This is a genomic window from Cellulomonas sp. P4_D11 (assembly GCF_056401915.1).
On sequence record NZ_JBFUIK010000030.1, the window covers coordinates 1 to 41,874 of the forward strand.

Here is a 41,874-nt window from a genome sequence, read left to right on the forward strand (position 1 = left end):
GCACCGGCGACGCCCGCCGCCGGCGCGCCCAACCCCCCGTTCGCGACGCCCGCCCCGGCCGACCTGCACCCGGCGCCCGTGCCCGCCGACCCGCGTGGCGCGCCCGCGCTCGTCCGCCCACCCGGCTCGCACTGGTCGGTGCCGCACGGCTCGATGGCCCCGTACACGCCGCCGGCGTCGTACCCGCCGGCGTCGTTCGCCCCGCCCTCGCCGTACGCGCCGCCGAACCCTGCCGGCCCGTCGATGCAGCAGCCCGACGGCGCCGCGCCGCAGGACGGGACCGCCCCGTCCGCCGACGACGCGAACGGCCACGGCGGGGTGCCCCACACGGTGGTGCTGCACCGCCGCCGGCGTCGCACGCTCTCTGCCGCCTGGGTGGTCCCGCTCGTGGTCCTCTCGCTCGCGGCGGGGGCGATCGGCGGAGTCGTCGGCGCGCGGCTCACCAAGGACGACCACCTGGCCGACGCGGGCCTGCCGGTTGCCGCGGCGGGCACGGGCACGATCGAGCGCGCCCCCGACTCGGTGGCCGGCATCGCCGCCGGCGTGCTGCCGAGCGTGGTGTCGATCCAGGTCGACGGGCCCCAGGGCAGCGCCACCGGCTCGGGCTTCGTGCTCCGGGGCGACGGCTACCTGGTCACCAACAACCACGTCATCGCGCAGGCGAAGGAAGCGGCGTCGACCACGATCACGGTCACGTTCGTCGACGGCAGCGAGCAGGCGGCGACGATCGTCGGCAGCACGTCCGACTACGACCTCGCGGTCCTCAAGGTGGACGTCGAGGGTCTGACCCCGCTGCTGCTCGGCGACTCCGACGCGGTCGTCGTCGGCGACGCGGTGGTCGCCGTCGGCGCGCCCCTCGGGCTCGCCGGCACCGTGACGACGGGGATCGTCAGCGCGCTCAACCGACCGGTCTCGGCCGGCGAGGAGACGGAGACCGACGCCCAGGCGTTCATCAACGCGATCCAGACCGACGCCGCGATCAACCCGGGGAACTCCGGCGGACCCCTGGTGAACGCGGCCGGCGAGGTCATCGGCATCAACTCCGCGATCGCGCAGCCGCCGGGCTCCACCGCGCTGGTCGGGGGCAGCATCGGGCTCGGGTTCGCCATCCCGTCCAACCAGGTGCGCCGCACGGCCGACCAGCTCATCGAGACCGGCCACGCGACGTACCCGATCATCGGCGTGCTGCTGGACCAGCGGTACACCGGCGAGGGCGTGCAGGTGTCGGCGGACTCCCAGTCGGGCCAGCAGCCGATCACGGCCGACGGGCCGGCCGAGCGGGCGGGGATCCACCCCGGCGACGTCATCCTGGCCATCGACGGTCGCCCCGTGACCGACCCCGACGAGCTCATCGTCGCCATCCGCGCGCGGACCCCCGGCGACACGATCGTCCTGCACGTGCGCAGCGGTTCCACTGAGCGCGACGTCCGCGTGAAGCTCGACGAGTCGCCCACCAACTGACCCCGTCGCAGCCCGGCGCCCGCGGCCCGCGCGGCTCAGGGTCGAGAGGTAGTCTGACCCGGTGTTCGGGATCAACGGCGGTGAGCTGCTCGTGCTGCTCGTCGTCGCTGCGCTGGTCATCGGCCCCGAGCGGCTCCCCGGCTACGCCGAGCAGCTGGGCCAGTGGGTCCGCAAGGGCCGCGCGTTCATCCGGGACGCCAAGGCGCGCGTGGACGAGGAGCTGGGCGACGAGGTCGGCGACGTCGACTGGTCGGCGCTCGACCCCCGCAAGTACGACCCGCGGCGCATCGTGCGCGACGCCCTCCTCGAGGACGACCCCGTCCGGCCCGTGAGCACCCCGGCCACCCGGCCCGTCACGGGAGCCCGCGCGGCCCGCGCCGCGACCGGCGGCGCGGCGGCCACGGCTGCCGCGGCGGGCCCCCCCAGACCTACGCCGTACGACGACGAGGCGACCTGACGCCGGTCGAGAGCACGCCCTCCCCTCCGCCCGGGAGCACCCGTGAGTCGGGTCCTCCCGCCCTGACAGAATGGTCCGATGGTCTTGGCGCCGCAGCAGTCGCGCATCTTCTCCGGGATGCAGCCCACGTCCGACTCCCTCCAGCTGGGCAACTACCTCGGCGCGCTGACCCAGTGGGTCGCCCTGCAGGAGGACCACGACGCGATCTACTGCGTCGTCGACCTGCACGCGCTGACCGTGAGCCCCGACCCGTCGGTGCTGCGCGACCGCACCCGACGCACCGCCGCGCAGTACTTGGCGGCCGGCGTCGACCCCGAGCGCTCGATCCTGTTCGTGCAGTCGCAGGTGCCCGAGCACGCCGAGCTCGCCTGGTTGCTCTCGTGCCACACCGGCTTCGGCGAGGCCAACCGGATGACGCAGTTCAAGGACAAGTCCGGGAAGCACGGCACCGAGGGCACCACGGTCGGGCTGTTCACCTACCCGGTGCTCATGGCGGCGGACATCCTGCTGTACGACACCAACCTCGTGCCGGTCGGCGAGGACCAGCGTCAGCACCTCGAGCTCACGCGTGACCTCGCGCAGCGGCTGAACGCCCGGTTCGGCCCGGACACCGTCGTCGTGCCGGAGCCGCACATCGTCAAGGCGACCGCGAAGATCTACGACCTGCAGGACCCGACGGCCAAGATGAGCAAGTCGGCCGAGAGCCCGAACGGCCTGATCGAGCTGCTGGACGACCCGAAGGTCGTGGCGAAGCGGATCCGGTCGGCCGTCACGGACGCCGGTCGCGAGATCCGGTTCGACCCGGAGGGCAAGCCGGGCGTCTCCAACCTGCTGACCATCTACTCGGCGCTGACGGGACGCGAGATCCCGGCGCTCGAGGCCGACTACGCGGGCAAGGGCTACGGCGACCTCAAGGTGGACCTGGCCGCCGTCGTCGTCGACTTCCTCACGCCGTTCCAGGCCCGCGTGCACGGCTACCTCTCGGACCCGGCGTCGCTCGACGAGATCCTGGCCGACGGTGCCGACCGCGCCCGGGACCTGGCCGGCGGGACGCTCGAGCGCCTCTACGACCGCAGCGGTCTCCTCCCGCGCCGCACGCGGGCGCGGGTGGGCGCGTGAGGTTGCCGGAGCGATCCGGCAACCAGGTCCGGATCGGCGTCGCCATCACGGTGCCGGAGCCGTACGGCTCCGTGCTGCAGGCCGCTCGGGCCCGGTTCGGTGACCCGTGGGCGGACTTCATCCCGCCGCACATCACGCTGCTGGGCCCCACGGTGATCGAGCACGACGACATCAGGTCCGTCGACGAGCACCTGGCCGGCGTGGCCGAGCGCCACGCGCCCTTCGTCGTCCACCTGCGCGGGACCTCGACGTTCCGGCCGGTCTCGCCGGTGGTGTTCGTGCGGCTCGCCGAGGGCGTGGCCGGCTGCGAGGGCCTGGAGCGCAGCGTCCGGTCCGGGGTGCTCGAGCAGGAGCTGCGGTTCGTCTACCACCCGCACGTCACGGTGGCGCACGAGGTGCCGGACGCCCAGCTCGACGAGGCGTTCGCCGGGCTGGCCGACTTCGACGCGTCGTTCGTCGTCGACAGCTTCCACAGCTACGCGCACGGCGACGACGGCGTGTGGCGGCCCGCGCGTGACTTCAGCCTCACCGGTTCGTCCGCAGATGCCGGGGTCATCGCCGCGACCTAGTGTCGGGTCATGACGGACGACACGCGGCCCGCGGCCGGCGCAGGAGCGGCCCACGCGCACGCCGTCGTGGCCGCCCCCGACGCGGCGGAGGCGTCGACGAGACCGTCCCTCGTGGCGAGGGCCAAGGCCCTGCTCGAGTGGTGGAAGCACACGCGGCCTGCGCGAGCGGTCGCCCGGTTCGGCGCCCGCAGCGGCGGTGTGCTGACCGGCGGCATCGCCTACGCCGCCCTGTTCTCCGTCTTCGCCGCGCTCACCATCGGCTACACGATCTTCATGGCCGTGCTCGGCAACAACGACGAGCTGCGGCAGAAGGTGCTCGACTCGGTGAACGCCTCGCTCCCGGGCCTGATCGACACGGGCGACGGGACGGGGATGATCGACCCCGACTCGCTCGTCCTCAGCGGCAGCCTGACCGTCACGGGCATCATCGCCGTCGTCGTCCTGCTGCTCAGCGCCATCGCGGCGATGGCCGCGCTGAGGACCGCCGTGCGCGCGATGTTCGCCTCCGAGGGGGCCGGTGGCAACGCCGTGCTCGGCAAGGCCCGCGAGCTCGGCGGGTTCGCCGGCATGGCGTTCGCGGTCCTGCTCTCGGCACTGATCACCACCGGCGTCGCCAGCGCCGCGTCGTGGATCCTCGATGCCCTCGGGTGGGGGAGCGCGACGACGTTCGTTCTGCGTGGCCTCGGCATCCTCGTCGCGTTCGTCATCGACGCGGCCACGTTCCTGCTGATCGTGAAGGTTCTCGCGGGCGAGAACCCCCCGTGGCGGGACCTGCGGTGGGGCGCCGTCATCGCGGGCGTCGGGATCGGCGTGGTCCGGATCCTCGGCACGTCGGTCGTCGCCGGCAGCGTGGGCAAGAACCCGCTGTTCACCTCGGTCGCCGTCATCGTCACGCTGCTCGTCTGGATCAACCTCATCGCGCGGATCGTGCTGCTCGCCTCCGCGTGGACGGCCGACCCGCCGTACGTCGGCCCTGCGGCGGAGGAGCCCGCGGCGCCCACCGCCTGACCCGCGCACCGTCTGTACCCGGTTCGCCGGGCCGCCCTAGGGTCGGCGCATGGCAGCCGACGAGACAGTTCCCGCGGTCGCGAGCCGCACGGCCGCGGCCCGCGCACGACCCGAGGCGCGGCCGTCGCTCACCTCGCGGGCCAAGGGCGCCTTCCTGTGGTGGAAGCACACGCGCCCCGGTCGGGCGAACGCGCGGTTCCGCGCCCGCAGCGGCGGCGTGCTCTCGGGTGGCATCGCGTACGCCGCGCTGTTCTCGGTCTTCGCCGCGCTGACCATCAGCTACACGGCCTTCATCGCGGTCCTCGGCGACAACGACGAGCTGCGCGACCGGGTCCTGCACGCGATCGACACCACCTACCCCCACCTGCTCGACACGGGGAACGGCCAGGGCGCGATCGACCCGTCGGCGCTCGAGCTGTCCACCAACCTCACGGTGGCGGGCATCGTCGCGGTCGTCGTCCTGCTGCTCAGCGCGATCGCCGCGATGACGGCCCTGCGCCGGTCGGTGCGCGCGATGTTCGCGTCCGAGTTCGGCGGCAACCCGATGATCGGCAAGGCCCGCGACCTCGGCGGCTTCGTCGGAATGTCGTTCGCCGTGCTGCTCTCCGCCATCCTCACCACGGGCGCCGGCACGGTGGCGTCGTGGCTCCTCGACGCCCTCGGCCTGAGCGGCCTGACGACGGTCGTGCTGCGGACGCTCGGCATCCTTGTCGCCTTCGCGGTCGACGCCGCGCTGTTCCTGCTGGTGGTGAAGGTGCTGGCCGCCGAGAACCCGCCGTGGCGGGACCTGGTCCGGGGCGCGGCGATCGCGGCGGCCGGCCTCGGGATCGTGCGGGTGCTCGGCTCGACGGTCGTGGCGGGCAGCGTGAGCAAGAACCCGCTCTTCACGTCCGTCGCGGTGCTGGTCACGCTGCTGGTCTGGGTCAACCTGATCGCGCGGATCATGCTGCTCGCGGCCGCGTGGACCGCGGACCCGCCGTATGTGGAGCCGCCGGGCGTGACAGTGGTCCCCGCGCCCGCCTGACCGCTCAGAGCGCGGCGTGCAGCTCGGGCAGGCGAGACGTCAGCACGGCCAGCCGGGCGCGCGTCGCGGCGGGCTCGCCGACCTCCCCGAGCCGCAGCATCCCCGGGTCTCCCGCCGCCTGCGCGGCGGCGATCCGGTCGGCGGCCGACGTCATGCGGACGACGACGTGGTCCAGCACCGCGTGCGGGTCGAGCCCCCCGTAGCCGTCGGCAACGGTGCGCAGGACGTGCGCCACCTCGGCCGCGGGCGCGTCCGGGACGAGCACCGCGGTGTTCCACGCGAAGATCGCGACGTCGTCGAGCGGGATCCCCGGGCCGGCGACGTCCCAGTCGAACACCCCGGCGAGGTCGTCGCCGTCGAAGGCCATGTTGTACATCGCGCTGTCGTGGTGGCAGACGATCTCGCCGGGCTCGAGCGCGCGCTCGACGAACCGCCACCGCCGGCTCTCCCGCGGGAAGCCCGCGACGGCCGCGTGGTACGACCGCAGCCACCGCATGGCCGACAGCACCTGGGCGTCGGTCAGCGTCTCGAGGCCGATGTCGAGCACGCGGCCGGGCAGGAACGTGAGGATCTCCCGGTCGCGGTCGTCGACGCCCAGCACGCGCGGGATGCAGGAGAGGCCGGTGGTCGCCAGGAAGTCGAGCAGCTCGTGCACCGCGGGCGTCCACGGGCCGGTCGGGCGGCGCACGGTGTCGCCGACGCGGACGGCCCCGCCGACGTTCCCGCCGGGCAGCGGGATCTCGTCCTCGGGGCCGTGGGTCACGACGCGGACGCTACCGGGCGTCGGGCGGCGGGCGCACGGGAGAATCGGCGCTCGCGTGAAGACGTCGTTGCGCCCAGCGCGACGAAGTCTTCACGCGACGAAGTTTTTACGCGACGAGGGCACGCACCCGGSCCGGGTGCGTGCCCTCCGACGCGTGGATCAGAACGCGCGGGTGATCATCGCGCGCTTGACCTCCTGGATGGCCTTGGTGACCTCGATGCCGCGCGGGCACGCCTCGGTGCAGTTGAAGGTCGTGCGGCAGCGCCACACGCCCTCCTTGTCGTTGAGGATCTCGAGGCGCTGCGTGCCGCCCTCGTCGCGGCTGTCGAAGATGAACCGGTGCGCGTTGACGATCGCGGCGGGGCCGAAGTACTGCCCGTCGGTCCAGAAGACGGGGCACGACGACGTGCACGCGGCGCACAGGATGCACTTGGTGGTGTCGTCGAAGCGTGCGCGCTGCTCGGCGCTCTGCAGGCGCTCCTTCGTCGGCTCGTTCCCGGTGGTGATGAGGAACGGCATGATCTCGCGGTAGGAGGCGAAGAACGGCTCCATGTCGACCACCAGGTCCTTGATCACCGGAAGGCCCTTGATGGGCTCGACCGTGATCGGCTTCTTGAGGTCGAGGTCCTTGAGCAGCGTCTTGCAGGCGAGCCGGTTGCGGCCGTTGATCCGCATGGCGTCCGACCCGCACACGCCGTGGGCGCAGGAGCGGCGGAACGTCAGCGAGCCGTCCTCCTCCCACTTCACCTTGTGCAGGGCGTCGAGCACGCGGTCGGTGCCGTGGGCGCGGACCGTGAACTCGTCCCAGTACGGCTCGGCGGGGGCGCCGTCCTCGCCCGGCAGGTAGCGCCGGACCTTGAGGGTCACGTCGAAGGAGGGGATGGCTCCCACCTCGGCCACGGGCGCGTCGAGAGTCGCGGTCATCAGTACTTACGCTCCATCGGCTGGTAGCGGGTCATCGTGACGGGCTTGGAGCCCAGGACGAGCTGGTAGTCCTCGAACAGCGTCGTGTGCGCGAACGACCCCTTGTGGTCGCCGTCGCCCTCCGAGCCCCACAGGCGGTGCCCCTTGACGGGCAGCGGTCGCCGGTAGGCCATGGTGTGGCGCATGTAGTTCTTGTCGTCGCGGTCGGGGAAGTCCTCGCGGAAGTGACCGCCGCGCGACTCGTCACGGTTCAGGGCGCCGACGACGACCGTCTCCGCGATGTCGAGCAGGAAGCCCAGCTCGACGGCCTCGAGCAGGTCGGTGTTGAACATCTTGCTCTTGTCCTGCACCGACACCCGGCGGAACCGCTTCTGCAGCGCCTTGATGTCGTCGAGCGCCTGCGTGAGGGAGTCGGCGGTGCGGAACACCTGCGCGTTGAGGTCCATCGACTCCTGCAGCGCCTTGCGGATGTCCGCCACGCGCTCGCCGTCGGGCCGGGTGCGGATCTCCTCGAGGCCCGCGACGACGGTGGCCGCCGGGTCCTCGGGCAGCTCGACGAAGGACGCGGTCAGCGCGTACGCGGCGGCGGAGATGCCGGCCCGCTTGCCGAACACGTTGATGTCGAGCAGCGAGTTGGTGCCCAGGCGGTTGGAGCCGTGCACGCTCACGCAGGCGACCTCGCCGGCGGCGTACAGCCCGCGGATGACGTCGGACTCGTTGCGCAGGACCTCGGCCTCGATGTTGGTGGGGATGCCACCCATCGCGTAGTGGGCCGTCGGGTACACGGGCACCGGCTCGGTGTACGGCTCGATGCCGAGGTACGTGCGCGCGAACTCCGTGATGTCCGGCAGCTTCGCGTCGATGTGCGCGGGCTCGAGGTGCGTGAGGTCGAGCAGCACGTAGTCCTTGTTGGGACCGGCGCCGCGGCCCTCGCGCACCTCGTTGGCCATGGACCGGGCGACGATGTCGCGCGGCGCCAGGTCCTTGATGGTCGGGGCGTAGCGCTCCATGAAGCGCTCGCCCTCGGAGTTGCGCAGGATGCCGCCCTCGCCGCGCGCGGCCTCGGAGAGCAGGATGCCGAGTCCGGCCAGGCCGGTCGGGTGGAACTGGAAGAACTCCATGTCCTCCAGCGGGATGCCACGGCGGTAGGCCAGCGCCATGCCGTCGCCCGTGAGCGTGTGCGCGTTCGAGGTCGTCTTGTAGATCTTGCCGGCGCCGCCGGTGGCCAGCACGACCGACTTGGCCTGGAAGACGTGGATCTCGCCCGTGGCCAGCTCGTACGCGACGACACCGGAGACGTTGACCTCCTCGCCCTCCGGCACGTGGCCGGCCGCGAGGTCGTGGTCGACCAGGAGGTCGAGCACGTAGAACTCGTTGTAGAACTCGACCTCGTTCTTCACGCACTGCTGGTACAGCGTCTGCAGGATCATGTGACCCGTGCGGTCGGCGGCGTAGCAGGAGCGGCGAACGGCGGCCTCGCCGTGGTTGCGCGTGTGCCCGCCGAACCGGCGCTGGTCGATCTTGCCCTCGGGCGTCCGGTTGAACGGCAGCCCCATCTTCTCCAGGTCCAGCACCGCGTCGATGGCCTCCTTGGCCATGACCTCGGCGGCGTCCTGGTCGACCAGGTAGTCCCCACCCTTGACGGTGTCGAACGTGTGCCACTCCCAGTTGTCCTCCTCGACGTTGGCGAGCGCGGCGCACATGCCGCCCTGCGCCGCCCCCGTGTGGGAGCGCGTCGGGTAGAGCTTGGAGATGACGGCCGTGCGCACGCGCGTCGAGGACTCGAGGGCCGCGCGCATGCCGGCGCCGCCCGCGCCGACGATCACGACGTCGTACTGGTGGGTCTGCATCGGGGTCGATGCCTTCCTTTTTCTGGGGGGAGAGCAGTCGTCAGGGCGCCGTGCAGAACGACGGGAGCAGGTCCGCGGGCGAGCCCGACGGGCACGGGTCGAACGTGAAGATCACGAGCGTGCCCAGCACGACGACGACCGCGAACGCGAGGTAGAGCAGGCCCTTGAGGACGAGCCGCAGGCCGTCGCGCTCGGCGTAGTCGTTGATGATCGTGCGCACGCCGTTCGTGCCGTGGATCATCGCGAGCCAGAGCATGAGCAGGTCCCAGACCTGCCAGAACGGCGACGCCCACTTGCCGGCGACGAAGCCGAAGTCGATCGCCTTGACACCCTCGCCGACGACCAGGTTGACGAACAGGTGCCCGAAGATCAGCACGAGCAAGATGACGCCGGACGCGCGCATGAACACCCAGCCGTAGAGCTCGGTGTTGCCGCGCGTGGTCAGGCGGGCCGGGCGGGGCTTCGGGGGGCGCGGGGCCTTGGGGTCCGCGATCGTGGTCATCACTCGCCCCCGAACACGTGCATGAGGTGGCGCGGCAGGAAGCCGGCCATGGTCACGACGAACAGGCCGATGACGACCCACAGCATCACGCGCTGGTACTTGGGGCCCTTGGCCCAGAAGTCCACCAGGATGATCCGGATGCCGTTGAACGCGTGGAACACGATGGCGGCGACGAGGCCGGCCTCACCGAGACCCATGATCGGGTTCTTGTACGTCCCGATGACGTCGTTGTACGCCTCGGGCGAGATGCGCACGAGCGACGTGTCGAGCACGTGCACGAGCAGGAAGAAGAAGATCGCGACGCCGGTCACGCGGTGCGCGACCCACGACCACATGCCTTCCCGCCCGCGGTAGAGCGTTCCGGCGGGCACTTTTCGAGCCGTGGCCGGCACTCCACTGTTGGTGGGCGCTGCAGGCACTGGGGGCCTCCTGGCGAAGAAAGAGGTTCGGACGTCGGCGTCCTTGTCGCGTCAACTGTAGTGAACCCGGGAGTAACCAACCGCTCGACAAGGGCCGTTGGGCCCCTCCTGTGAGGTATTGCACAGCGCGGTCAGGGGGGTGCCGCTCGATACCCTGACCCCCATGTCGACCACATCCACGACGATTCCCGGTTTCCACGCCGTCGTTCCGGCGGGTGGTGCGGGCACGCGCCTGTGGCCCCTGTCGCGCGCCGGTCACCCCAAGTTCCTGCTCGACCTCACCGGCTCGGGCCGGACCCTGCTGCAGTCGACGGTCGACCGGCTGCTCCCGCTGACCGGCGAGGGCGGCGTGCTCGTCGTCACCGGAGCCCGGCACGCGGTCGCCGTGGCGGGCCAGCTGCCCGAGCTGGGTCCCGACGACGTCCTGGCCGAGCCGTCGCCGCGCGACTCGATGGCCGCGATCGGGCTGGCCGCCGCGGTGCTCCTGGAGCGCCACGGCGAGGACGTGGTGCTCGGGTCGTTCGCCGCCGACCACGTGATCGACGGCGCCGCCGCGTTCGAGCAGGCGGTGCGCGAGGGCGTGGTCGCCGCGCGCGCCGGCTACGTGGTCACGCTCGGGATCGCCGCCACCGGCCCGTCGACCGCGTTCGGCTACATCCGCTCGGGCGAGCTGCTCGGTCTCGACGGCGCACCGACCGTCGCGCACGCCGCGGGGTTCACGGAGAAGCCCGACGCCGAGACGGCGACCGCCTACCTGGCCACGGGGGAGTACCGCTGGAACGCGGGCATGTTCCTGGTGGGCGCGCGCGTGCTGCTGGACCACCTGGCGACGCAGCTGCCGACGCTGGCCGCCGGTCTGCTCGAGATCGCCGCCGCGTGGGACACCGCCGACCGGGGCGAGGTCCTCGGGCGCGTCTGGCCCGGGCTGACCAAGATCGCGATCGACCACGCGATCGCGGAGCCCGTCGCTGCGGCGGGCGGCGTGGCCGTGGTGCCCGGCGACTTCACGTGGGACGACGTCGGCGACTTCGACTCGCTCGCGGAGCTGCTGCCGGGGGACACGCTGGGCGACGAGGCCGCCGTGCTGCGCCTCGACGCGGCGGCCGCCTTCGTCGTGCCGGGTTCCGGGCGGACCGTCACCGTCCTCGGGCTGCCGGGCGCGGTCGTCGTCGACACCCCCGACGCCGTGCTGGTGACCACCCGGGCGCACGCCCAGGCCGTGAAGTCCGCGGTCGACGGTTGGCGCGCCGCGGGGCGCGAGGACCTGCTCTGACGCGGACACGCGCCGCCCGGCGTCGTCGTCGCGGCTAGGGTCGAAGGCGTGTCGTCCGCCTCCCTCCTGCCCGTCGTCGCCCCGCTGACCAGCCTCCGGCCGGACCCGGTGGAGCCGGTGTCGGCGCGCCTCGCCGCCCTGGTCGCCGAGCTGCGCGAGGAGCTCGTCGCCGTCCGTCGGGACATCCACGCCCACCCGGAGCTCGGCCGCACGGAGGTCCGGACCACCAAGCTCGTGGCCGAGCGGCTGCGCGCCGCGGGGCTCGAGCCGCACCTGCTGCCGGGCAGCGGGCTCGTCTGCGACATCGGTCCGGGACCGACGACCACCGGGCGGCAGCGCATCGCGCTGCGCGCCGACCTCGACGCGCTCCCGGTGCAGGACACGAGCGGCGTGCCGTGGGCCTCGACCGTCCGGGGTGTCGCGCACGCCTGCGGGCACGACGTGCACACCGCCGCGGTGCTCGGCGCGGGGCTGGTCCTCGCCCGGCTGGCCGACGAGCTCACCACCGGCGTCCGGCTGATCTTCCAGCCCGCCGAGGAGGTGCAGCCCGGCGGGGCCCTGGACGTGCTGGCCGCGGGCGGCCTGGACGGCGTCGGGCAGATCTACTCGTTCCACTGCGACCCCAAGGTCGACGTCGGTCAGGTGGGCACCCGCATCGGTCCCATCACGTCCGCCAGCGACGAGGTCACCGTGACGGTCTCCGGGCCGGGCGGGCACACGTCCCGGCCGCACCTCACGGGCGACGTGGTCTTCGCCCTCGGCCAGGTCATCACGCAGGTGCCGGCGATCCTGGGCCGCCGGCTGGACCCCCGCTCGGGCGTCAACCTCACCTGGGGCGCCGTGCAGGCGGGCGCCGCGCACAACGCGATCCCGGCGACCGGCGTCGTCAAGGGGACCCTGCGCTGCCTGGACGGCCGAGCCTGGGAGAAGGCGTCGGAGGTGTTCCACTCCGCGGTCGAGCAGGTGGTCGCCCCGCTCGGCGTGACGGTCGACGTGCGGCACCACCGCGGCGTCCCGCCGGTCGAGAACGCCGAGCACGCCACGGGCATCCTCGAGGCGGCGGCGCGCGACGTGCTCGGGCCGGCGTCCGTGCTGCTGACCGAGCAGTCGCTGGGCGGCGAGGACTTCGCCTGGTACCTGACCAAGGTGCCGGGCGCGATGGCGCGGCTGGGCACCCGCACGCCGGGCGGCCACACGTTCGACATCCACCAGGGCGACCTGCGCGTGGACGAGCGCGCGGTCGAGGTCGGCGCGCTGTTCCTGGCGCGGGCAGCCCTTCTCGCTGGTTGAGACGGTACGTCCGTCACCTGGGCCGACATTCCAAGTCGATAACGGAACCTGCACGTATACCCACCGGTAACCTGCCCGACACGTTGCGCTCGTTATGGTCCGAGTCATCAATGCCGGGCAGCCCCAGACCTTGTGGTGGCACACCGTCGTGCCATCCGCACGGTCGGCCCAGCCGGACCGGCTGCTGACGAGATTCAGGAGAGTCGCGTGAAGAAGATCATTCGAGTGGCCGCGCTCGGCGGGGCGGTCGCCCTTGCGCTTGCGGCGTGTGGGAGTGCCCCCGAGGACGACACGACGACGCCCGGTGCCGACGGCACGACGGCCGCGTCCGTCGACTTCAAGGCCTGCATGGTCTCGGACGCCGGTGGCTTCGACGACAAGTCGTTCAACCAGGCGGGCTTCGAAGGCCTCATGAAGGCCGTCGACGAGCTCGGTGTCACGGAGGCGCACGTCGAGTCCGCCGCCGACACCGACTACACGCCGAACATCGACAGCCTCGTCGCCGAGAACTGCGACCTGATCATCGGCGTCGGATTTCTGCTCGAGGACCCGATCCAGACGGCCGCCGAGGCGAACCCGGACATCAAGTTCGCCCTCGTCGACAGCTCGTTCTCCGACGCGGACTTCAACCCCGTCACCATCGACAACGCCAAGCCGATCCTGTTCGACACGGCGCAGTCGGCCTACCTCGCGGGCTACGTGGCCGCGGCGCAGTCGGCGACCGGCAAGGTCGCGACGTTCGGTGGCATCCAGATCCCGTCCGTCACGATCTTCATGGACGGCTTCGCGGACGGCATCGCCAAGTACAACGAGGACAGCGGCAAGTCCGTGCAGCTCCTCGGCTGGGACAAGGCCGCGCAGACCGGCGTCTTCGCCGGCAACTTCGACAGCCAGGACGACGGCAAGAACATCGGCCAGTCCTTCATCGACCAGGGCGCGGACATCATCATGCCCGTCGCCGGCCCGGTCGGTCTCGGCACCGCGTCGGTCGCCCAGGCGGCCGGCAACGTCTCCATCGTGGGTGTCGACGCCGACTGGTTCGAGACCACGGAGTACGGCCCCATCGTCCTCACCTCGGTCATGAAGGAGATCGGCCCGGCCGTCTTCGACACGATCAAGGAGGGCGTCGACGGCAAGTTCAGCTCCGACCCCTACGTCGGCACGCTGGAGAACGAGGGCCTCGGCCTGGCGCCGTTCCACGATTTCGACTCGAAGGTCTCGGACGAGGTCAAGGCGAAGGTCGAGGAGCTCAAGGCCTCGATCATCTCGGGCGACATCGTCGTCGAGTCGGACGCCTCGCCGAAGTGATCTGACGCACGACAGCAGGACGACGGCCCGGGCCACGTGCCCGGGCCGTCGGCCTGTCCGGCACACCGTCGTGCCGGACAGATGGATAGTGTCTGAGAACGCGCGACGTCGAAGGAGCCCACCGGTGAAGCTGGAGCTGCAGGGCATCACCAAGACCTTCGGGTCCTTGGTCGCCAACGACCACATCGACCTCGTGGTGGAGCCCGGTGAGATCCACGCCCTGCTCGGCGAGAACGGTGCCGGCAAGAGCACGCTGATGAACGTCCTGTACGGGCTGTACGACCCCGACGACGGCCAGATCCTCGTCGACGACGTCCCCGTGACCTTCGCCGGACCCGGGGACGCCATGGGCGCCGGGATCGGCATGGTCCACCAGCACTTCATGCTGGTCCCCGTCTTCACGGTCGCCGAGAACGTGGTGCTCGGCCACGAGCCCGTGCGCGGCGGCGGCCTGATCGACCTGCCCGAGGCGCGCCGCCGGGTCAAGGAGATCTCCGACCGCTTCGGCTTCCACGTCGACCCCGACGCCTACATCGAGGACCTCCCCGTCGGCGTGCAGCAGCGCGTCGAGATCATCAAGGCGCTCTCCCGCCAGGCGAAGGTCCTCATCCTCGACGAGCCCACCGCCGTGCTCACGCCGCAGGAGACCGACGAGCTGATCGCGATCATGCGGCAGCTCAAGGAGTCCGGGACGTCGATCGTCTTCATCACCCACAAGCTGCGCGAGGTCCGCGCGGTCGCGGACCGCATCACGGTCATCCGCCGCGGCAAGGTCGTCGGCACGGCGGAGCCGACGAGCTCCGAGACCGAGCTCGCCTCCCTCATGGTGGGCCGCTCGGTCGAGCTCGGCGTCGCACGCACCGAGGCTCAGCCCGGCGAGGTCACCGTGCAGGTCCGGAACCTCACGGTCATCGACGAAGCCGGCGTGCGGCAGATCGACGACGTGTCGTTCGACGTCGCCCGCGGGGAGATCGTCGCGATCGCGGGCGTGCAGGGCAACGGCCAGACCGAGCTCACCGAGGTCATGCTCGGCCTGCAGTCGCCGGTCGCCGGCTCGGTGCGGCTGGACGGCGTCGAGCTGGTGGGCCGTCCCGTGCGCGACGTGCTCAACTCCGGCCTCGGGTTCGTCCCGGAGGACCGCTCGACCGACGGCGTGATCGCCGACTTCTCCATCGCGGAGAACCTCATCCTCGACCTGCACCGCTACGAGCCGTTCGCCCGCGGCGTCGCGCTGCGGCCCGCCGCCGTGCGGGAGAACGCCGAGAAGCGGATCGCCGAGTTCGACGTGCGCACCGGCTCGATCGACGCGCACGCGAGCACCCTGTCGGGCGGCAACCAGCAGAAGGTCGTGCTGGCGCGCGAGATGTCCCGGCCGCTGCGGCTGCTCATCGCGTCGCAGCCGACGCGCGGCCTCGACGTCGGGTCCATCGAGTTCGTGCACTCCCGGATCGTCGAGGAGCGCGACAACGGCACACCCGTGATCATCGTGTCGACGGAGCTGGACGAGGTGCTGGCGCTGGCCGACCGCATCCTCGTCATGTACCGGGGCCGGATCGTCGGCAACGTGCCCGGCGGGACCGACCGCGACGTCCTCGGCCTGATGATGGCCGGCGTGCCGCTCGAGGACGCCGTGCGGCAGGCCGCGGAGCACCACACGACGCTCGGTGGGCTCGACCTCGAGGCCGACGTCACCGACGCGCCCACTGCGGGCACGGAGTTTCCCCAGGAGGAGCTGTGAGCAGCCACACGCCGGACCCGTTGCCCGACGCGGCCGTGCCGCCGCCGGGGCAGACGGGCGTCGCCGAGACGAAGGCGCCGGACGAGCCCGACGGCGGCAACCGGATCCTGCACGAGATCCTGACCAGCAGCTGGCTCGTCTCGCTGCTCGCGATCGTGCTCGCGCTGATCCTCGGTGGCCTGCTCATCGCCGCGGCCGACGCCGAGGTCCAGGCCGCGGCCAGCTACTTCTTCTCGCGTCCCGGCGACCTGATCTCCGCGGCGTGGTCCGCGGTCTCCGAGGCGTACGCGGCCCTGTTCGCGGGGGCCATCTACGACCCGCGGGCCGAGGAGTTCTCGCGCGCCATCCGGCCGCTGACCGAGACCCTCACGGTGGCGACGCCCCTGATCCTGGCCGGACTCGGTCTCGGCATCGGCTTCCGCGCCGGACTGTTCAACATCGGTGCGCAGGGCCAGATCATCCTCGGTGGCATCTTCGCCGGGTACATCGGGTTCGCGTTCGACCTGCCCCCGGGGCTGCACCTGCTGCTGTGCGTGCTCGGCGCGGCGCTCGGTGGTGCCCTGTGGGCCGGCATCGCCGGCGTGCTCAAGGCACGCACGGGTGCGCACGAGGTCATCGTCACGATCATGCTCAACAACATCGCCGTCTACCTGGTGGCGTACCTGCTGAGCCTCGACGCCTTCCAGCGGCCGGGCAGCAACAACCCGGTGAGCCCGCCCATCCCGGACAGCGCGGCGTACCCGCTGCTGCTCGGCAGCGGCTACCGGCTGCACGCGGGCTTCCTCGTCGCGATCGCCGCCGCGGTGTTCACGTGGTGGCTCATGGAGCGGTCGACCGTCGGCTTCCGGTTCCGCGCGGTCGGGTCCAACCCGCACGCCGCCCGCACCGCCGGCATCTCGGTCAACTCGACGTACATCTGGGTCATGCTCACGGCCGGTGCGTTCGCGGGTCTTGCGGGGTCGGCGCAGGTGCTCGGCACCGAGCGGGTGCTCACCGCAGGGGTCGCGGCCAGCTACGGGTTCGACGCCATCACGGTCGCCCTGCTCGGCCGGTCCAAGCCCCTGGGCACGGTGTTCGCAGGCATCCTGTTCGGCGCCCTGCGCGCCGGCGGCGTCGTCATGCAGGCGCGCACCGGGACGCCCATCGACATCGTGCTCGTCGTCCAGTCCCTCATCGTCCTGTTCATCGCGGCCCCGCCGCTGGTCCGGGCGGTGTTCCGACTGCCCTCACCGGACAAGCCACGAGCACCGAAGCCGGTCGTCCCCGTCGCCGCGAAGGAGGTCAGCGCGTGAGCGCCCCCACGATCGACGCCCCGGCTGCGGCGCGCCCCGCCGGCGAGCTGGTCCTGCCCCCCATCCGCTGGCACGCCCCGATCGCGTACGGGGTCGTGGCCCTCTTCGGTCTGATCGTCTTCGGCCTCCTCGGGGACAGCGGCGACGTCAGCACGTTCTCCGTCTCGACCGCCAAGGACTTCGTCCGCTTCGAGCCGTTCGCGGTCCCCTCGAAGGCGACGGCGATCGTCCTGTGCCTCGGCGCCCTCGTGCTGGCGGGCGTGTCGTTCAACGCCACCCGGCAGCGCCGCAAGGTCGGTCCGTGGCTGCCGATCCTCTACGGCGTCTTCATGGTGTTCGCGTTCCTGGTGTGGGCGGTCGCCGGCAAGACGAGCGGGCTCCCGCTGACCGGCCTCCTGCAGGGCTCGCTGTTCCTGGCGATCCCGCTGGTGTTCGGCGCCCTCGCCGGCCTGCTGTGCGAGCGCTCCGGCATCATCAACATCGCGATCGAGGGCCAGCTGCTCGGCGGCGCGTTCCTCGCGGCCGTCGTCGCGACCCTGACCGGCAGCGCCTACGCCGGCCTGGTCTCCGCCCCGATCGCGGGCGCGCTCGTCGGCCTCCTGCTCGTGCTCTTCTCGATCAAGTACGTGGTCAACCAGATCATCGTCGGCGTCGTGCTCAACGTGCTGGTGATCGGCGTGACCAGCTACCTGTTCTCCACGGTGCTCAAGCAGAACCCGGACACCTGGAACAACCCGCCCGGACTGCCCGTGATCAGCATCCCCGTGCTCTCGCAGATCCCGATCATCGGCCCGGTGCTGTTCCGCCAGACGGTGCTCGTCTACATCATGTACGTCGTCGTGATCCTGCTCCAGATCATGGTGTTCCGGTCCCGCTGGGGCCTGCGCCTGCGGTCCGTCGGGGAGCACCCCAAGGCGGCGGACACGGTCGGCATCAAGGTCAACCGGACCCGGCTGCGCGCGACCGTGCTGGGCGGCGCGGTCGCCGGCCTGGGCGGCGCGTTCTTCACGGTCGCGGCCGGGCTGGCGTTCGGCAAGGAGATGACCAACGGCAAGGGGTACATCGCGCTCGCCGCCATGATCCTGGGCCGCTGGAGCCCAAAGGGCGCCCTGGCCGCCGCGCTGCTGTTCGGCTTCGCCAACAACCTGCAGCTGCAGCTGAGCATCATCCAGACGCCGATCCCCAGCCAGATCATGCTGATGACGCCCTACATCGTGACGATCTTCGCCGTCGCCGGGCTGGTCGGACGGGTGCGCCCGCCGGCCGCCGAGGGCATCCCCTACACGAAGTGAGAAGAGCGGCAGTGGAACCCGAGAACTCTGTCGACTGGGACGCCCTGCGTTCCGCCGCCACCGAGGTCATGCACAAGGCGTACGCGCCGTACTCGAGCTTCCCGGTGGGCGCCGCCGCGCTCGTCGACGACGGGCGGGTGGTGGTCGGCTGCAACGTCGAGAACGCCTCGTACGGCGTGACGCTGTGCGCCGAGTGCGCGCTCGTCTCGGGGCTGCACGTCTCGGGCGGCGGGCGGCTCGTGGCGTTCACGTGCGTGGACAAGCACGGCAACGTGCTCATGCCCTGCGGCCGCTGCCGGCAGCTGCTGTGGGAGCACGGGGGAGCGCGCCTGCTGGTCGAGACCGTGCACGGCATCAAGCCCATGACCGAGGTGCTGCCCGATGCGTTCGGTCCCGCCGACCTGGAGGAGCGCGCGTGAGCACCGAGAGCTTCGACGCCGTCGACGTCATCGTCACCAAGCGCGACGGGCACCGCCTGTCCGACGCGCAGATCGACTGGGTCATCGACGCGTACACCCGCGGCGTCGTGGCCGAGGAGCAGATGTCGGCCCTCAACATGGCCATCCTGCTCAACGGCATGGACCGCGCGGAGATCGCCCGCTGGACCGCCGCGATGATCGCCAGCGGCGAGCGGATGGACTTCTCGGGGCTGTCCCGGCCGACCGCGGACAAGCACTCGACCGGCGGCGTGGGCGACAAGATCACGCTGCCCCTGGCCCCGCTGGTGGCCGTGTTCGGGGTGGCGGTGCCGCAGCTGTCCGGCCGCGGCCTGGGCCACACCGGCGGCACGCTGGACAAGCTCGAGTCCATCCCCGGCTGGCGGGCGGCGCTGAGCAACGACGAGATGATGGCGCAGCTCGACGACGTCGGCGCGGTCATCTGCCAGGCGGGTTCCGGGCTCGCCCCGGCCGACCGCAAGCTGTACGCGCTGCGTGACGTCACCGGCACCGTCGAGGCCATCCCGCTGATCGCCAGCTCGATCATGAGCAAGAAGATCGCCGAGGGCACAGGCGCGCTGGTCCTGGACGTCAAGGTGGGGTCGGGCGCGTTCATGAAGGACGTGGACCGCGCCCGCGAGCTCGCCCGGACCATGGTCGCGCTCGGCACCGACGCGGGAGTGAAGACCGTCGCGCTGCTCACCGACATGTCGACGCCGCTGGGGCTCACCGCGGGCAACGCGCTCGAGGTCCGCGAGTCGGTCGAGGTGCTGGCCGGCGGGGGACCGGCGGACGTCGTGGAGCTCACAGTCGCGCTCGCGCGCGAGATGCTCGCGGCGGCGGGGCGGCCGTCCGACGACGTCGAGGCGGCCCTGCGCGACGGCCGGGCCATGGACGCGTGGAAGCGGATGATCGCGGCCCAGGGCGGCGACCCGGACGCGACGCTCCCGGTGGCCCGCGAGACGGAGCAGGTGCTGGCCGAGGCCGACGGCGTGCTCACCGAGCTGGACGCGTACGCGGTCGGGATCGCCGCGTGGCGGCTCGGCGCCGGGCGCGCCCGCAAGGAGGACCCGGTGCAGGCCGGCGCCGGCGTGGAGCTGCACGCAAAGCCCGGCGATGCGGTCCGCGCGGGGCAGCCGCTCATGACGCTCCACACCGACACCCCCGAGCGGTTCGGCCGGGCGCGCGAGGCGCTCGACGGCGCGGTCGTGGTCGCTCCCGCCGGCACGGCGGTGGCGCACCGGCCCCTGGTGATCGACCGCATCGACGCCTGACCCGTCCGGACCCCTCGCGGCCGGGAGCCGCTGGGGGCACGATGGAGCGATGAGCACAGTGCCCGGGAACGAGGCGTGGCGGGACGCCGGCCTGGCGCCCGTCGACCCGGACGGACCCCGGCGGCTCGGTGACGACGGGCCGGGCGACGACGACGCATCGACCGACCCCGAGGAGTACGAGCCGGACTTCGCGCGCGCCGACCGCGAGGGACGGGCGGACGAGGCGGACGTGGTCGAGCAGGACACCGAGGTGCCCGGCGACGACGACGAGGTCGACGGCTGAGACCCTGCTCCCGCCCGCACGTCCCGCTACGGTGAGCCCATGACGACGCTCCCCGATGCGCCCGAGACCTCCGAGCCCACCGACGCGGTCGCCGCGCTCGTCGCTCTGATCCCCGGACTGCCCAAGGTCGTGCTGCACGACCACCTCGACGGGGGCCTGCGCCCCGCCACGATCATCGAGCTGGCCGCCGAGGTGGGCCACGAGCTGCCCACCACGGACGCCGACGAGCTCGGCCGCTGGTTCGTCGAGGCGGCGAGCTCGGGGACGCTCGTGCGGTACCTGGAGACGTTCGACCACACGGTCGCGGTCATGCAGACCGAGGACGGGCTGCGCCGGGTCGCGCGCGAGTCCGTGCTCGACCTGGCCGTCGACGGCGTCGTCTACGCCGAGCAGCGGTACGCCCCCGAGCAGCACCTGAGCAAGGGCCTGAGCCTGCAGCAGGTGGTCGACGCCGTGCAGGCCGGCTTCGCGGAGGGCATCGCGGAGGCGGCGACGCAGGGGCGCTCGATCCGCATCGGCACCCTGATCACCGCGATGCGGCACGCGGACCGGGGCGACGAGATCGCCGCGCTGGCCCTGGAGAACCGCGACAACGGCGTGGTCGGCTTCGACATCGCCGGCGCCGAGATCGGCTTCCCGGCCTCCCGGCTGGCCAGCGCGTTCGCCACCCTGTCCGAGGCGGACTTCCCGGCGACGGTCCACGCGGGCGAGGCGGTCGGGCCGGAGTCGATCGCCGACGCGATCCACGTCGGACGCGCGCTGCGGATCGGTCACGGCGTCCGCCTCGTCGAGGACATCGGCACCGACGAGCTCGGCGACAACCTGGGCACCCTGGCGCACTGGGTCCGCGACCGGCGCATCCCGCTCGAGCTCTGCCCGTCCTCGAACGTGCAGACCGGCGCCGCCGAGTCGGTGGCCACGCACCCGATCTCGCGCCTGCGGGACCTCGGGTTCGCCGTGACCGTCAACACGGACAACCGCCTGCAGTCCGGCACCTCGATGACCCGCGAGCTGTCCCTGCTGGTCGAGGAGGCCGGCTGGACGCTCGCCGACCTGCGCGACGTCGCGGTCACCGCGGCCCAGCACACGTTCCTGCACCACGACGAGCGGACCGCGCTCATCGAGCAGGTCCTCCTGCCGGCGTACGCGAGCGCCAGGGGCAGCCGGCACCGCGCCTGACACGGCCGGGGCCCGGTGGTCCGGGCCCCGGCCGAGGTCGCTAGATCAGGCCCTTCGTGTGCCAGACGGTCTTCGTCTCCGTGAACGCGGTGATCCGGCCCAGCGTGGGCGCCGCCGCGTCCGCGCCGTTCTCGGGCGGGAGCACGCGCTTGAGGGTGTCCGCCGCGGCGATCTGCAGGTCGACCCACTCGAGCTCACCGGCGCCGACCAGGTCGAGCGCGTTGACGTCCGCGTGGCTGGCGAGCCACGGGGCGATCTCGGCCGGGGAGCCCGTGAGCACGTTGACGACGCCCTTGGGCACGTCGCTCGTGGCGAGCACCTCGGACAGGCTGATGGCCGACAGGGGGAGCCGCTCGCTGGCGACCACGACGACGGTGTTGCCGGTGACCAGCGCGGGGGCCACGGCGGACACCAGGCCGAGCAGCGACGAGTCCTGCGGCGCGACGATGGCGACGACGCCCGTGGGCTCGGGCACCGAGATGTTGAAGTACGGGCCGGCGACGGGGTTGGCGTTGCCGGCCACCTGCGCGTACTTGTCCGCCCAGCCGGCGTACCAGACCCACCGGTCGATCGCGGCGTCGACCTGCGCGGTCGCGGCGGCGGTCGAGACGCCCTCGGCGTCGACGATCTCGGCCACGAACTGCGCCCGGCGGCCCTCGAGGATCTCGGCCACCCGGTAGAGCACCTGGCCGCGGTTGTACGCGGTCGCGCCCGACCAGCCGCCCACGGCAGCACGCGCGGCGACGACCGCGTCGCGGGCGTCCTTGCGCGAGGCCTTCGCCGCGTTGGCGAGGAACGCCCCCTTGGCTCCGACGATCTCGTAGGTGCGGCCGGACTCGCTGCGGGGGAACGCCCCGCCGATGTACAGCTTGTACGTCTTGGGCACGGCGAGGCGGCTCACTTGGCGGCTCCGTTCTTGAGGTACGCGGCGATCCCGTGCCGGCCGCCCTCGCGGCCGTACCCGGACTCCTTGTAGCCGCCGAAGGGGCTGGACGGGTCGAACCGGTTGAACGTGTTGGCCCAGACCACGCCGGCGCGGAGCTTGTCCGCGACCGCGAGGATGCGGCTGCCCTTGTCGGTCCAGATGCCGGCGGACAGGCCGTACGGCGTGTTGTTGGCCTTGGCGATCGCCTCGGCCGGCGTGCGGAACGTGAGCACGCTGAGCACCGGCCCGAAGATCTCCTCGCGGGCGATCCGGTGGCTGGTCGACACGTTGGTGAAGATGGTCGGCGCGTACCAGAACCCGTTGTCGGGGATTGTGCACGCCGCGGTCCAGCGGTCGGCGCCCTCGGCCTCGCCGATGTCGCTGAGCTCGCGGATGCGCTGCAGCTGCTCGGCGCTGTTGATCGCGCCGATGTCGGTGTTCTTGTCCAGCGGGTCGCCGAGGCGCAGCGTCGAGAGCCGGGTCTTCAGCCGGTCGACGACCTCGTCGTGGACCGACTCCTGCACGAGCAGCCGGCTCCCGGCGCAGCAGACGTGGCCCTGGTTGAAGAAGATCCCGTTGACGATGCCCTCGATGGCCTGGTCGATCGGGGCGTCGTCGAACACGATGTTCGCCGCCTTGCCGCCCAGCTCGAGGGTCAGCTTCTTGTTCGTCCCCGCGACCGACTTGGCGATCGCCCGGCCGACCGACGTCGACCCGGTGAACGCGACCTTGTCGACGTCCCCGTGCCCGACCAGCGCGGCGCCCGTGTCGCCCGCACCCGTGATGATGTTGACGACGCCGGGCGGCAGGTCCGCCTGCTGCACGATCTCCGCGAACAGCAGGGCGGTCAGCGAGGTGGTCTCGGCCGGCTTGAGCACGACCGTGTTGCCCGCGGCGAGCGCCGGGGCGATCTTCCACGCGAGCATGAGCAGCGGGAAGTTCCACGGGATGACCTGTGCCGCGACGCCCAGCGGTGCGGGGGACGCGCCGAGGCCGACGTGGTCGAGCTTGTCGGCCCAGCCGGCGTAGTAGAAGAACCACGCGGCGACCAGCGGGACGTCGACGTCGCGGCTCTCCTTGATCGGCTTGCCGTTGTCGAGGCTCTCGGCCACGGCGAGCTCGCGCGAACGCTCCTGCAGCAGGCGGGCGATCCGGAACAGGTACTTGCCCCGGTCGGCCCCGGACATGCGGGACCAGACCTTGTCGTAGGCGCGCCGGGCCGCGGCGACCGCGGCGTCCACGTCGGACTCGTCGGCGGTCGCGATGGTCGCGATGTGCTTCTCGGTGGCGGGCGAGATCGAGGCGAACGGCGCGCCGTGCCCCTCGCGAAACTCGCCGCCGATGAACAGGCCGTACTCGCTGCGCAGGTTCAGGATCGCCTGCGACTCGGGCGCGGGGGCGTACTCGAGGAATGACATCTGGAAGGCCCCTCAGTCGATCGTCACGTAGTCGGGACCGGAGTAGTGGCCGGTCGTCATCTTCTGGCGCTGCAGCAACACGTCGTTGAGCAGGCTCGAGGCGCCGAACCGGAACAGGTGCGGCGTCAGCCACTCCTCCCCGGCCGTCTCGGCGACCGTCACCAGGTACTTGATCGCGTCCTTCGACGCCCGGATGCCGCCGGCCGGCTTCACGCCGACCTTGTCGCCGCTGAGCCGGTACCAGTCGCGCACGACCTCGAGCATCAGCAGCGTGACGGGCAGCGTCGCGGCGGGCGCCACCTTGCCGGTCGACGTCTTGATGAAGTCGCCGCCGGCGAGGATGGACAGCCAGGAGGCGCGGCGCACGTTGTCGTACGTCGTGAGCTCGCCGGTCTCCAGGATGACCTTGAGGTGGGCGTACGTGCCGTCGGTGCGGCGGCAGGCCTCCTTGACCGCGACGATCTCGTCGTAGACCTGGCCGTAGCGCCCGGCGAGGAACGCCCCGCGGTCGATGACCATGTCGATCTCGTCGGCACCCGCGGCGACGGCGTCGGCCGTGTCCTCCAGCTTGATCGACCGCGAGGCGCGACCGCTGGGGAATGCCGTGGCGACCGCGGCGACCGCGATGCCACCCCGGTCCGGGTCGCCGTGGGACGCGCCGAGCGCCTGCACCGCGTGCGGGACCATGTCGCCGTACACGCAGACCGCGGCGACGCGCGGGCACCCTGGGTCGGCCGGGTCGGGCGTCACCGCCTTCGCGACGAGCGAGCGCACCTTGCCTGGCGTGTCCGCGCCCTCGAGGGTGGTGAGGTCGATGAGCCCGATGATCCGGTCCAGCGCCCACGCCTTCGAGGTGGTCTTGATCGAGCGCGTGCCCAGGCCTGCGGCCCGCTGCTCGAGCCCGACGGCGTCGACCCCGGGGATGCCGTGCAGGTAGCGCCGGAGGTTGGCGTCGTTCGCCTCACCGCCGATCAGCGCGAGCGCACGGTCGGAGGGGGCGATCTGGGTGCCTGTCATTCTGAGCCTCGCTGTCCTTGGCTGTTCATGTGCTTCTCGATGAGGTGCGTGGCCGTCTCCTCGTCGGTGACCAGCACCGTGGCCAGGCCGCTGGAGACGACCGCGTCGGCGACGGCGTGCTTGGTCGGTCCGGCGATGACGGCGATGCTGCGCGTCGCGGCTCGCAGGTCCTCGAGCGGGAGGCCGATCGTCCGCTCGTCGAGCCCGGGATCGACGATGCCACCGGCAGCGTCGATGTACCTCCCGACGACGTCGCCGACCGCGCCCCGGCGCACGAGCCCCGCCACGTCGTCGGCGGTGAGGTACCCGTTGTCGACGAGCACAGAGGTCGCGTCCGCCGGGCCGGCGCTGAAGAGGTAGACGTCGGCGGTGCGCGCCCGGTCGAGCACGGCGGCGACCGCCCGGTCGGACTCGATGGCCCGCTTGGTCTCGACGCGCTCGAGGATGGCCGGGCTGGGCAGCAGGGCCGCCTGGCCCCGGCCCTTCTGCGCGATGGTGACGGCGGTGGTCGCCGCGGTGCCGGCCCGCCGCGTGAGGCTGACTCCGCCGTTGATCTGCACCACGTCGACGCCGGCCGCCCACCCGTCCTCCAGGTGCAGCGAGACCTCGTGCAGGGTGCGCCCCCAGCTCAGTCCGAGCGTGCGGGGGACGGGTCGCAGGGCGGTCAGGTAGTCGGCGGCGGCCTGGGCGACGCGCGACTGCAGCTCGTCGTCGTCCGCGACGCCGGCCGTCGACACGACGACCGCGTCGTCGAGACCGCACGTCTCGCGCAGCCGTCGCTCGATGGGCAGCCGGCGGGCGCGGGGGTGCACGATCTCGATGCGGATGAACCCGTCGGCCTTGGCCTGCGCGAGCAGCCGCCCGACCTTCCAGCGCGTGAGCCGAAGGATGGACCCGATCTCGTCCTGGGTCTTGTCGTCCTCGTAGTACAGCTCGGCAGCGCGGATGGACAGCAGCTCGTCCGACTCGATCATCACGTTCCTCTCGGCGTCTCCACCCTAGGCACGCGCCGTCGTCGGCTGCAACACTCGTAGCCAAGTTTGCTCATATGAGCAGTCCACTCAGATCGCTCGACTGGTGGGGTGTCCGAGATTGACTCGTCCGGGGTCGTCGGCGACAGTGGGGCAGCCGCGAGCGGAGCGGGCGCCGGTGACCCCTCGCGGCGGTCCGGAGGCTGGGCTGGAGCGAGGGGACAGCAGGGCATGGGTCGATGGGGACGCGGCGCGACGCTCGCCGTCGTGCTCGTGACCGCCCTGCTGGCCGGCTCGGGCCTCGCCGCGGTCCTGCAGCACGTCCGCGACGAGAAGACCCTCGTGGTGCCCAGCGCGTGGGCCGACTCGTGGAGGCGTGCCCACGTCAGCGAGGGCCGCGACGTCGCGCTGGCCTGGGGCGACCGGGCGGGAGCGAACCCCGCGGCGGCGCCCGTGGGGCTCCGGTTCGACGCCGACCGCGCCGTCGCGCAGCTCGACGCCCTGTACGCGCTCGACGTGCACGACCTGGGGGTCGTGGCCGAGGACGGCGCGATCGCGGACCACAAGATCGTGGTCGTCGTGGACGGGACCTGGGAGGAGGGACCGGGGTCGCCGACGAGCGACGTGGTGGTCCCGCAGGCGGGCGGGCTGTCGCAGGAGGAGCGCGGCGCGACGGGCACCGTGACGGACGGCGTCGGGCTCCTGCGGGTGGACGTCTCCGCGCTGACGGCCCGCGGCCACCAGTCCGCGACCGGCGCGCCGGGCGCCGCGGCCCCCGCGGGGGGCTCGGAGTTCGACCCGTCGTGGGAGCTGGCTCGCGGCTTCGCCGAGGTGGTGCAGGGCTTCGCCGCCCTCGACGCGCCCGGCCGGGGCTCCGCCTCGGACGACGCCGCGCCGTTCTGGTCGGCCAGCGCGGCCTATCTCGCCACGGTCGCCGCGCCGGGCGGGATCGGGAACGTCGCGGACCTCGTGCGCAGCCCGCAGCTCCACTGGTCGAGCCCGCGGCTGGGCGACGGCAGCTGGCTCCTGCTGCAGTACCTGGCGGAACGCGACGGTGAGCAGCTGCTCGGCGGCCTGTGGCGCGACGCGCTCCCCGGCGAGGACCCCCTCGGCGCGTACAAGCGGCTCACCGGGCTCACGCAGGCCGACCTCAACCGCCGGGTCGCGGAGTACGCCCTGCGCACCGTCACCTGGGACTTCTCGGACCGCAGCGCGATCACGGCCGCGGTCGACGGTCTCGACCCCGTCCTGCTGGCGGACCGGACGACGCCGGTCGAGGCCGTCGAGGGCGACCCGGGCCACTACCGCGTGCTGGACTCGTCGGCCCCGGCCGACTACGGCTTCACCATGGTCCGACTGACGCCCGACGCCGGGGTGCGCGACATCCACCTGCGACTACGGGGTCACGACGCCCCCGACGCCGGGCTGAGCTTCGGCTTCGTCGCCCTGCGCGGCGAGTCCCCGCGCTACAGCCCCGTGACGGAGAGCCTCGACGCGGAGGTGCAGTTCACGCTGCAGCCCGGGGAGCAGGAGCTCTACCTCGTCGTCGTCGGCACCCCGACCGAGAACCACGCGCACGCCTCGGGCGACGGCGACGGCGAGGTCGCGCGCTACCCGTACGAGTTCCGGCTGGCGGGGGCGACCGTCGACGCCTCCGGTCCGGTCGCGGCAGGCGGGCACCGGCACGCCAACGGCGGCGGCTGGGTGGACGACGCCGCGACCGTCGACCCGACCGCGTTCGTCGGGCCGGACGCCGTGGTCCGCGGCGACGCGCGGGTGCTCGGCGACGCGCGGATCGAGGGCCGCGCCTGGGTCGAGGCGGGGGCGGTGGTCGAGGGCGGCGCGACCGTGCGCGACGTCGCCGTCGTCCGGTCCTCGGCCCGGCTCAGCGGGTCCGTCGTCGTCGCCGGGGACGCGGTCGTGGACTTCGCCTGCAGCTCGGGCGGGTACGCGACCTTCGACCCCGCCCGCTCGTGCGACGGTCGCCCCGCGGCGCCCGACGTGAACGTCGCACCCACGCCGTTCGGGGCGGAGGACCTCGCGCTGAGCACGGTCCCGGCGCCCGAGCCGTCGCCTGCGCCGACGCCCACGACCGAACCGTCGCCGACCCCCACGACGACCCCCCGACCGCAGCCGACGGCGGCGCCGACGACCTCCAGCCCCACCCCGACGGCCGGCGGCGTCGAGCCGCCGGAGCCGATGCCCGCGAGCCCGTGCACCGCCGCCTACACGGTGACCAACCACTGGTCCTCCGACGGCCAGAACTGGTTCCAGGGACAGGTCGTCGTCACCGCCGGGAGCACCGGCGTGGAAGGGTGGGCCGTCACCTGGGCGATGCCCGCCGGCGAGCAGATCACGTCGGTGTGGAACGCGCGACTGGGTACCAGCGGCTCGCAGGTGACCGCCGAGAACATGTCCTACAACGGCAGCCTGAAGGAGGGCGCGACGGCGACGTTCGGCTTCCAGGGCACGGCGCCGGGGGACTCCGGGCTGCTGGTGCCGCAGCTCACCTGCACCCGGACCCGCTAGATCCCGAGCGCCGTCCGCACGTCCGCCGCGACGGCGTCGAGGCGCGAGCGGGCCTCGGCGCGCGCGCGGCCGACCGCCTTGTGGTCCGCCCGAGCGTCGACCGGCAGGACCACCTCGAGGTAGCACTTGACCTTGGGCTCCGTGCCGCTGGGGCGGACGATGACCCGCGTGCCGTCGGCGGTGAGCAGGCGCAGCCCCTCGGTGGGCGGGAGGCCGTCCCGGTCGTCGTCGGTGCCCGCGGCCAGGTCCACGACCTCGGTGACGCGGGACCCGCCGAGCGTCGTCGGGGGTCGGCTGCGGACGCGGTGCACCGTCTCGCCGATCTGCGCGAGGTCGACGAACCGCGCCGAGACCTGGTCGGTCAGGTGCAGGCCGTGCGCGCGGGCGAGGTCGTCGAGGGCGTCGACCACCGTGCGACCCTCCGCCTTGAGCCGTGCGGCGAGCCCCGCGACCAGCAGGGCCGCGGAGATACCGTCCTTGTCGCGCACGTGCGCCGGGTCGACGCAGTAGCCCAGCGCCTCCTCGTAGCCGAACACCAGGCCGTCGACGCGGGAGATCCACTTGAACCCGGTCAACGTCTGCGCGTAGCCGTACCCGGCGGCGCTCGCGATCTTGCCGAGCAGGCGCGACGAGACGATCGAGCTGGCGAAGTACGAGCCGTTCGGGTTCCCGCCGGCCGACGCGAGCGTGGCACCCAGCAGCGACCCGGTCTCGTCGCCGTGCAGGATGCGCCAGCCCTCCGCCTCGGCGGTGTCCGGGCCGCGGAAGGAGCGGTGGCGCAGGTCCTGAGCCCCGACACCGCAGCGGTCGGCGTCGGGGTCGAGGGCGATCACCAGGTCGGCGCCCTCGTCGCTGGCCAGGCCGATGGCCAGGTCGATCGCGCCGGGCTCCTCGGGGTTGGGGAAGGCGATGGAGGGGAAGTCACCGTCCGGCTCCGCCTGCTCGGGCACCACCAGCACGTCGGTGAACCCCGCCTCCGCCAGCACACGCTGCGCGACCTCCCCGCCGACGCCGTGCAGCGGGGTGAGCACGATGCGCAGGCGCTTGGCGGCCGCGCGGGTGGCGTCGTCGGTCGGCGCCAGGGCCACGACGTTGCGCACGTACGCGTCGAGCACCTCGGGCCCGAGGATCGTCCAGCCGTTCGTCGCGCGCGGGACGGACGCGACCGAGGGGACGTGCGCGATCTCGGCGGCGATCGCCGCGTCGGCCGGCGGCACGATCTGCGCGCCCTGACCCGAGTCGGTGACGACGCGGCCGCCGAGGTAGACCTTGTAGCCGTTGTCCTGCGGCGGGTTGTGCGACGCGGTGACCATGATCCCGGCGTCGGCGTCCAGGTGCCGGACCGCGAAGGCCAGCACGGGGGTGGGCAGGGCCGACGGCAGGACCAGCACCTCGATGCCGACCGCCGTCAGCACCGCCGCCGAGTCGCGCGCGAAGTCCACGGACTTGTGGCGGGCGTCGTACCCGATGACGACGCGCGGCGCCGGGTGCACGCCGTCGAGCTCACCGAGCAGGTAGTCGGCGAGGCCGGACGCGGCGCGGATGACGACCGCGCGGTTCATCCGGTGCGGCCCGCCGCCGAGCCGGCCGCGCAGGCCCGCGGTGCCGAACTGCAGGAGGCCGCTGAACCGGTCCGCCAGCTCGGCGCGCGCACCGGAGCGGGCGTCGAGCTCCTGCTGCTGCGTCGGGTCGGGCTCGCGGCCCACCCCGATCGTCGGCGGCTCCGCGCGCGCGAGATCGAGCAGCCGCCGGAGCTCGTCCGCCGTCTCTGGATCGGGATCGTCGTCGATCCACGTCTGCACCCGCGCCTCGAGGCCTGCCCACGCGTCGTCGCCGGTCATGGGCCCAACGTACTCAGGACGACCGGGTGGCGCTTCCTTACAGCCGACGGACGATCTGGGCCAGCAGCGCGCTGATCCGGGGGCCCGCGGCGACACCGGCCTCGAGCACCTCGGCGTGCGAGAGCGGGACGGCGGAGATCCCCGCACCGAGGTTCGTCATGAGCGAGATGCCGAGCACCTCCAGGCCCGCGTGCCGCGCCGCGATGGCCTCGAGCGTGGTGGACATGCCGACCAGGTCGCCGCCCAGGATCCCGGCCATCTTCACCTCGGCGGGCGTCTCGTAGTGCGGCCCGGGGAACTGCACGTAGACGCCGTCGTCGAGGGTGGGGTCGATCTCCCGCGCGACCGCGCGCAGGCGCGACGAGTACAGGTCCGTGAGGTCGACGAACGTCGCGCCCTCGAGGGGCGACGTGGCCGTGAGGTTGATGTGGTCGCGGATGAGCACGGGCGTCCCGGGCAGCCACGCGGGGTTGAGCCCGCCGCAGCCGTTGGTGAGGACGACCGTGGTGGCGCCCGCGGCGGCCGCCGTCCGGACGCCGTGGACGACCCGGCGCACGCCGCGGCCCTCGTACAGGTGGGTCCGCGAGCCGAGCACGAGCGCGTGCCGGTCGGTGCCCTCGATCCGGATGGACCGGGTCGTCGCGCCGTGGCCCGCGACCGCCGGAGCCGAGAAGCCGGGGATCTCGTGGCTCGGCACCTCGGCGACCGTCTCGCCCAGCAGCTCCGCGGCGCCGCCCCAGCCGGACCCGAGCACCAGGAGCACGTCGTGGCGCTCCACGCCGGTGGCCTCTGCGAGGTACGCGGCGGCTGCTCGGGCGACGTCGAACGGGTCGGTCGCGGGGTCGTCGAGGTCGGGGACAGCTGTGACGTCGCTCATGGTCCGAGGCTAACGCCCGCTGTCCGCCTCGCCGCGCGCCCCCGGACCGGCAGAATGGGTTCCTGTGAGCACCCCTGCGCCCGAGTCGCCCGCCCCCCGCGTCGTCATCATCGGCGGTGGGCCGGGCGGGTACGAGGCGGCCCTCGTCGGCCGCCGGCTCGGCGCGGACGTCACGGTGGTCGAGGCCGCGGGCATGGGCGGCGCCGCGGTGCTGACCGACGTCGTCCCGTCGAAGACCCTCATCGCCACCGCCGAGTGGATGACGATCGCGGACCGCGCGCCCGAGCTCGGCATCCGGCTGGACGGCACTCCGTTGTCCGCCGCGGTCGGCGGCACGCTCGAGGAGTTGCGGCACCGCATCGACCTCGCCGCGGTCAACACGCGCGTCAAGGCGCTCGCGGCCGCGCAGTCCGCCGACATCCGGGCCCGCCTCGAGCGCGAGGGCGTGCGGATCGTGCTCGGGCACGGGCACCTCGAGGGACCGTCGACGGTCGTCGTGACCACGCCGGCGGGTGCCGACGACCTCACGCTCGACGCGGACGTCGTCCTCGTCTCGACCGGCGCGACCCCCCGCAAGCTGCCCGAGGCGCGACCCGACGGCGAGCGCATCCTCACCTGGACGCAGCTGTACGACCTGCCCGCGCTGCCGACGAGGCTCATCGTCGTCGGGTCGGGCGTCACCGGTGCCGAGTTCGCCGGCGCCTACACGTCGCTCGGCGCGGACGTCGTGCTGGTGTCCAGCCGCGACCGCGTGCTGCCCGGCGAGGACGCCGACGCCGCCCAGCTGCTCGAGGACGTGTTCAAGACCCGCGGCATGACGGTGATGTCCCAGTCCCGCGCGTCCGGCGCGCGGCGCACCGCCGACGGCGTCGAGGTGACCCTGTCCGACGGCCGCGTGGTCGAGGGGTCGCACGTGCTGTTCGCGGTCGGCTCGATCCCGACCACGTCCGGCCTGGGGCTCGAGGAGGCCGGCGTCCGGCTCACGCCCTCCGGGCACATCGAGGTGGACAAGGTCTCGCGCACCAACGTCCGCGGCATCTACGCGGCGGGCGACGTCACCGGCGTCCTGCCGCTCGCGTCGGTGGCCGCGATGCAGGGCCGGCTCGCCATGGCGCACGCACTCGGCGACGCCGTGAAGCCGCTGTCGCTGCGGGGCGTGTCCGCGAACATCTTCACGTCGCCCGAGATCGCGACCGTCGGCTGGTCCGAGACGCAGCTGCACGCGCAGGGCGTGAAGTACTCCGTCAGCATGCTGCCGCTGGCCCGCAACCCCCGCGCCAAGATGCTGGGCGTCCGCGACGGGTTCATCAAGATCTTTGCCCACGCCGGCAGCGGCACCGTGCTCGGCGCGGTCGTCGTCGGCCCCCGCGCGAGCGAGTCGATCTACCCGCTGACGCTCGCCGTGACCCACCGCCTCACCACCGACCAGCTCGCCGAGACCGCCACGGTCTACCCGTCGATGTCGGGCACGATCGCCGAGGTGGCCCGCGTCCTCCACCAGCGCTCGGAGGACTGACCCGGAGCGCAGCGGAGGGTGGGGGCGCGCGAAGCAGCCCCCGCCCGTAGCGGAGCGGAGGGTCAGTCCGACCACAAGCACAGGGACTGACCCGGAGCGCAGCGCAGTGGGACGCAGCGAAGCAGCCCCCGCCCGTAGCGGAGCGGAGGGTCAGTCCGACCACAGACACAGGGACTGACCCGGAGCGCAGCGGAGGGTGGGGCGCGCGAACGAGCACACGCCGGACCGGAGCGAATGGTCAGCCCGAGCACAAGCTCAGCGGACCGACGCCGTCGGCTTCGCGCCATCGACCATGTCGTTAGTCGTCTCAAACACCCGGATGAGCCGACTAATCACATGGTCGGTCGGTCATGGGCGGGCCAGCAGCACCTCGCCGACCCCCGTGGCCAGCGCCGGGTCCAACGACAGCGCCTGGAGGTGGCTCACGCGGACCGACAGCGGGGCGTCGGACGTGGCGATCGACTGGACGCGGGTCTTGAGGTCGTAGCTGATCTGCGCGCGGTCCAGCAGGGCGAAGAGGCGGGCGGCGACGTCGTTCGGCACCAGCTGCGGGTCGTCGCCGAGCGCCACCGTGAGCGTGGCGCCGATCGGGACGTCGGGAACGGTGATCGAGACCCGGTCGTCGGCGCGCCACAGGGTGCCGGCGGCGATCGCGTCGCCGACCGCTGCCACCGGCGATCCGTCGAACGCCAGGAACGTCACCGTCCAGGTGCGCGCTGCCGGCAGGCAGCCGACCGAGCCGGTCGCCGGGCCGGCGACGAACGTGCCCGTGGCCTGCGAGAACGTGAGCGGGGTCGTCGCGATGCCGTCGGCCGTCCCATCGTCCTCGACCAGCGTGAACGACCCATCGGCGCCGATGACCACCAGCACCTCGAGCGACGCCGGGTTGGCCGGGTCGTTGCCGGGCACCGCGGCGCCGTCGAGCGGCACCAGCGCGCCGGCCGGTGCGAGGACCGGGATCGTGGACAGGTCGCGGTGCAGCAGGAGCTCGCGGCCGCCGTCGTAGACGAGCCCGGTGAACACGTCGACCCAGGTGCCCGCCGGGAGCCAGGCGCGCACCGACGCCAGCCGGGTGCGCGGGTCCGTCGGGGTGGTGAGCGGGGCGACCACGAGCGAGGGCCCGAACAGGTACTGGTTCGGCTGGTCGTAGGCCTCCGGCGACGCCGGCCACTGGTGGTAGAGCGGCTCGACCAGTGGCCGGCCGTCGCGCGCCGCACGGTGGTTCATCGTGTGCAGGTACGGCACGAGGCGGTGGCGCAGGCGCAGGTGCTCGGTCATGACGACGCGGGCCTCCGGCGCGTAGGTCCACGGCTCCTTCGTCGTGAAGGCGTTGGCCGACGAGTGCAGGCGCAGGATCGGCGAGAACACCCCGAGCTGGAGCCAGCGGGTGGCCAGCTCGTCGTCCTTGCCGCCGAACATGTGGCCGCCGATGTCGTGGCTCCACCAGCCGTAGCCGATGTTCGAGGCGGTCGCGGTGAAGTACGGCTGGAACGCCAGGGACGCCCACGAGATGACGGTGTCGCCGGAGAAGCCGACGGGGTAGCGGTGGCTGCCAGGGCCGGCGTAGCGGGAGAACGTGAGGGGCCGACGCCCGTCGCGCGCGCTGTCGAGGAAGTGGAAGTGGTTGAGCATCCAGAGGGGGTCGATGCCGGCGACGCGCGAGTGCGGCCCGGACTGCCAGTCGAGCCACCAGAAGTCGACGCCGTCGTCCTCGAGGCCGCGGTGCAGCACGTCGAAGTAGGCGTCGAGGAACGCGCGGTCCGTGACGTCGAACGGGATCGGGTCGCCGCGGGCGACGCCGAGGGCCTCCGCCATGGCGGGGTAGGCCTCCTCGTGGGTGCGGACGCCGTCGGCGGGGTGCACGTTGAGGGTCACGCGCAGCCCGCGCTCGTGCAGGCACGCGAGGAACGTCGCCGGGTCGGGGAACAGGGCTCGGTTCCACGTGTAGCCGGTCCAGCCGCTGCCCAGGGCCGGGTCGACGTCGGTGACGTGCCAGTCCATGTCGATGACGGCGACGCTGAACGGGATGCCCTCGGCGTCGAAGCGGTCGAGCAGGGACGAGTAGCTGTCGGAGGTGTAGCGGTGGAACCGGCTCCACCAGTTGCCCAGCGCGAACCGGGGGAGCAGGGGCGTCGGGCCGGAGACGGCGTAGAAGGCATCGAGGGCGTCGCGGTAGTCGTGCCCGTACGCGAACACGTAGAGGTCGGTCCGGAGGCCGTCGCGGGGCGCCACCCAGCCGGTCTCGTCGAAGACCATCGACCGGGAGTCGTCCAGGACCGCGAAGCCCTGCCGGGACACCACGCCGGGCTCGAGCGGGATGGCGCCGTCGGCCAGGTCGAGCGTGCGCGCGGTGCCGCCGAGGCCCGGCTCGTCGGAGCCGTAGCGCCAGACCGAGTGGTAGGAGCTGATCCCCCCGAGCACGGAGACGCTGAGCCCGCTCGTGCTGAACGGGCGCCGGTCGTAGACGAGGTGGAACCGGTCCGTGACCACCTCGGCGTGGGTCTCCGTCTCGATCACCCGGAAGGACGGCACCGGCAGCGCCCGGTTCAGCGCGAACGTCGACGCGCGGTCCTCGAAGACGCCGTCCGGGGAGTGCTCGAGCCGCACCAGCCCGTCGGTGAGCACCGTGATCCGGTAGTGCGGTCCGACGACGGTCGCGGCGGGGTCGGCGACCGGGCGGGAGGGCAGGGGCTGCCGGGACGTCATGTGGTCGAGGGTCCTCTCGGGTGGCGCGGGCGACAACACGAGTGGTCCGGACGTCCGGCGAGGGAGTGATTCCCGCCGGACGGCGGGACCGGTCGGGAGGGCGTCAGCCCCGTGGGTCTCGCTGGTGGTCCGGGAGTCGACCGGGCCGGTGTCAGGCGGCGTCAGTCCGTGATGCGCAGCTGCGCGACCAGCGGGAGGTGGTCGGACTGCTGCGGGTAGACCAGCACCGTCGCCTGCCCGAACGTCACGCCCTGCCCGAACACCCAGTCGATCTTCTGCCGCGGGCGCTGCGACGGTGATGTCGGGACGCCGTCGGGACCCGCGCTGACCCAGCCGGCCGCCTCGAGCAGCTGGATCTCGGGCGAGCCCGGCTCGGCGTTGAAGTCGCCCGCCAGCACCGCGGGCGGGGTCACGGGCTCGGCCGCGGCCAGGGCCTCCAGCTGCTCGAGCCGGGTCGCGGTGTTCGACTCGCGGTGCTGCGTGTGGATCGAGGTGACCCGCAGGTCCGCCCCGGACGCGGTGGTCAGCGTGGTGGACAGGGCCGACCGGCTCTGCGGGCCGGCGCCGTAGGGCAGGGGGTGGACGACGGCGTCCGTCAGCTCCGAGCGGGCGAGCACCGCGTTGCCGAACTGGTGGTCCGCCGCCGGTGCGAAGTGGATCGTCATGCCCAGCCGGTGCGCCAGCCACGTGGCCATGTCCGCGCCGCCGCCGAAGATCCAGCCGCGCTCGACCTCCTGCAGGGTCACCACGTCGGGGTGCTGCGCCTCGATGGTCGCGGCGATGCCCTCAAGGTCGACGGCCGTGTGCGGCGAGACGCCGTAGTGCAGGTTCCAGTCCACCAGCGTGATCTCGTCGCCGGCCGCGCGCGCGGGCACGTCGGCCCCGGTCGTGCTGGTGGTCGACGGGACCAGGCCGACCAGAGCGAGGACGATCGCGGGCAGGATCAGCAGCCGCACCGAGCTCAGCCGGGCGGGCAGGCGGTCCGGGCTGGTGAGCGCGGGGACGGCTCCGGGGGTCCGGCGCCGGAGCCCGGACAGGGCCAGCCCGAGCGCCGCGAGCACGACGACCCACACGTTGTCGACGGGCAGCGGCGCGTCGTAGTCGAGCATGTAGAGCAGCAGCGGCCCGATGGTGCCGAGGCCGACGACCAGGGTCGCCGCGCCGGTGCGTGGGATCCCGCGCGGGGCCGGCCGGTGGGCACTCAGGGCAGCGGACAGCACGATGCCGACGGAGAGCTCCAGGACCACGACGGCGACGAGGGCGCCGATCCCCGTGAGCCACAGCGCACACGCGACGCCCGCGACGAGCAGCACGGCGGCCCCGACGCGCACGCCCGCCGACCAGGGCTCGGCGCGCAGCAGGGTCCAGGCGCCGGCGGCGTTGGCGACGACCACCGTGAGCCCGGCCCACCCGAGCGCGACCCCCGACTGCGAGGCCACGAACGCGGGGTTGGCGACGATCATGGCGGCCAGCGCCAGGAACAGCCCGAGCGCCCAGAGACGGCGCGGCCTCCCGGACGCCTCCGACTCGGGCGTGGTGAACGCGACCAGCCCGCGTGCGGTGCCGATCACGGCGAGCGCGAGGACGACCGCGACCACCCAGCCCGTCCAGCCGTCCCGCCACAGCGCGTCCCACGTGCCGAGGACCAGCTGCAGGCCCACCGACAGCCCGCACCCGAGCACGAGCCCGGTCGCGGCCTGCCGCCCACCCGCGGGGCGTCCGGCGACGAACGCGACGGCGAGGGTGAGCACCCCGACGGACACCGCGACGGTGACCAGCCCGACCACGTCGAGCGCGAGCCCGTCCAGCGCCTGGATCACGACGCGCAGCACGGCCAGCACGGTGGCGCCGAGCAGCATCGTGCGGGCGTCGGGGGTGCCCGACGAGCGTCCGACCAGCAGCAGGATCACCGCGGCGGCCAGTCCCGCGCCCGCGTAGGTGCCCAGCGCCGTGACGGCGGCGTTCACCGTGCCCGCCGCGAAGGCCCGGTCCAGCAGCGGACCGCTGGCGCGCACCATCTCCAGGCACATCACCGTGAGCAGCGCGACCAGCCACACGCGCGTGGGCGTCCCGGCGTCGGGCGGCGTCCGGACTGGCTTCTCGTCGCTGGGCGTCGGCGTCGTCGTCACGCGCGCGAGATTACCCCCGTGATCAGGCGAACAGCTGCTGCCCGACGAACGGGCTGTCGTCCGTGGTCACCGGGGTCCCGTCCGGCCCCGTGACGAGCGAGCCCTCCGCGACGCCCGGGGGGACCGCGAACAGGCCCGACCCGGTGTGCGTGAGGTACTCCATGAGCGCGTCGTTGCTCGAGAGCGCCGTCTGCATGGGGATGAAGTGCGTGCGGGGGTCGCGGACGAACGCGAGGAAGAACAGCCCCGCGTCGAGCCGGCCCAGCGCGTCGTTGCCGTCGGTGAAGTTGTAGCCGCGACGCAGCAGGCGGACGCCGCCGTTGAGGTCGGGGTGCGCCAGCCGGACGTGCGAGTCGACCGCGATGAGCGGCGCGCCACCCTTCCCCACGGTGGTGAAGTCCGGCTCGGTGAACTCGGTGCCCCCCGACAGCGGGGCGCCCTCGCCCTTGGTCCGGCCGATGAGGTTCTCCTGCTCGCGCAGCGACGTCCGGTCCCACGTCTCGATGCGCATCCGGATCCGGCGCGCCACCAGGTACGAGCCGCCGGCGAGCCAGGACGAGTCGGTGTCGTCGGCGTCGGCCGCGTCCGCGGGCACCCAGACGTGCTCCTCGAGCGCCTTGGTCTCCTCGGCCTTGACGTTGGCCGTGCCGTCCTTGAACCCGAACAGGTTGCGGGGCGTGCGCTGCGCGGTGCTCGTCGAGGACGTCCGGCCGTACCCGAGCTGGGTCCACCGGATCGTCGCCGAGCCGAACGCGGCGCGGGACAGGTTGCGGATGGCGTGCACGGCGATCTGGGGGTCGTCCGCGCACGCCTGCACGACGAGGTCGCCGTCGCTGCGGGCCGGGTCGAGGTCGTCGGCCGCGAAGTGCGGGAGGTCCACCAGGCCGCCGGGCAGGCGGTCGGCCAGGCCGAAGCGGTCCTCGCCGGGCGTGCCGTCCGGCGACGGGGTGCCGACGAACATCGACCGACCGAACCCGAACGTGATCGTCAGGCCCGCGGGGCTCAGGTCCGACGCCTCGCCGGTGTCGTCCGGCGGCGCGTCGTAAGGCCCCGACGCCGGCCCGAACGGCCCCGCCGAGAGGCCCTGGGTGAGCCGCGCGGCGATGGTGGTCCAGCGGCGCAGCAGCTCGACCAGCTCGTCGCGCGAGGTCGTCGTGAGGTCGAACGCCGCGAGGTACAGCCGGTCCTGCGCGGGCGTGACGATGCCCGCCTGGTGGGTGCCGGTGAACGGGTAGGTGCCGGCGGCCGCAGTCGCCGCGGGGGCGGGTGCCGGAGCCGTGGCCCGGCCGAGGCCGAAACCGGCGGCGACACCGGCGGCGGCGAGCCCGCCGCCGAGGCCGAGGACAGCGCGCCGGGACAGGCCGCTGGTCGGGGCGGTGGGCTCGTCGTGCGGGTCCGTGGGGGCGGACACAGGCACTCCTTCGCTCATTCCTCCAGTCAGGCGCCGGTCACCGTCGCCGTGAGCTGCGAGAGGGGCTCCGAGAGCGCGTCGACCGCAGCGGCGAGCTGCTTGACCTGCGCGTCCGTGAGCTTGTCGTAGTAGGTGAAGCCGGTGTCCAGCGAGCCCTGCGCCGCCAGCAGCGCGTCGAGCTCCTCGAACCGGGTGGCCAGGGTATCCGCGAGATCGGGGTTCTCCGCCTCGACGACGTCCGCCAGCACCTCGTAGCCCACGCGGGCGCCGTCGACGTTGGCCTGGAAGTCCCAGAGGTCGGTGTGCGACCAGATCTCCTCCTCGCCGGTGACCTTGCCGGTGGCGACCTCGTCGAGCAGCTCCTTGGCGCCGTTGGCGATCTGGAAGGCCTCGAACGTGAAGTCGGGGGCGTTGACCTCGTCGACCAGCTGCTGGGTGTACTTCACCAGGTCGGCGGCCGCGGCGTCGCGCTGCTCCTGCGTGAGCGGCACGTAGGCCACGCCGCCGTTGGCGTCGGGCGCCGGCTGCCAGAGGTCCTTCTCGATGAGGTGCCAGCCGCTCCAGGCCGTGCCCTCCTCGACGTCGGCCTCGCGCAGGTCGAGCAGCGGGTCGAGGTCGCCGAACGACTCCGCGACCGGCTCGATCCGCTCCCAGTGCGCGCGCGTGTCGGCGTACTGCTCGCGGGCGATGTCGTCGTTCCCGGCGGTGTAGGCGTCGGCGAAGGCCTCGGTCCCGGCGATGAGGGCGCCCACCTGGTCCTTCACGTAGGCGACATACGACGCCTCGGCCGCCTTGAGCTGGTCGGCGGTGTCGCCCGTGGGGCCCACCTCGGCGCCGCTGTCGTTCACGGTGAACTCGGCGCGGATGCCGTCGCCGACCATGCCCGGCTTGCAGGCGGTGTAGTACGTGCCTGGCTTGACCTGCGCGATGAGGTCGCGGGAGAGGCCGGGCCCGACGTTCTCGACCTCCGCCACGACCCGCAGGCCGTCCTCGCCGAGCAGGTAGAACTCGGTGACGTCGTCGCCCGCGTTGGTCACCGCGAAGCGGATCGTGCCGGAGTCGGCCTCGGTCGCGGAGACGTCGCAGGTGTCCGCCGTCGACGTGACCGTCAGTGCGCCCGCGGAGCCGCTGGCGCCCGGCGTCGACGTGTCGTTGGGGACGCACGCGGCGACCAGCGGCAGGACGAGCGCGGCGAGCGCCGCGGCGACGGTGGTGGTGCGGCGGGACATGGGTCTCCTTCGAGAACGGGGGTGACGGATGTCAGGCGGCGGTCGCGCGCACGGCCGGCGCGACGGCGGGGGCCGACGGGCGGGCGGGCGCGGAGCCCCACGTGATGCGGATGAAGAAGAACATCGTCGGCACGAGGTAGGCGACCCAGGCGACCAGCTGGAGCCAGGTCGTGGCCGGCGAGAAGTTGAAGACGCCCTTGAGCAGGGTTCCGTACCAGCTGCTGGGCGGGATCGTCGTGGAGACGTCGAACGCCAGGTTGTTCAGGCCCGGCAGGATCCCGGCCTCCTGCAGGTCGTGCACCCCGTAGGCGAGCACGCCCGCGGCGACGACCACGAGGAAGAGCCCGGTCCAGGCGAAGAAGACGCGGAGGTTGAGCTTGAGGGCCCCGCGGTAGATCAGCCAGCCGAACAGCACCGCGGTGCCCAGCCCGAGGGCCGCGCCGACGAGCGGGCCGAGGTTCGGGCCGGCGTTGACGGCGGTGCCGCTGGTCGCCTGGGCGCTGGCCCAGAGGAAGAGCGCGGTCTCGAGACCCTCGCGTCCGACGGCGAGCATCGCGACCACGAGGACCGCCTTCTTGCCGGCCCCGAGCGCGTCGTCGAGCTTGTGGTGCAGGTCGGACTTCATGTGCCGCGCCGTGCGGGCCATCCAGAAGATCATCCAGGTGACCAGGCCGACGGCGATGATCGAGAGCGTGCCGCCGATCGCCTCCTGCGCCTCGAACGACAGCCCCGAGGGGCCGAACGTGAGGATCGCGCCGAACGCGAGCGACGCGAGGACGGCGACACCGACCCCCGCCCACAGGGCCGGCAGCTGGTCCCGGCGACCGGTCTTGACCAGGTACGCCACGAGGATGCTGACCACCAGCGCGGCCTCGAGACCTTCGCGCAGGCCGATGAGGTAGTTCGCAATCATGGAGCGTCTTCCGAGTGCAGGGGCTGACACCCGGCGGGCGTCGGATGAGGGAAGGCTTACCTCACCGCCCGGACACTACTCCCGTGGAGCCTCGACGCGCGAGGCAGGTCCGACAGCCGGTGCTGTGACGCCGGTCACCGGGCGCCGAGGGCCACCAGGCGGTCCCGCAGCCGGGGCCAGGCGTCGGCGAACGCCGGGAGCAGGGGCAGGTCGGCCACCTGGTCGATCGGCACCCACCGCAGCTCCACGCTCTCGGCGTCGGTCACGGCCGGGTGCACCGGGAGGATCTCGTCGGCCAGGACGGTCGTGTAGGACCAGTCGGGGTGCTGCAGGACGGACGACTCGCGGAGCCGGACGGAGGCGCGGTCGATCCCGGCCTCCTCCTCGGCCTCGCGCAGGGCGGCGTCCTCCGCCGACTCGTCCGGCATCCGCGCTCCGCCGGGCACGCCCCACGTGCCGCCCTGGTCGCTCCACGCGGCCCGGTGCTGCAGGACGACGGCGGTCGGGGTGCCGTCGGGGTCGCGCCGCGCGAGCAGGAGTCCCGCGGCGCCGTACAGCCCCCAGTGGCGCCGGCCGCACGCGCACTCGACCCAGCCGTCGCCGGGCTGGCGCTGGTGGTGGGTCGGTGGTCCGTCCGCCACGCCCGGGTCAGCCGACGATCTCGCAGATCGCGGTGCCGGCGCTCACGCTCGACCCGACGCCTGCGGACAGCGCGGTGACCGTGCCCGCGCGGTGTGCGAGGAGCGGCTGCTCCATCTTCATCGCCTCGAGCACGACGACCAGGTCGCCCTCGGCCACCTGGGCGCCCTCGGCGACGGCGACCTTGACGATCGTGCCCTGCATCGGCGACGACAGCGTCGTGCCGTTGCTGCTGGCGCTCGCGCGGGCCGCGCGGCGCACGGGGCGACGCGCGCCCGGACCGGCCGGCCC

The 41,874-nt window shown here is 72.9% G+C and carries 36 protein-coding genes; 18 read left to right on the plus strand and 18 right to left on the minus strand.

Translation table 11 applies throughout. The features are described from left to right. The 6 genes from AC1DT4_RS16015 to AC1DT4_RS16040 all read left to right on the plus strand — a co-directional run. On the plus strand, positions 1-1,461 hold a 1,461-nt coding region (locus AC1DT4_RS16015), incomplete at its 5' end, for a S1C family serine protease (protein WP_477090791.1). Positions 1,462-1,522: 61 nt separating this feature from the next. Then, entirely contained in the window at positions 1,523-1,918 is a 396-nt protein-coding gene (locus tag AC1DT4_RS16020; RefSeq protein ID WP_477090792.1) for a twin-arginine translocase TatA/TatE family subunit, read from the plus strand. A 78-nt stretch (positions 1,919-1,996) separates the two neighbouring features. Beyond that, the gene (trpS, locus tag AC1DT4_RS16025) at positions 1,997-3,037 is read left to right on the plus strand and encodes a tryptophan--tRNA ligase (RefSeq protein ID WP_477090793.1); all 1,041 of its coding nucleotides are present in this window, start codon (positions 1,997-1,999) and stop codon (positions 3,035-3,037) included. Next, complete coding sequence (locus tag AC1DT4_RS16030; RefSeq protein WP_477090794.1) at positions 3,034-3,606, plus strand: 2'-5' RNA ligase family protein; 573 nt, start codon at positions 3,034-3,036, stop codon at positions 3,604-3,606. Before trpS ends, AC1DT4_RS16030 begins: the two co-directional genes overlap by 4 nt. Before the next feature lie 9 nt (positions 3,607-3,615). Beyond that, positions 3,616-4,614, plus strand: a complete 999-nt coding sequence (locus AC1DT4_RS16035; RefSeq protein WP_477090795.1) for a YihY/virulence factor BrkB family protein — start codon at positions 3,616-3,618, stop codon at positions 4,612-4,614. A gap of 49 nt (positions 4,615-4,663) precedes the next feature. Continuing rightward, positions 4,664-5,638, plus strand: coding sequence for a YihY/virulence factor BrkB family protein (locus AC1DT4_RS16040; RefSeq protein WP_477090796.1), 975 nt, complete (start codon positions 4,664-4,666; stop codon positions 5,636-5,638). A 4-nt stretch (positions 5,639-5,642) separates the two neighbouring features. On the opposite strand, the gene AC1DT4_RS16045 is transcribed toward AC1DT4_RS16040, so the two are convergent. From AC1DT4_RS16045 to sdhC, 5 genes are all read right to left on the minus strand, one after another. Then, a complete protein-coding gene (locus AC1DT4_RS16045) occupies positions 5,643-6,401 on the minus strand; it encodes a phosphotransferase (protein ID WP_477090797.1) in 759 nt (252 codons plus the stop codon). Between the two features lie 159 nt (positions 6,402-6,560). Then, positions 6,561-7,325, minus strand: coding sequence for a succinate dehydrogenase iron-sulfur subunit (locus tag AC1DT4_RS16050; RefSeq protein WP_477090798.1), 765 nt, complete (start codon positions 7,323-7,325; stop codon positions 6,561-6,563). Continuing rightward, positions 7,325-9,175 carry a succinate dehydrogenase flavoprotein subunit gene (gene sdhA, locus AC1DT4_RS16055; protein ID WP_477090799.1) on the minus strand — a complete coding sequence of 617 codons (1,851 nt, stop codon included), beginning with the start codon at positions 9,173-9,175 and terminating at the stop codon, positions 7,325-7,327. Before sdhA ends, AC1DT4_RS16050 begins: the two co-directional genes overlap by 1 nt. Before the next feature lie 40 nt (positions 9,176-9,215). After that, positions 9,216-9,677, minus strand: coding sequence for a succinate dehydrogenase, hydrophobic membrane anchor protein (gene sdhD, locus AC1DT4_RS16060; RefSeq protein ID WP_477090800.1), 462 nt, complete (start codon positions 9,675-9,677; stop codon positions 9,216-9,218). Continuing rightward, complete coding sequence (sdhC, locus tag AC1DT4_RS16065) at positions 9,677-10,048, minus strand: succinate dehydrogenase, cytochrome b556 subunit (RefSeq protein WP_477090801.1); 372 nt, start codon at positions 10,046-10,048, stop codon at positions 9,677-9,679. The genes sdhD and sdhC overlap by 1 nt, the downstream gene beginning before the upstream one ends. A 211-nt stretch (positions 10,049-10,259) precedes the next feature. Here sdhC and AC1DT4_RS16070 point away from each other — a divergent pair, with 211 nt between their 5' ends. From AC1DT4_RS16070 to AC1DT4_RS16115, 10 genes are all read left to right on the plus strand, one after another. Next, complete coding sequence (locus AC1DT4_RS16070; RefSeq protein ID WP_477090802.1) at positions 10,260-11,369, plus strand: mannose-1-phosphate guanylyltransferase; 1,110 nt, start codon at positions 10,260-10,262, stop codon at positions 11,367-11,369. A gap of 84 nt (positions 11,370-11,453) precedes the next feature. Further along, positions 11,454-12,659, plus strand: a complete 1,206-nt coding sequence (locus AC1DT4_RS16075; RefSeq protein WP_477090826.1) for an amidohydrolase — start codon at positions 11,454-11,456, stop codon at positions 12,657-12,659. 207 nt (positions 12,660-12,866) lie between these two features. Then, positions 12,867-13,967: a BMP family lipoprotein gene (locus AC1DT4_RS16080; protein ID WP_477090803.1), complete on the plus strand. Its 1,101-nt coding sequence runs from the start codon at positions 12,867-12,869 to the stop codon at positions 13,965-13,967. A 124-nt stretch (positions 13,968-14,091) separates the two neighbouring features. Continuing rightward, positions 14,092-15,705, plus strand: a complete 1,614-nt coding sequence (locus AC1DT4_RS16085) for an ABC transporter ATP-binding protein (protein WP_477090804.1) — start codon at positions 14,092-14,094, stop codon at positions 15,703-15,705. After that, entirely contained in the window at positions 15,702-16,997 is a 1,296-nt protein-coding gene (locus tag AC1DT4_RS16090) for an ABC transporter permease (protein WP_477090805.1), read from the plus strand. Before AC1DT4_RS16085 ends, AC1DT4_RS16090 begins: the two co-directional genes overlap by 4 nt. Further along, positions 16,994-18,289 (plus strand): ABC transporter permease, encoded by a 1,296-nt coding sequence (locus AC1DT4_RS16095; RefSeq protein WP_477090806.1) that lies wholly within the window; start codon positions 16,994-16,996, stop codon positions 18,287-18,289. The genes AC1DT4_RS16090 and AC1DT4_RS16095 overlap by 4 nt, the downstream gene beginning before the upstream one ends. An 11-nt stretch (positions 18,290-18,300) precedes the next feature. After that, entirely contained in the window at positions 18,301-18,708 is a 408-nt protein-coding gene (locus AC1DT4_RS16100; RefSeq protein WP_477090807.1) for a cytidine deaminase, read from the plus strand. Then, complete coding sequence (locus AC1DT4_RS16105) at positions 18,705-20,000, plus strand: thymidine phosphorylase (protein WP_477090808.1); 1,296 nt, start codon at positions 18,705-18,707, stop codon at positions 19,998-20,000. Before AC1DT4_RS16100 ends, AC1DT4_RS16105 begins: the two co-directional genes overlap by 4 nt. A gap of 49 nt (positions 20,001-20,049) precedes the next feature. Then, positions 20,050-20,283 (plus strand): hypothetical protein, encoded by a 234-nt coding sequence (locus AC1DT4_RS16110; protein WP_477090809.1) that lies wholly within the window; start codon positions 20,050-20,052, stop codon positions 20,281-20,283. 39 nt (positions 20,284-20,322) lie between these two features. Then, positions 20,323-21,462 (plus strand): adenosine deaminase, encoded by a 1,140-nt coding sequence (locus AC1DT4_RS16115; protein ID WP_477090810.1) that lies wholly within the window; start codon positions 20,323-20,325, stop codon positions 21,460-21,462. 40 nt (positions 21,463-21,502) lie between these two features. Here the strand turns inward: AC1DT4_RS16115 and AC1DT4_RS16120 are convergent, their stop codons facing one another. From AC1DT4_RS16120 to AC1DT4_RS16135, 4 genes are read right to left on the minus strand one after another with little or no spacing between them, the layout of a single operon-like run. Then, positions 21,503-22,363, minus strand: a complete 861-nt coding sequence (locus tag AC1DT4_RS16120; RefSeq protein ID WP_477090811.1) for an aldehyde dehydrogenase family protein — start codon at positions 22,361-22,363, stop codon at positions 21,503-21,505. Beyond that, positions 22,360-23,805 (minus strand): aldehyde dehydrogenase family protein, encoded by a 1,446-nt coding sequence (locus tag AC1DT4_RS16125; protein WP_477090812.1) that lies wholly within the window; start codon positions 23,803-23,805, stop codon positions 22,360-22,362. The genes AC1DT4_RS16120 and AC1DT4_RS16125 overlap by 4 nt, the downstream gene beginning before the upstream one ends. 12 nt (positions 23,806-23,817) lie before the next feature. Further along, positions 23,818-24,822, minus strand: coding sequence for a deoxyribose-phosphate aldolase (gene deoC, locus AC1DT4_RS16130; RefSeq protein WP_477090813.1), 1,005 nt, complete (start codon positions 24,820-24,822; stop codon positions 23,818-23,820). Further along, complete coding sequence (locus tag AC1DT4_RS16135; protein WP_477090814.1) at positions 24,819-25,796, minus strand: sugar-binding transcriptional regulator; 978 nt, start codon at positions 25,794-25,796, stop codon at positions 24,819-24,821. The genes deoC and AC1DT4_RS16135 overlap by 4 nt, the downstream gene beginning before the upstream one ends. Before the next feature lie 228 nt (positions 25,797-26,024). Between AC1DT4_RS16135 and AC1DT4_RS16140 the strand changes: the two genes are divergently transcribed. Further along, the gene (locus AC1DT4_RS16140; RefSeq protein ID WP_477090815.1) at positions 26,025-28,322 is read left to right on the plus strand and encodes a DUF6055 domain-containing protein; all 2,298 of its coding nucleotides are present in this window, start codon (positions 26,025-26,027) and stop codon (positions 28,320-28,322) included. Here the strand turns inward: AC1DT4_RS16140 and AC1DT4_RS16145 are convergent. Both AC1DT4_RS16145 and AC1DT4_RS16150 read right to left on the minus strand, forming a co-directional pair. Next, positions 28,319-30,163, minus strand: a complete 1,845-nt coding sequence (locus AC1DT4_RS16145) for a phospho-sugar mutase (RefSeq protein WP_477090816.1) — start codon at positions 30,161-30,163, stop codon at positions 28,319-28,321. The genes AC1DT4_RS16140 and AC1DT4_RS16145 overlap by 4 nt on opposite strands. A 37-nt stretch (positions 30,164-30,200) precedes the next feature. Further along, complete coding sequence (locus tag AC1DT4_RS16150; RefSeq protein WP_477090817.1) at positions 30,201-31,040, minus strand: purine-nucleoside phosphorylase; 840 nt, start codon at positions 31,038-31,040, stop codon at positions 30,201-30,203. A gap of 64 nt (positions 31,041-31,104) precedes the next feature. Here AC1DT4_RS16150 and AC1DT4_RS16155 point away from each other — a divergent pair, with 64 nt between their 5' ends. Then, positions 31,105-32,556: an NAD(P)H-quinone dehydrogenase gene (locus AC1DT4_RS16155; RefSeq protein ID WP_477090818.1), complete on the plus strand. Its 1,452-nt coding sequence runs from the start codon at positions 31,105-31,107 to the stop codon at positions 32,554-32,556. 348 nt (positions 32,557-32,904) lie between these two features. Here the strand turns inward: AC1DT4_RS16155 and AC1DT4_RS16160 are convergent, their stop codons facing one another. The 7 genes from AC1DT4_RS16160 to AC1DT4_RS16190 all read right to left on the minus strand — a co-directional run. Continuing rightward, complete coding sequence (locus tag AC1DT4_RS16160) at positions 32,905-35,262, minus strand: glycoside hydrolase family 31 protein (RefSeq protein WP_477090819.1); 2,358 nt, start codon at positions 35,260-35,262, stop codon at positions 32,905-32,907. 161 nt (positions 35,263-35,423) lie between these two features. After that, positions 35,424-37,391 (minus strand): endonuclease/exonuclease/phosphatase family protein, encoded by a 1,968-nt coding sequence (locus tag AC1DT4_RS16165; protein ID WP_477090820.1) that lies wholly within the window; start codon positions 37,389-37,391, stop codon positions 35,424-35,426. A gap of 22 nt (positions 37,392-37,413) precedes the next feature. After that, positions 37,414-38,820, minus strand: a complete 1,407-nt coding sequence (gene efeB, locus AC1DT4_RS16170) for an iron uptake transporter deferrochelatase/peroxidase subunit (RefSeq protein ID WP_477090821.1) — start codon at positions 38,818-38,820, stop codon at positions 37,414-37,416. An 8-nt stretch (positions 38,821-38,828) separates the two neighbouring features. Continuing rightward, entirely contained in the window at positions 38,829-40,031 is a 1,203-nt protein-coding gene (gene efeO, locus AC1DT4_RS16175; protein WP_477090822.1) for an iron uptake system protein EfeO, read from the minus strand. A gap of 31 nt (positions 40,032-40,062) precedes the next feature. Next, the gene (efeU, locus tag AC1DT4_RS16180) at positions 40,063-40,944 is read right to left on the minus strand and encodes an iron uptake transporter permease EfeU (RefSeq protein ID WP_477090823.1); all 882 of its coding nucleotides are present in this window, start codon (positions 40,942-40,944) and stop codon (positions 40,063-40,065) included. Positions 40,945-41,078: 134 nt separating this feature from the next. Then, the gene (locus tag AC1DT4_RS16185; protein ID WP_477090824.1) at positions 41,079-41,585 is read right to left on the minus strand and encodes an NUDIX domain-containing protein; all 507 of its coding nucleotides are present in this window, start codon (positions 41,583-41,585) and stop codon (positions 41,079-41,081) included. A gap of 7 nt (positions 41,586-41,592) precedes the next feature. Next, the coding region (locus AC1DT4_RS16190; RefSeq protein ID WP_477090825.1) for an acyl-CoA carboxylase biotin carboxyl carrier protein subunit at positions 41,593-41,874 on the minus strand (282 nt) is incomplete at its 5' end.

Coding starts and splice junctions, on each gene's coding strand:
- efeU (WP_477090823.1), bottom strand. CDS start 40,944: ATGATTGCGAACTACCTCATCGGCCTGCGCGAAGGTCTCGAGGCCGCG.
- AC1DT4_RS16035 (WP_477090795.1), top strand. CDS start 3,616: ATGACGGACGACACGCGGCCCGCGGCCGGCGCAGGAGCGGCCCACGCG.
- deoC (WP_477090813.1), bottom strand. CDS start 24,822: ATGACAGGCACCCAGATCGCCCCCTCCGACCGTGCGCTCGCGCTGATC.
- efeO (WP_477090822.1), bottom strand. CDS start 40,031: ATGTCCCGCCGCACCACCACCGTCGCCGCGGCGCTCGCCGCGCTCGTC.
- AC1DT4_RS16115 (WP_477090810.1), top strand. CDS start 20,323: ATGACGACGCTCCCCGATGCGCCCGAGACCTCCGAGCCCACCGACGCG.
- AC1DT4_RS16140 (WP_477090815.1), top strand. CDS start 26,025: ATGGGTCGATGGGGACGCGGCGCGACGCTCGCCGTCGTGCTCGTGACC.
- AC1DT4_RS16070 (WP_477090802.1), top strand. CDS start 10,260: ATGTCGACCACATCCACGACGATTCCCGGTTTCCACGCCGTCGTTCCG.
- AC1DT4_RS16050 (WP_477090798.1), bottom strand. CDS start 7,325: ATGACCGCGACTCTCGACGCGCCCGTGGCCGAGGTGGGAGCCATCCCC.
- AC1DT4_RS16145 (WP_477090816.1), bottom strand. CDS start 30,163: ATGACCGGCGACGACGCGTGGGCAGGCCTCGAGGCGCGGGTGCAGACG.
- sdhD (WP_477090800.1), bottom strand. CDS start 9,677: ATGACCACGATCGCGGACCCCAAGGCCCCGCGCCCCCCGAAGCCCCGC.
- AC1DT4_RS16125 (WP_477090812.1), bottom strand. CDS start 23,805: ATGTCATTCCTCGAGTACGCCCCCGCGCCCGAGTCGCAGGCGATCCTG.
- AC1DT4_RS16110 (WP_477090809.1), top strand. CDS start 20,050: ATGAGCACAGTGCCCGGGAACGAGGCGTGGCGGGACGCCGGCCTGGCG.
- AC1DT4_RS16150 (WP_477090817.1), bottom strand. CDS start 31,040: ATGAGCGACGTCACAGCTGTCCCCGACCTCGACGACCCCGCGACCGAC.
- trpS (WP_477090793.1), top strand. CDS start 1,997: ATGGTCTTGGCGCCGCAGCAGTCGCGCATCTTCTCCGGGATGCAGCCC.
- sdhA (WP_477090799.1), bottom strand. CDS start 9,175: ATGCAGACCCACCAGTACGACGTCGTGATCGTCGGCGCGGGCGGCGCC.
- AC1DT4_RS16135 (WP_477090814.1), bottom strand. CDS start 25,796: ATGATCGAGTCGGACGAGCTGCTGTCCATCCGCGCTGCCGAGCTGTAC.
- AC1DT4_RS16160 (WP_477090819.1), bottom strand. CDS start 35,262: ATGACGTCCCGGCAGCCCCTGCCCTCCCGCCCGGTCGCCGACCCCGCC.
- efeB (WP_477090821.1), bottom strand. CDS start 38,820: ATGAGCGAAGGAGTGCCTGTGTCCGCCCCCACGGACCCGCACGACGAG.
- AC1DT4_RS16040 (WP_477090796.1), top strand. CDS start 4,664: ATGGCAGCCGACGAGACAGTTCCCGCGGTCGCGAGCCGCACGGCCGCG.